51 protein-coding genes (2 of these 51 only partly in view) are annotated in these 56,918 nt (G+C 66.8%); 33 read left to right on the top strand and 18 right to left on the bottom strand.

Annotated elements, in window-relative coordinates; translation table 11 throughout:
* The 4 genes in view from ACQR0W_RS15995 to ACQR0W_RS15980 are tightly spaced (at most 25 nt apart) and all read left to right on the top strand, a layout consistent with a single transcriptional unit that may run on beyond the window.
* Window positions 1-879 carry the 3' portion of an ABC transporter ATP-binding protein gene (locus ACQR0W_RS15995; protein WP_316169578.1) on the top strand. 207 nt of this gene lie to the left of the window's left edge, so 879 of the gene's 1,086 nt are visible here — the last part of the coding sequence; its start codon lies beyond the left edge, outside the window; the stop codon is at window positions 877-879.
* A gap of 25 nt (window positions 880-904) precedes the next feature.
* The gene (locus ACQR0W_RS15990) at window positions 905-1,951 is read left to right on the top strand and encodes an ABC transporter substrate-binding protein (RefSeq protein ID WP_006615317.1); all 1,047 of its coding nucleotides are present in this window, start codon (window positions 905-907) and stop codon (window positions 1,949-1,951) included.
* Window positions 1,952-1,955: 4 nt separating this feature from the next.
* Entirely contained in the window at window positions 1,956-2,825 is an 870-nt protein-coding gene (locus ACQR0W_RS15985) for an ABC transporter permease (protein ID WP_315713686.1), read from the top strand.
* The gene (locus tag ACQR0W_RS15980; RefSeq protein WP_315713685.1) at window positions 2,822-3,637 is read left to right on the top strand and encodes an ABC transporter permease; all 816 of its coding nucleotides are present in this window, start codon (window positions 2,822-2,824) and stop codon (window positions 3,635-3,637) included. The genes ACQR0W_RS15985 and ACQR0W_RS15980 overlap by 4 nt, the downstream gene beginning before the upstream one ends.
* 194 nt (window positions 3,638-3,831) lie before the next feature.
* Here the strand turns inward: ACQR0W_RS15980 and uraH (ACQR0W_RS15975) are convergent, their stop codons facing one another.
* Window positions 3,832-4,173 carry a hydroxyisourate hydrolase gene (uraH, locus tag ACQR0W_RS15975; protein ID WP_315713684.1) on the bottom strand — a complete coding sequence of 114 codons (342 nt, stop codon included), beginning with the start codon at window positions 4,171-4,173 and terminating at the stop codon, window positions 3,832-3,834.
* Between the two features lie 29 nt (window positions 4,174-4,202).
* On the opposite strand from uraH (ACQR0W_RS15975), the gene ACQR0W_RS15970 reads away from it, so the two are divergent.
* Both ACQR0W_RS15970 and ACQR0W_RS15965 read left to right on the top strand, forming a co-directional pair.
* Complete coding sequence (locus ACQR0W_RS15970; RefSeq protein WP_315713683.1) at window positions 4,203-5,396, top strand: MFS transporter; 1,194 nt, start codon at window positions 4,203-4,205, stop codon at window positions 5,394-5,396.
* Complete coding sequence (locus ACQR0W_RS15965; protein ID WP_315713682.1) at window positions 5,383-6,735, top strand: amidase; 1,353 nt, start codon at window positions 5,383-5,385, stop codon at window positions 6,733-6,735. The genes ACQR0W_RS15970 and ACQR0W_RS15965 overlap by 14 nt, the downstream gene beginning before the upstream one ends.
* Here the strand turns inward: ACQR0W_RS15965 and puuE are convergent.
* From puuE to ACQR0W_RS15950, 3 genes are all read right to left on the bottom strand, one after another.
* Complete coding sequence (gene puuE, locus ACQR0W_RS15960; RefSeq protein ID WP_315713681.1) at window positions 6,726-8,153, bottom strand: allantoinase PuuE; 1,428 nt, start codon at window positions 8,151-8,153, stop codon at window positions 6,726-6,728. The genes ACQR0W_RS15965 and puuE overlap by 10 nt on opposite strands.
* Before the next feature lie 5 nt (window positions 8,154-8,158).
* Window positions 8,159-8,515: a hydroxyisourate hydrolase gene (gene uraH, locus ACQR0W_RS15955; RefSeq protein ID WP_315713680.1), complete on the bottom strand. Its 357-nt coding sequence runs from the start codon at window positions 8,513-8,515 to the stop codon at window positions 8,159-8,161.
* Window positions 8,516-8,596: 81 nt separating this feature from the next.
* Window positions 8,597-9,502, bottom strand: coding sequence for a LysR family transcriptional regulator (locus tag ACQR0W_RS15950; RefSeq protein WP_315713679.1), 906 nt, complete (start codon window positions 9,500-9,502; stop codon window positions 8,597-8,599).
* 131 nt (window positions 9,503-9,633) lie between these two features.
* Between ACQR0W_RS15950 and ACQR0W_RS15945 the strand changes: the two genes are divergently transcribed.
* The 3 genes from ACQR0W_RS15945 to ACQR0W_RS15935 all read left to right on the top strand — a co-directional run bounded on the left by ACQR0W_RS15945 (window position 9,634) and on the right by ACQR0W_RS15935 (window position 12,519).
* Window positions 9,634-10,572: a ring-cleaving dioxygenase gene (locus ACQR0W_RS15945; RefSeq protein WP_315713678.1), complete on the top strand. Its 939-nt coding sequence runs from the start codon at window positions 9,634-9,636 to the stop codon at window positions 10,570-10,572.
* Complete coding sequence (locus tag ACQR0W_RS15940; protein WP_315713677.1) at window positions 10,569-11,201, top strand: alpha/beta hydrolase; 633 nt, start codon at window positions 10,569-10,571, stop codon at window positions 11,199-11,201. The genes ACQR0W_RS15945 and ACQR0W_RS15940 overlap by 4 nt, the downstream gene beginning before the upstream one ends.
* Window positions 11,202-11,313: 112 nt before the next feature.
* Window positions 11,314-12,519 carry an amidohydrolase family protein gene (locus tag ACQR0W_RS15935; RefSeq protein WP_315713676.1) on the top strand — a complete coding sequence of 402 codons (1,206 nt, stop codon included), beginning with the start codon at window positions 11,314-11,316 and terminating at the stop codon, window positions 12,517-12,519.
* On the opposite strand, the gene ACQR0W_RS15930 is transcribed toward ACQR0W_RS15935, so the two are convergent.
* From ACQR0W_RS15930 to ACQR0W_RS15915, 4 genes are all read right to left on the bottom strand, one after another.
* Entirely contained in the window at window positions 12,503-13,759 is a 1,257-nt protein-coding gene (locus ACQR0W_RS15930; RefSeq protein ID WP_315825890.1) for a carboxylate-amine ligase, read from the bottom strand. The genes ACQR0W_RS15935 and ACQR0W_RS15930 overlap by 17 nt on opposite strands.
* A 20-nt stretch (window positions 13,760-13,779) precedes the next feature.
* Window positions 13,780-15,555: an N-acetylglutaminylglutamine amidotransferase gene (locus tag ACQR0W_RS15925; RefSeq protein ID WP_316169579.1), complete on the bottom strand. Its 1,776-nt coding sequence runs from the start codon at window positions 15,553-15,555 to the stop codon at window positions 13,780-13,782.
* A 26-nt stretch (window positions 15,556-15,581) separates the two neighbouring features.
* Window positions 15,582-16,409, bottom strand: a complete 828-nt coding sequence (locus ACQR0W_RS15920; protein WP_316169580.1) for a class II glutamine amidotransferase — start codon at window positions 16,407-16,409, stop codon at window positions 15,582-15,584.
* Window positions 16,410-16,768: 359 nt separating this feature from the next.
* Window positions 16,769-17,650, bottom strand: coding sequence for a LysR family transcriptional regulator (locus ACQR0W_RS15915; RefSeq protein ID WP_316169581.1), 882 nt, complete (start codon window positions 17,648-17,650; stop codon window positions 16,769-16,771).
* Between the two features lie 110 nt (window positions 17,651-17,760).
* Here ACQR0W_RS15915 and ACQR0W_RS15910 point away from each other — a divergent pair, with 110 nt between their 5' ends.
* Both ACQR0W_RS15910 and ACQR0W_RS15905 read left to right on the top strand, forming a co-directional pair.
* Window positions 17,761-18,180: a CidA/LrgA family protein gene (locus ACQR0W_RS15910; protein WP_315825888.1), complete on the top strand. Its 420-nt coding sequence runs from the start codon at window positions 17,761-17,763 to the stop codon at window positions 18,178-18,180.
* Entirely contained in the window at window positions 18,155-18,865 is a 711-nt protein-coding gene (locus tag ACQR0W_RS15905; RefSeq protein WP_315825887.1) for an LrgB family protein, read from the top strand. The genes ACQR0W_RS15910 and ACQR0W_RS15905 overlap by 26 nt, the downstream gene beginning before the upstream one ends.
* Window positions 18,866-18,870: 5 nt before the next feature.
* Here the strand turns inward: ACQR0W_RS15905 and ACQR0W_RS15900 are convergent, their stop codons facing one another.
* The 4 genes from ACQR0W_RS15900 to ACQR0W_RS15885 all read right to left on the bottom strand — a co-directional run bounded on the left by ACQR0W_RS15900 (window position 18,871) and on the right by ACQR0W_RS15885 (window position 21,993).
* Window positions 18,871-19,701 (bottom strand): type 1 glutamine amidotransferase, encoded by an 831-nt coding sequence (locus ACQR0W_RS15900; RefSeq protein WP_315825886.1) that lies wholly within the window; start codon window positions 19,699-19,701, stop codon window positions 18,871-18,873.
* Between the two features lie 23 nt (window positions 19,702-19,724).
* Window positions 19,725-20,555, bottom strand: coding sequence for a hypothetical protein (locus tag ACQR0W_RS15895; RefSeq protein ID WP_316169641.1), 831 nt, complete (start codon window positions 20,553-20,555; stop codon window positions 19,725-19,727).
* A gap of 131 nt (window positions 20,556-20,686) precedes the next feature.
* Window positions 20,687-21,151: a hypothetical protein gene (locus tag ACQR0W_RS15890; RefSeq protein ID WP_316169582.1), complete on the bottom strand. Its 465-nt coding sequence runs from the start codon at window positions 21,149-21,151 to the stop codon at window positions 20,687-20,689.
* A 149-nt stretch (window positions 21,152-21,300) separates the two neighbouring features.
* Entirely contained in the window at window positions 21,301-21,993 is a 693-nt protein-coding gene (locus ACQR0W_RS15885; RefSeq protein ID WP_316167295.1) for an HAD family hydrolase, read from the bottom strand.
* A 106-nt stretch (window positions 21,994-22,099) separates the two neighbouring features.
* On the opposite strand from ACQR0W_RS15885, the gene ACQR0W_RS15880 reads away from it, so the two are divergent.
* From ACQR0W_RS15880 to ACQR0W_RS15860, 5 genes are all read left to right on the top strand, one after another.
* On the top strand, window positions 22,100-22,786 hold the full coding sequence (locus ACQR0W_RS15880; RefSeq protein WP_316169583.1) for a hypothetical protein: 687 nt from the start codon (window positions 22,100-22,102) through the stop codon (window positions 22,784-22,786).
* A 132-nt stretch (window positions 22,787-22,918) separates the two neighbouring features.
* Complete coding sequence (locus tag ACQR0W_RS15875; RefSeq protein ID WP_316169584.1) at window positions 22,919-24,943, top strand: YgiQ family radical SAM protein; 2,025 nt, start codon at window positions 22,919-22,921, stop codon at window positions 24,941-24,943.
* Window positions 24,944-25,948: 1,005 nt separating this feature from the next.
* On the top strand, window positions 25,949-28,018 hold the full coding sequence (locus tag ACQR0W_RS15870; RefSeq protein WP_316186638.1) for an acyltransferase family protein: 2,070 nt from the start codon (window positions 25,949-25,951) through the stop codon (window positions 28,016-28,018).
* Window positions 28,019-28,466: 448 nt separating this feature from the next.
* Window positions 28,467-29,642: a TCR/Tet family MFS transporter gene (locus ACQR0W_RS15865; RefSeq protein ID WP_316186637.1), complete on the top strand. Its 1,176-nt coding sequence runs from the start codon at window positions 28,467-28,469 to the stop codon at window positions 29,640-29,642.
* Window positions 29,643-29,680: 38 nt separating this feature from the next.
* On the top strand, window positions 29,681-29,896 hold the full coding sequence (locus tag ACQR0W_RS15860) for a hypothetical protein (protein ID WP_315769653.1): 216 nt from the start codon (window positions 29,681-29,683) through the stop codon (window positions 29,894-29,896).
* Between the two features lie 246 nt (window positions 29,897-30,142).
* Here ACQR0W_RS15860 and ACQR0W_RS15855 read toward each other — a convergent pair whose 3' ends face one another.
* Window positions 30,143-30,583: a hypothetical protein gene (locus ACQR0W_RS15855; RefSeq protein ID WP_316186635.1), complete on the bottom strand. Its 441-nt coding sequence runs from the start codon at window positions 30,581-30,583 to the stop codon at window positions 30,143-30,145.
* 365 nt (window positions 30,584-30,948) lie between these two features.
* Here ACQR0W_RS15855 and ACQR0W_RS15850 point away from each other — a divergent pair, with 365 nt between their 5' ends.
* A complete protein-coding gene (locus ACQR0W_RS15850; protein ID WP_316193324.1) occupies window positions 30,949-31,125 on the top strand; it encodes a hypothetical protein in 177 nt (58 codons plus the stop codon).
* Window positions 31,126-31,341: 216 nt separating this feature from the next.
* Here ACQR0W_RS15850 and ACQR0W_RS15845 read toward each other — a convergent pair whose 3' ends face one another.
* The gene (locus ACQR0W_RS15845) at window positions 31,342-32,580 is read right to left on the bottom strand and encodes an NF038122 family metalloprotease (protein ID WP_316186634.1); all 1,239 of its coding nucleotides are present in this window, start codon (window positions 32,578-32,580) and stop codon (window positions 31,342-31,344) included.
* 252 nt (window positions 32,581-32,832) lie between these two features.
* Between ACQR0W_RS15845 and ACQR0W_RS15840 the strand changes: the two genes are divergently transcribed.
* Window positions 32,833-33,783: an aldo/keto reductase gene (locus ACQR0W_RS15840; RefSeq protein ID WP_316186633.1), complete on the top strand. Its 951-nt coding sequence runs from the start codon at window positions 32,833-32,835 to the stop codon at window positions 33,781-33,783.
* A 289-nt stretch (window positions 33,784-34,072) separates the two neighbouring features.
* Complete coding sequence (locus ACQR0W_RS15835) at window positions 34,073-35,236, top strand: TAXI family TRAP transporter solute-binding subunit (RefSeq protein ID WP_316172736.1); 1,164 nt, start codon at window positions 34,073-34,075, stop codon at window positions 35,234-35,236.
* A 31-nt stretch (window positions 35,237-35,267) separates the two neighbouring features.
* Here ACQR0W_RS15835 and ACQR0W_RS15830 read toward each other — a convergent pair whose 3' ends face one another.
* Entirely contained in the window at window positions 35,268-36,716 is a 1,449-nt protein-coding gene (locus tag ACQR0W_RS15830; RefSeq protein ID WP_316172737.1) for a sensor histidine kinase, read from the bottom strand.
* The gene (locus ACQR0W_RS15825; RefSeq protein ID WP_315715407.1) at window positions 36,713-37,384 is read right to left on the bottom strand and encodes a response regulator transcription factor; all 672 of its coding nucleotides are present in this window, start codon (window positions 37,382-37,384) and stop codon (window positions 36,713-36,715) included. The genes ACQR0W_RS15830 and ACQR0W_RS15825 overlap by 4 nt, the downstream gene beginning before the upstream one ends.
* Before the next feature lie 414 nt (window positions 37,385-37,798).
* On the opposite strand from ACQR0W_RS15825, the gene ACQR0W_RS15820 reads away from it, so the two are divergent.
* Window positions 37,799-39,352 carry a glycosyltransferase family 39 protein gene (locus ACQR0W_RS15820; RefSeq protein ID WP_315826185.1) on the top strand — a complete coding sequence of 518 codons (1,554 nt, stop codon included), beginning with the start codon at window positions 37,799-37,801 and terminating at the stop codon, window positions 39,350-39,352.
* A 102-nt stretch (window positions 39,353-39,454) separates the two neighbouring features.
* Here ACQR0W_RS15820 and ACQR0W_RS15815 read toward each other — a convergent pair whose 3' ends face one another.
* Window positions 39,455-39,778: a hypothetical protein gene (locus ACQR0W_RS15815; RefSeq protein ID WP_315715405.1), complete on the bottom strand. Its 324-nt coding sequence runs from the start codon at window positions 39,776-39,778 to the stop codon at window positions 39,455-39,457.
* Between the two features lie 895 nt (window positions 39,779-40,673).
* Between ACQR0W_RS15815 and ACQR0W_RS15810 the strand changes: the two genes are divergently transcribed.
* From ACQR0W_RS15810 to draG, 10 genes are all read left to right on the top strand, one after another.
* Window positions 40,674-42,104 carry an SWIM zinc finger family protein gene (locus tag ACQR0W_RS15810; RefSeq protein ID WP_315825876.1) on the top strand — a complete coding sequence of 477 codons (1,431 nt, stop codon included), beginning with the start codon at window positions 40,674-40,676 and terminating at the stop codon, window positions 42,102-42,104.
* Between the two features lie 2 nt (window positions 42,105-42,106).
* Window positions 42,107-43,501 (top strand): DUF5691 domain-containing protein, encoded by a 1,395-nt coding sequence (locus tag ACQR0W_RS15805; RefSeq protein WP_315825875.1) that lies wholly within the window; start codon window positions 42,107-42,109, stop codon window positions 43,499-43,501.
* A 29-nt stretch (window positions 43,502-43,530) separates the two neighbouring features.
* Window positions 43,531-44,634 (top strand): ATP-binding protein, encoded by a 1,104-nt coding sequence (locus ACQR0W_RS15800; RefSeq protein ID WP_315825874.1) that lies wholly within the window; start codon window positions 43,531-43,533, stop codon window positions 44,632-44,634.
* Window position 44,635: 1 nt separating this feature from the next.
* Window positions 44,636-47,014: a DUF5682 family protein gene (locus ACQR0W_RS15795; protein WP_316169589.1), complete on the top strand. Its 2,379-nt coding sequence runs from the start codon at window positions 44,636-44,638 to the stop codon at window positions 47,012-47,014.
* On the top strand, window positions 47,011-48,201 hold the full coding sequence (locus ACQR0W_RS15790; protein WP_315715399.1) for a vWA domain-containing protein: 1,191 nt from the start codon (window positions 47,011-47,013) through the stop codon (window positions 48,199-48,201). Before ACQR0W_RS15795 ends, ACQR0W_RS15790 begins: the two co-directional genes overlap by 4 nt.
* Window positions 48,202-49,284 carry a M48 family metallopeptidase gene (locus ACQR0W_RS15785; protein WP_316169590.1) on the top strand — a complete coding sequence of 361 codons (1,083 nt, stop codon included), beginning with the start codon at window positions 48,202-48,204 and terminating at the stop codon, window positions 49,282-49,284. It begins immediately after the preceding gene.
* A 93-nt stretch (window positions 49,285-49,377) separates the two neighbouring features.
* On the top strand, window positions 49,378-49,932 hold the full coding sequence (locus tag ACQR0W_RS15780) for a glycine-rich domain-containing protein (RefSeq protein WP_315752198.1): 555 nt from the start codon (window positions 49,378-49,380) through the stop codon (window positions 49,930-49,932).
* Between the two features lie 2 nt (window positions 49,933-49,934).
* Window positions 49,935-50,756: a TIGR04222 domain-containing membrane protein gene (locus tag ACQR0W_RS15775; protein WP_316169591.1), complete on the top strand. Its 822-nt coding sequence runs from the start codon at window positions 49,935-49,937 to the stop codon at window positions 50,754-50,756.
* A gap of 64 nt (window positions 50,757-50,820) precedes the next feature.
* Window positions 50,821-51,645 carry an NAD(+)--dinitrogen-reductase ADP-D-ribosyltransferase gene (locus ACQR0W_RS15770; protein ID WP_316169592.1) on the top strand — a complete coding sequence of 275 codons (825 nt, stop codon included), beginning with the start codon at window positions 50,821-50,823 and terminating at the stop codon, window positions 51,643-51,645.
* A 12-nt stretch (window positions 51,646-51,657) separates the two neighbouring features.
* Window positions 51,658-52,548, top strand: a complete 891-nt coding sequence (draG, locus tag ACQR0W_RS15765; RefSeq protein ID WP_316169593.1) for an ADP-ribosyl-[dinitrogen reductase] hydrolase — start codon at window positions 51,658-51,660, stop codon at window positions 52,546-52,548.
* An 87-nt stretch (window positions 52,549-52,635) separates the two neighbouring features.
* On the opposite strand, the gene hisC is transcribed toward draG, so the two are convergent.
* Window positions 52,636-53,703 carry a histidinol-phosphate transaminase gene (hisC, locus tag ACQR0W_RS15760; protein WP_316186631.1) on the bottom strand — a complete coding sequence of 356 codons (1,068 nt, stop codon included), beginning with the start codon at window positions 53,701-53,703 and terminating at the stop codon, window positions 52,636-52,638.
* Between the two features lie 334 nt (window positions 53,704-54,037).
* Between hisC and ACQR0W_RS15755 the strand changes: the two genes are divergently transcribed.
* The 3 genes from ACQR0W_RS15755 to hyfB form a co-directional block, all read left to right on the top strand.
* Window positions 54,038-55,411, top strand: coding sequence for a tyrosine-type recombinase/integrase (locus ACQR0W_RS15755; RefSeq protein ID WP_316169642.1), 1,374 nt, complete (start codon window positions 54,038-54,040; stop codon window positions 55,409-55,411).
* 421 nt (window positions 55,412-55,832) lie between these two features.
* Window positions 55,833-56,126 carry a helix-turn-helix transcriptional regulator gene (locus tag ACQR0W_RS15750; RefSeq protein ID WP_315715391.1) on the top strand — a complete coding sequence of 98 codons (294 nt, stop codon included), beginning with the start codon at window positions 55,833-55,835 and terminating at the stop codon, window positions 56,124-56,126.
* A gap of 12 nt (window positions 56,127-56,138) precedes the next feature.
* On the top strand, window positions 56,139-56,918 hold the beginning of the coding sequence (gene hyfB, locus ACQR0W_RS15745) for a hydrogenase 4 subunit B (RefSeq protein ID WP_316169595.1). Its footprint extends 1,236 nt past the window's final position; only the first 780 of its 2,016 coding nucleotides appear in the window; its start codon is at window positions 56,139-56,141; its stop codon lies off the right edge, out of view.

Here is a 56,918-nt window from a genome sequence, read left to right as displayed (position 1 = left end):
GGCAACGACGTCGTCGACGCGCTGCCGCCCAACCGCCGCGCCGTCGGAATCGTGTTCCAGAACTACGCCCTGTTTCCGCATCTCTCGATCACCGAGAATGTCGGCTACGGCCTCGCCGCGCGCGGCGTCGAAAAGGCGACGCGCAACAAGGAAGCGCAGCGGCTGCTCGACATGGTGCAGCTCGGCCCGTTCGGCGAGCGGCTGCCGCGGCAGTTGTCCGGCGGACAGCAGCAGCGCGTGGCGCTGGCGCGCGCACTGGCGATCAAGCCGTCGATCCTGCTGCTCGACGAGCCGTTCGCGGCGCTCGACAAGAATTTGCGGCTCGACATGCAGATCGAGGTCAAGCGGCTGCAGCGCATGGCGGGCACCACAACCTTGATCGTGACGCACGACCAGGAGGAGGCGCTGTCGATGGCCGACCGCGTCGCCGTGCTGAGCCATGGTCATCTCGAGCAGTTCGGCACGCCGTCCGAGATCTACGACCAACCGCAGACGCTGTTCGTGAACAGCTTCGTCGGCACGGCGAACAAGATGAAGGGGACCGTGATCGCGACCGACGCGGGCAGTGTCAAGGTTGGCCTGGAGGCCGGCGGCGAGATCATCGCGCGCGCACCGCATCCGGTCAGTGCCTCAGACAAGGTCACCGTCTGCCTGCGTCCCGAGCACCTCACCTTCGTCAGCGACGACACCGGCTTTGCCGGCGAGATCGGCATGGCGTTGCCGCTCGGCGCCACCGTCGTCCACGAGATCAAGGCCAAGGACGGATCCAGCATCAAGATCTCGCAGGCCCGCACCGGCGGCACGCCGCTGCGCGAGGCCGGCGCCCCGGTGCGGGTCGCGCCGATCGCACCCGGCCTCGCCATCGTCTTCCCGCAATAGACCAACAGACACATCGGAGTGGAACATGATGCTTGATCGCCGCCGGCTCCTGACCAGCGCCTTGACGCTGGGAGCCATGCACGCCTTCCCGGGCTTGAGCCTCGCGCAGGCGCGGCCGCTGGTGTTCGCGACCTTCACCGGCAGCTGGGAAGAAGCACATAAAGCCGTGCTCGTCCCTGCCTTCCGCAAGGCCAACGCCGATGCGGCGATCGTGCTCGATCCGATGCTGTCGGTCGACCAGATCGCCAAGGTCAACGCCGCCAAGGCCAATCCGCCGATCGACGTCATGCTGCACGACCCGGGTCCGGCGCTGGTCGCGATCGGCCAGGATCTCGTCGAGCCCTACCCAGCCGACAAGAGCACCTATTTCAAGGACCTGATTCCGGAAGCGCAGGACGCGATGGGCCCGGCGCCGTTCTTCCAGGTCGTCGGCCTCACCTACAATCCAGAGACGGTGAAGACGCCGCCGACCTCGTGGGCCGATCTGTGGAAGCCCGAGTTCAAGGGCAAGGTCGGCATCACCAATCTGAACTCCACGCTCGGCACCGGCTGGCTGGTCGAGATCGCGCGCATGCGCGGCGGCTCGGAAGCCAATGTCGACGAAGGCTTCAAGGCGCTGGAGGAGCTGAAGCCGAACCTCGCCGCCGTCGCCGCCAATCCCGGCGCGCTGGCGACCCTGTTCCAGCAGGGCCAGATCGACATCTCGCCCGGCAACTTCAACGCCATCCAGATCCTGAAAGCGCGCGGCGTGCCCGTCGAGTTCGTGGCGCCCAAGGAAGGCGCGATCGCCTTCAAGACCACGATCCACATCGTCAAGAACTCACCGAACAAGGAGCTTGCCTTCAAGCTGATCGAGGCGGCGCTGTCACCGGAGGTGCAGACCACGCTGATGAACTCACCGTATCTGATCGTGCCGACCAACACCAAGGTCGCGATGTCCGGCGAGATCGCAAAGGTGCTGGCCAAGGACACCGCGGAGCTGAAGAAGAAGTTCGTGTTCCAGGATTGGAAGAAGATCAACGAGCAGCGCGCGTCCTGGATCGAGAAGTTCAACCGCGACATCAAGATCTGACGCGATGAAGAGCGCCACGACCGCACCTGGAGACGTGACCAGCTTCAGCCTAGGGCTTGCTCTGCCCTTGGGCCTGGTGTTCGCGATCTTCTTCGTGCTGCCGCTGGCGCAACTTCTTTTTCTCTCGCTGCACAACGACACCGCGGCGACGGTGTGGGGGCTCGGCCAGTACGTCAAATTCCTGACCGACCCCTTCAGCCTCGCCGTGCTCGGCTCGACGCTTCTGCTCGGCGCCGAGGTGACGCTCGCCTGTCTCGTGCTCGGCTATCCCATCGCCTGGCTGTACCAGCGCTCCGGCAGCCGGGTGCAGACCCTGATCATCATGATCGTGCTGCTGCCGCTGCTCACCAGCGTCGTCGTCCGCACCTTCGCCTGGATCGTGATCCTGGGCCGGCAGGGCATCATCAACTCCGTGCTGCAATCGCTCGGGCTGATCGGCACGCCGCTGCGCATGATCTACACGCAAGGCGGACTGGTCGCGGCGCTCGCGCAGGTACAGATGCCGCTGATGGTGCTTCCCCTGATCACCGCGATCGGCCGCATCGATCCCAATCTCTCCGACGCCTCGGCCTCGCTGGGCGCCGGAAGCTGGCGCACCTTCGTCAAGGTGATGCTGCCGCTGTCGATGCCAGGCATCATCGCGGGCTGCACCCTGACCTATGCGGCTGCGATCACCGCTTTCATCACGCAGTCGCTGGTCGGCGGCGGTCAGATGCTGTTCATGCCGATGTATCTGTATCAGCAGGCCTCGACCTTGCAGAACTGGCCGTTCGCGGCGGCGATCTCGATCATCTTCCTGTTCGCAGTGCTCGCCATCGTCGCGCTGTTCTCGACACTCGGGCGGCGTGCGCGCGGCTATGGAGACGCCAGATGAGCCAGCGCCAGCGCAACTGGGAAGCGCTGAGCTTCCAGATCGTGATGACGGTGGTTGCCGTGCTGGCGCTGATCCTGATCGTGTCGCCGTCGCTGGTCGTGGTGATCGTCTCCTTCACGTCCGGCTTCTCGCTGAAATTCCCGCCGCCGGGCTATTCGACCCGCTGGTACGTCGAATTGTGGAACGCCTGGCAGCTGCAGTTCGCCGCACGCAACAGCGTCGTCGTCGCGCTATGGTCGACGGGTCTGTCGATCATGCTCGGCGTCGCCGCGGCGCTGGCGATCTCGCGCTCGAAGACGCTCACGGCGAAGCTCCTGGACTCGTTGTTCATGTCGCCGCTGGTACTGCCGGCACTCGCCTTCGGCTTGGCGGCGCTGATGTTCTTCTCGCTGATCGGCCTACCGGTGTCGCTGCTGACCCTGGTGATCGGCCACACCATCGTCTGCGTGCCCTATGTCGTCCGCAACACCGTCGCGGCACTGGCCCAGCTCGAGCCGACCCTGCTGGAAAGCTCGGCGATCCTCGGCGCCTCCAGGCTCTACACGTTCCGCCGCATCGTCTTGCCGCTGATCCGCCCCGGCATCATCTCCGGTGCCTTCATCGCCTTCATGTCATCGTTCGACAACGTGCCGGTGTCGCTGTTCCTGCGCGACGCCGCCACCGACATGCTCCCGATCCGCATGTGGCAGGACCTCGAAGGCAAGCTCGACGTCACCATCGCCGCGCTGTCGAGCGTGCTGATCATTGCCACGATCGCGCTGATGACGATCATGGAGCGCACCACCGGACTGTCGAAGCGGCTGACGGGTTGAGGCTGAGTGCCCGTTCCTGAAATTGGGAGTTCGTGCCCGTCCAACTCCAAGCCGTCATGGCCGGGCTTGTCCCGGCCATCCACGTCGGCCGGCGATCGTGGATGGACGTGGATGCCCGGGACACGGGCATGACGAGTATTTCCTTGGCAGGCAGGATCGTCCAACCATCAGCGTACGACGGCGCGAGCTGTACCTCAGGCCCCACGGAAGATCGAATAGCCCCAGGGAGTGAATTTGAGCGGCAGATGAAAGTGCTCCTCGACCTTGTCGATCGCGAAGCGAAACGGCACTGTGGTGAGGAATTTCGTCTGAGCGCCAGTCCCGAAGAACTCGCCGACATGAAACAGCACCTCATACTCGCCGGCGGTCACGCCGTCGCCCTCGACGACCGGCGCCTGCAGAGTGCCATCGGCGCCGAGCTGTCCCTCCGCGAGCAGCGTGCGATCGGGCGTCACGCGCCAGATCGCGACGCGCAGGCCACGCGCGGGGCGCCCGTTCGCCACATCAACCGCATGAACCGAGATTCCACCGGCCATTTCGTGCTCCGCCATCAGGTTGTCGCGGCATGATAGCCGCGAAGCAAGCATCAACGCCAGCGCCGCCGCTGTGGCCTGCAGTCGCTGCGATGACCGCGCTGCAGGCCCTGGTGTCGCTGGCGCTGTTCGCGCCGGGCGTCGTGGCGCCGCGCGCTGGACTGAGCATCGAGCAACTGTCGCTGTTCTCCACCACAGCCTTCACCATCAGCCTCGTCTCCTCGTTCTGGGGCGGCACGCTGGTCCAGCGCGTCGGCTCGCTGCGCGTGGCGGCCCTGTGCGCGGTCGCCGTCTGCGCTGGCATGTCGCTGGCGCTGTTCGAGAGCGGATGGGCGCTGCTCGGGGCCGGGCTGATGCTCGGCCTTGCGGTCGGACCGGAGACACCGGCAAGCTCGGCGCTTCTCGGACGGCTCGTGCCGGCCGAGAAGCGCGCGATGGTGTTTTCGATCCGGCAGACCGGCAACCAGATCGGCGCCGTCGTCGGCTCGCTGCTGCTGCCGCCGATCGCCGTGCTGCTGGCGCCGAGCTCCGCCTATGCCGCCGTGATCGTCTGCGCCGCCATCGCCGTCGCCGGCTTCGAGCGTCTCAGACCGGCCTATGCCATGACGCCGCCAACCATGCCGCGGCTCGGCCTGTTCGATCGATTGCGACTGATCAGCGCCGACCGCCGCATGGCCGCGCTCGCCGTCGCCTCGATTCCGTTCAGTGGCATGCAGGTCATCCTCAATACCTGCTTCGTCAGCTTCGGCACGTCAGAGCTCGCGCTGAGCCATGTCGAGGCCGGCTGGGTGCTGGCGTCGGCGCAAGGCGCCGGCCTGATGGGACGGCTGGGCTGGGGCGTGGTCGCGACGCGCCTGCGCTCGGCGCGCGCCGTGCTGGTGATGGCGGGCGTGGGCATGGCCGTCTGCGCGATGCTGCTCGGTCTCTGCGGGCCACTGCTGAGCCGATCGATCCTGATCCTGCTCACGATCGTGTTCGGGCTGACGGCGAGCGGCTGGAACGGCGTGTTCATCGCCGAGGTCGCCAATCTCGCCAAGCCCGGACGCGTCGCCGAGGCGACAGGCGCAGTGCTCACCGCCTCGTTCCTGGGCCTTGTCGCCGCACCGCTGCTCGTCGCGCTGCTGACTCCCCGCGTGGGACTCGGCGGCAGCTTCGTCGCACTCGGATTGACGGCGGCCGCAGGCACAGCCGTACTGCTGATGGAGCGATCCCATGCGCGCAAGTGACATCGCACGCGCTGTCATGGCGCGGCAAAGCACCGCCAGAGAGATGGCCGAGCAGGCGCTGGCGCGGATCGCGGCGGCCCATGACCTCAACGCCGTCGTCACCACAGATCCGGCGCGAACGAGCGCCGAGGCCGTTGCCGTCGATGCGCGCGTGGCCGCCGGCGAAGCAATGCGGCTCGCCGGCGTGCCGATCGTGGTCAAGGACAACATCTGGGTCGAGGGCTGGCGCATCACGCAGGGCTCGCGGCTGTTTGCTGATTTCATCGCGCCCGAGGATGCGATCGCGATTGCGCGGTTGCGCCGCGCTGGCGCCGTGATCGTTGGCATCGGCGCAACTTCCGAGTTCGCCTGCAAGGGCGTGACGACCTCGCGGCTGTTCGGACCGACCGTTCATCCGCAGGACCGGCAGCTCACGCCCGGCGGCTCGTCGGGCGGTCCCGCCGTTGCGGTGGCGGCTGGGCTCGTGCCGCTCGCGATCGGCACCGATGCCGGGGGCTCGAGCCGCCGGCCGCCGGCCCATGTCGGCGTGGTCGGCTTCAAGCCGTCGTTCGGCGCCATTCCCTACGGCCCGGGATTCCCCGAGCCATTCTGGCGCATCTCGGTGATTGCGCCGATCGCGGCCGATGTCGGCGATGCCAGGCTTGCGTTCGAGATCATGGCCGGCGCCGACCCGCGCGATCCTGATACGTTCGATGTGGCCGCGGCGGATCATGCAACGCCGCCGCGCGTGGCGTTCTCGCCGCGGCTCGGGCTGGACGTCGCGGTCGATGACGACATCAGCGCTGGCCTGCGGCGGGCGGTCGACCGCCTCCGCGCCGGCGGCATGCCGATCGTCGACAAGGATCCCGTCTGGCCGGCCGGCCTTGCCGAGGACGCGGTGATGCCGCTCCAGCATGCCGGGCTGGCCGCGCTCTACGGCGATGCCTTCCACAATGATCCGGCGCAATTCGATCCAGATATCGCCAAGCAGATCGAGCGCGGGCTCGGCCTGAGCGGCGCCGACGTCGCGCGTGCGCTCGAGGCAAGCGCGCAGATCGCGCGGGCCTTCGCAAGCTTCTTCACACAGGCCGACGTGCTGCTGGCGCCGACCGTGCCCTGCGTCGCCTGGCCGTTCACGCAGCTCGGCCCGTCCGAGATCGGCGGCAAGCCGGCGAGCCCGCGCGCGCATGCGGTGTTCACGCCTTACGCCAATCACGCCGGCGTGCCGGCGATCTCGATCCCCTGCGGCGCCAACGTTCACGGGCTGCCATTCGGTCTGCAACTCATCGCGGCCCGCGGCCACGACCGCCTGCTGCTCGATGTCGCTGCCGACGCCGAGCGGATCCTTGCTCAGTCCTGATCGAACTTCTTCGCCAGCCGGGCCCGGGTGATGTGGCCGATCTGGTCGATGGCGTTGGCGATCTCGCTGTCCGGGTCGTTGCCGATGCGACGCTCCATCTCGGCGATGACCGAGGGGCGGTCGGCGTGCAGCGCCAGAGCGACGATCAGCGGCATGCCGAACTTGTCGCGATAGCGGCGGTTGATGTCGGCGACGCGCTCGAACTCGGCGCGCGACAGCGAGGTGAAGCCGAGCCGACCCTGCTCGCCGATCGAGTCGTTCGTCATCTCACCCGCCAGTGCCTCGCGGCCGGCGAGCTCCGGATGGGCGCGGATCAGCTTCAGCTTCTCGTCGCGGCTCATGGCGCGGACGACGTTCATGAGCGTCGTATGCAGCGCATCCGCGGCGTCGTCGAATGCGGACAGGCCGGCGCGATAGGCGCGGTCGGCAATCTCCGGGGAGTGCTCGAAGATGTCGCCATAGCGCTCCACGAACAGCACGCGCGACATCTGCGAGGGCCGCCACGCGCCGGCCGGCGGATGCGTCCGGATCCAGTGCCGCGCGATGTCGAGCCGGGTCGCGACCCAGACCTTGTCATGACCCGTGATGTAGTCGAGGAAGCGCGCCAGCGCGGCCGCGCGCCCGGGGCGGCCGACCAGCCGGCAGTGCAACCCGACCGACATCATGCGCGGGCTCTCCGCGCCCTCCGCGTAGAGCGTATCAAAACTGTCCTTCAGATAGGCGAAGAACTGGTCGCCGGAATTGAAGCCCTGCGGGGTGGCGAAGCGCATGTCGTTGGCATCGAGCGTATAGGGCACGATCAGTTGCGGGCCGTGCGGCCCTGCGATCCAGTACGGCAATTCGTCCGCATAAGAATCGGCGCTGTAGACGAAGCCCTGCTCGTTCAACACGATGTCGAGCGTGCGCTCCGACGTGCGGCCCTGGTAGAAGCCGAGCGGCCGCTCGCCCGTCAGCTCGGTATGGAGCCGGATAGCCTCCTCGATATCGGCGCGCTCGTCGACCTCGGGGACATCGCGGTAGTCGATCCATTTCAGGCCGTGGGAGGCGATCTCCCAGCCGGCTTCCTTCATCGCAGCAACAGCATCCGGATTGCGCGCCATCGCGCTCGCGATGGCGAACACCGTCACCGGCAGCTTGCGCGCGGTGAACATCCGCCACAGCCGCCAGAAGCCGGCGCGCGAGCCGAACTCGTAGATCGATTCCATGTTCATGTGGCGCTGGCCCGGCCACGGCTGGGCGCCCACGATCTCGGAGAGGAAGGCTTCGGAGGCAGCGTCACCGTGCAGGATGTTGTTCTCGCCGCCCTCCTCGTAGTTGATCACGAACTGCACCGCGATGCGGGCATCGCCGGGCCAGCGCGGATGCGGCGGCGTGCGGCCGTAGCCGACCATGTCGCGCGGATAGACGTCAGCACTCATCCGGATCAGCTCCCGCGATAGGTCTGGTAGCTCCAGGGCGTCGCGAGCAGCGGCACATGATAGTGCGCGCCGGCGTCGGCGACGGAAAAGCGGAGCGGGATCAAGTCCAGAAACAGCGGGTCTTCAGAGGCGAGGCCATGGGCCTTGAAATAAGCTCCCATATGGAAGGTCAGCATGTAGGTGCCGGTGGTGAAGTCATCGGCCGCCAGCACCGGCTGGTCGGTGCGCCCGTCGGCATTGCTCCGGACCTGCTTGACGCGGCGCCAGGAGCCGTCCGGCTCGAGGACATCGAGATCGATCGCGACGCCGGCCGCGGGCTTGCCCCTGACCGTATCCAGAATATGCGTGCTCAGCCGCCCCATGCATCGTTCCCTCTGCTGCCGGTTCGGAACACTATCAGCGCCAGGTTAAAGGTTCGAGGCGATTTGCAGTTCAGTCTCAGCCTACGGGCTGGTCACGTCGCGCTCCTTGCCGAAGCGCTCGACCAGGAAGTCGATGAACAGCCGCACCTTCACCGAGAGGTGCCGCGTCGGCGGATAGATCGCATACAGCGCGAGCGGCGGCGCGGCGTAATCGGCGAGGATCGCGGTCAGCGCGCCGCTCTCGAGCGCGTCCGCCGCAATGAAGCGCGGGATCAGCGCAATGCCCTGTCCCCTGATGGCGACGTCGCGCAGCACCTCGGCATTGTTGACGCACAACGACCACGCCGGCTGGACCCAGTGGTCGCCGTCGCGGCCGGTGAGCTTCCACTGATTGCCGGTCAGCAGGAAACCGTAGGTGAGAGAGGTGTGACGACGCAGCTCCTCCGGGCTGCCAGGCGTGCCGTGCCGCGCGAGATAGGCCGGCGCGGCGCAGATCACGCGCTCCACCGGCATGATCCGCCGCGCCACCAGGCTCGACGATTCCAGCTCGGCGATCCGCAAGGTCACATCGAAACCGTCCTGGACCGGATCGAGCAGGTCGTCGCTCAGCACGATCTGCAACTGCAGCTCGGGATAGCGGGCCATGAAATCGGCGACGACGGGACCGAGCCGCATGGTGCCGAACGACATCGGCGCGTTGACGCGCAAGAGCCCGCGCGGCGCGGCCTGCGACTGGCTGACGGCCTGATCGGCGGCGTCGAGCTCGGCGAGAATCGAGACTGCGCGCTCGAAATAGAGCTGTCCGGTCTCGGTCGGGCTGGCATGGCGGGTGGTACGGACGATCAGCTGGACGCCGAGGCTCGCCTCCAGCTCGCCGATATATTTCGAGATCGCCGAGCGCGACAGCCGCAACTGCCGGCCGGCCTCGGCGAAGCTGCCGCTCTCGACCACCTTCACGAAGGCCCGCAGGCTGCTCAGCTTGTCCATAGGCCCGCCATTGTCGCCAAATCGTAGACAGAGACGTCACAAGAGCACGGATTGTCTCCAAATCAAAGCCGGCCAATATTGTGCCCAGGAATTCAACGGTCCTTTCGGGGGCCCATCGACAGGAGACCCACATGCCCGGACTGCACCACGTGACTGCGATTGCCGGCGATCCGATCCGCAATTTCGGCTTCTACACCCGCGACCTCGGGCTGCGCTTCGTCAAGAAGACGGTCAATTTCGACGATCCCGGCACCTATCATTTCTACTACGGCGATGAGACCGGCCGCCCCGGCACCATCCTGACCTTCTTCCCCTGGGCCGGCGTGCGGCCGGGCCGCCGCGGCGTCGGCGAGACCCACCAGACCGCGTTCCGGGTGCCGCAGCGCTCCCTTGGCTACTGGACGCAGCGCCTGACCGAGAAGGGCATCGCCTATGAGGCGCTGGAGAAGCGCTTCGGTGAATCCGTGCTGCCGTTCGCCGATCCGGACGGCATGGCGCTCGCGCTGGTCGGTGTCCCCGGCGCGGAGAACGAGCCCGGCTACAGCAATGGCGACATTCCGGCCGAGCACGCGATCCGCGGCTTCCACGGCGTGACCCTGCTGCTCGACTCCGCCGAGAAGACCGCCGCCGTCCTCACCGATGTGTTCGGCTTTGCAGAGCAAGGCTGCGAAGGCTCGGTCATCCGCTTCAAGGCGCCGGGCGACGCGCAGGGCAGCGTGGTCGACATCTACGAGGCCAAGGGCTTCCTGCGCGGCGCGCAGGGCGCCGGGTCGGTGCATCACATCGCCTTCCGCGCCGCCGATGACGCCGCACAGGGCGTGATGGCGCAGCGGCTGGTCGATCGCCACGGCCTGCATCCGACCGAGCAGAAGGACCGCAACTACTTCCGCTCGATCTACTTCCGTGAGCCTGGCGGGGTGCTGTTCGAGATCGCGACCGATATCCCGGGCTTCGCGGTCGACGAGCCGGTCGCCGAGCTCGGACGAAACCTGAAGCTGCCCGCTTTCCTCGAATCGCACCGCAAGCAGATCGAAGGCGTGCTGCCCAACCTCGAAGAGGCCGCATCATGACCGTGGCATTGTCCTTCACCCACCGCTTCCAGCCCGGACACACGGCGGGAGCAGCTCCACTGCTGCTCCTGCACGGCACCGGCGGCGACGAGAACGATCTGCTGCCGCTCGGCGCCACGCTGTCGCCCGGCGCCGCCCTGCTGTCGCCGCGCGGCCAGGTGCTCGAGCATGGCATGCCGCGCTTCTTCCGCCGGCTTGCCGAGGGCGTGTTCGACGAGGACGACGTCCGCCGGCGCGCGCTGGAGCTCGGCGCCTTCGTCGGCGAGGCGCGTCAGCACTACGGGATCGGAGCGCCGGTCGCGGTCGGCTACTCCAACGGCGCCAACATCGCCGCCGCGCTGCTGCTGCTGCAGCCGGAAGCGCTGACCGGTGCAGTGCTGTTCCGCGCCATGGTGCCGCTGGCGCATCCTCCGGCCGCCACGCTCGCGCGCCGGCCGGTGCTGATGCTGTCGGGGCTCGCTGATCCGATCGTGCCCGCCAGCAATTCGGCGAAGCTGTGCACGCAGCTCACCGAGGCCGGCGCCGACGTGACCCACACGACGCTTCCGGCGGGGCACCAATTGTCGCAGGCGGATGTGACGTTGGCGCGCGACTGGCTCGCCGGACTGCCGCAGGCGATCGCCGCCTGAAGACGCTTGCGGCTGTCGCGGCTCCTGGCCAAGAATGTGGTCTCATCGGCACCAGCATCGGACCGCCCCTCCGGCGGCTCCGATGCTGGCGGATGGATGGGAAGGATCGTGCATGGCCGTCGACAAGCTGTTCATCAATGCGCGGCTCGACCATGGCGCGCGCCATGCGATCACGGTCGACGGCGGCCGCATCAGCGGTGTTCTCGCTGAGACCGAGCGCCCCGAGGCGTGCGAGGTGATTGATCTCGGCGGCGCGCTGCTCGTGCCAGGCTTGGTCGAGGGCCACATCCATCTCGACACCAGCTTCTACGGCGATGCCTGGAAGCCGCACAAGCCGTGCACCAACGGCTTCGACGTGCATGAGCGCGTCACGTTCCAGGCGCAGAACATGGCGGCGGCGGCGCCGATGGACGTGCGCGCCCGCAACCAGCTCGATCTCTGCATCGGCCACGGCACCACGCGGATGCGCAGCCATGTGATGGTCGACGGCTCCGTCGGCCTCACATCGCTGGAAACGATCCTGCGCGTCCGCGACGAGTATCGCGAGCTGATCGAGATCCAGCTCGTCGCCTTTCCGCAGAGCGGCATCCTCAAGAGCCCGGGCACGCCCGAGCTGCTCGACGAGGCCATCCGGCTCGGCGCCAACCTCGTCGGCGGGCTCGACCCCGCGAGCTTCGACCGCGACGTCGAGAGGCATCTCGACGTCGTGTTCGGCACAGCCCACAAGCACGGCGTCGATGTCGATATCCATCTGCACGATCCGGGCATGCTCGGCCTGTTCGAGCTGGAGCAGATCGCGGCGCGCACGCGCGCCCTCGGCATGCAAGGGCGCGTCGCGGTCAGCCACGCCTACGCGCTCGGCGACCTGCCTGCTGACCCGCTGAAGAAGATTGCCGACGTCCTGGCGGCGTCTGGCGTCGCCATCATGACCAACGCTCCGGGCGCGCGGCCCTTCCCGCCGGTGGCGGTGCTGCGCGCGGCGGGGGTCACCGTGTTCAGCGGCAACGACAACATCCGCGATTCCTGGTGGCCCTATGGCGACGGCGATCTGTTGAACCGCGCCATGATGGTCGGCTATCGCTCCGGCTTCTATGTCGATGACGAGTTGCGGATGGCCTTTGACCTCGTCACCGAGGCCGGCGCCAAGGCCTTGAGGCTTGCGGACTACGGCCTGCGCGTCGGCGCGCGGGCCGACTTCATCACCCTCGATGCCGAGCACGTGCCGGAGGCCGTCGTCGCCGTGCCAAAGGGCCGCTCAGTCTACAAGGACGGCCGCCTCATCGCGCGCGACGGCCGTGTGATCAGGCAGCCGACCTAGGCCCGCGTCGTTGTGCCGGCTCGACCGGTGCCTGTGAGCGCGGCGGCTCGGCGCGCGACACCGTCGCGGACTCGATCCAGCGCGTCACGGCCGACAATTGTCCGCCGGACTCGCGATAGGCCTGCAGCTGATAGTCGGCCGAGCTGCCGAACTGCATGATGATGCGGCAGTGCTCGACCTCGGCGAGACATCCAAGAGCCTCCGCATGCGGTGCGACATCCGCGATCATGCGGTTGAGGATCTCCTGGCCCGTCACGGGACCGTCCTCGGTCACGAACAGACAGTCGGTGCCATAGCGCTGCGCCCGCCACTTGTTCTCGACCGCGATAGCGCGCTCGACATTGCCGACGGTCTCCGCAAGATCGGGATTGAGATAGAGGTAGCGTGCCAAAGCGCGATAGAGCGAGGCAATCGCCACGGCGTCATCCATCGACGTGCAGACGTCGGGCGCACGCAACTCCAAGGTCGGATGCCGCAGCGACGGCCGCATCGCCCACCAGACATGGCTCTCGTCCGGCATCACGCCGGACTTCGTCAGCGCCGCGACATAGCGATCATATTGCTGCTTCGAGGTGAAAAGCTCGGGCAGGCCGCTGCGCGGCAGCTCGTCATAGGCGGCGAGCCGATAGCCCTTCAGGCCCGTCTCGCGCGAATTCCAGAACGGCGAGGACGCAGACAGCGCGACGAACACCGGGATGTGAGGGAGCATCGCCCGCATCACCGCGAAGCGCAGGTCCGGGTCCGGCAACTGGACATGCACGTGCATGCCGCATAGCATGTTGCGCTGGCCGACGATGCGGAGGTCCTCCATCATCTCCGCGTAGCGCGGCTTGGGGCTCGGCTGTGAGCTGCGCCACGTCGCGGTGGGATGCGTGGAGCAGGCCAGGATGGTCAGGCCATACTGACTCGCCACGCTGGCAACCTCGCGCCGCAGGAATTTCAGCTCCTCGCGCGCATCGCCGACATCGACATGCACGTTGGTGGCGACCTCGAGCTGCGCCTGCAGCATCTCGCGCATGGCCTGCCCGCCGGTCGACCAGTTGGCGGCCTCGAACAGATCGTCCGGCGTGCGGATCGCGACATCGCGCGTCTGCGCATCGACGAGAAAGTACTCCTCCTCGATGCCGAACGAATATTCCGTGACTTCCTCGCTGCCGGTGGCCGAGCGGATCACCAGACGACGCTCGTCATCGCTCAGGCCGAGCCGCAGCTTCTCCAAGATGCGTGGATCCAATCCCATGTGATCAATCCTGTCAGACGTCAAATGCCGTGAGTCTGAAGCCATGCCTCGAGCAGGGCCGCCTGCCACAGCCGCGAATGTCCCTTGGGGCTCATCTCGGTTTCGGGGTTTTGCAACATGTGGTCGATAAAGTCGCGCTGGTAGAGACCGCGTGCGCGCGCCTTCTCGTCGTTGAGCACGTCGCGGACATAGTCGAGAAACGGGCCGCGCAGATAGCGCAGCGACGGCACCGGAAAGTATCCCTTGGGACGGTCGATCACCTCCGCCGGCACGCAGCGGCGGGCCGCCTCCTTGAGAATGTGCTTGCCGCCGTTCTTCACCTTCAGCTCGGCGGGCATGCGCGCGGCGAGCTCCACCACGTCGTGATCGAGGAACGGCACGCGGGCCTCCAGCCCGAACGCCATCGTCATGTTGTCGACCCGCTTCACCGGGTCGTCGACCAGCATGATCTCGGTGTCGATCTGCAGCACCTTGTCCACCGCCGAGGCGCCAGCGTGAGCTGCGAAGAAGCGCTCCACGAATGCCAGGCTCTCGTCGTCTTCGCCGAGCAACTCCGGCGCCAGCAGCCGCTGCAGATCCGAATGCGTCCAGTCGAAATAGGCATTTTGATATTGCTGAACGGGATCGTTGGCCGAGAGAAAGCCCGGATACCAGCTGTACCCGCCGAACACCTCGTCCGCACCCTGCCCGCTCTGCACCACCTTGACACGCTTGGCGACCTCGGACGACAGGAGATAGAATGCGACCGCGTCGTGGCTGACCATCGGCTCGGACATGGCGGCGATGGCATGGGGCAAGGCGTCGAGCGCGCAGGTGCCGCCTATCCTGATCTGCTCGTGGTTGGTGCCGAACGTCCGTGCAATGATGTCGGAGTAGTGGAATTCATCGCCGGCGTGCTTGCCCACAGCGTCAAAGCCGATCGAGAAGGTGCGGATGTCCTCGTGGCCCAGCTTGGACAGCAGCGCGACCAGCAGCGACGAATCCAGCCCGCCCGACAACAGCACACCGACGGGCACGTCGGCGACGCGGCGACGGTCCACCGCCGATGTCATCGCGTCCAGCAATGCATCCGACCATTCTTCCTGACTCATGGCACGATCGGTGGAGCGCGACGCGCCGACGCTGAACTGCCAGTACCTTTCGCGGCGCTGCGTTCCATCGGGCTCGATCGTCAGCAACGTCGCCGGCTCGAGCTTCTTCACGCCATTGAGGATCGTACGCGGCGCCGGAACGGCGGCGTGAAAACTGAAGAAATGATGCAGCGCCGTTCGGTCGATCGAGGTGTCGACATCACCACCGGCGAGCAGCGCCGGCAGGGACGAGGCAAAGCGGAGGAAGCCCGGCCCCTCGGTGTAGTACAGCGGCTTGATGCCGAGACGGTCGCGCGCGATCACGACGCGTCCGCTGTCGCGCTCCCACAGCGCGAAGGCGAACATGCCCTTGAAGCGCTGAACGCAGGTCTTGCCCCAGGCATGATAGGCCTTGAGGATCACCTCGGTATCGCCGTCGGAGAAGAAGCGATAGCCCTTCGCCTGCAGCTCGGCGCGCAGCTCGCGGAAATTATAGATGCAACCATTGAACACGATGCCGAGGCCGAGCGCGGCATCGATCATCGGCTGCTGCGCGGCGGCTGATAGATCGAGAATGCTGAGACGACGGTGGCCCAGCGCGATTCCGCCCTGCACGTAGAGGCCAGCGGCGTCGGGACCGCGCGCCTGCATCGCATCGTTGACGCGGCCGAGCGCCGCGAGCGCGGGCTGTCCGGAAATCCTGACTTCACCACAAATGCCGCACATCGCGGATCATCCAGTTCCTGTTGTTCTTAGGTGCCGCCGACAACCCTCTGTCTTCGTTTGTGTTCCGCGGCGAAACCGGCAGAGTCTGCGTCAAATAGCGGAACGATTTCAGCGCGTCTGGACGCGCGCGCGACCAGCACGTGATCGGGCGGAACCTCGATCCAGTCCGGCTCCTTGTCAAAAGGCTCGGAGACGGCGATGACCTGATCACCATCTTCCCGGTAGTAAAGCGAGTTGGCGCGATCATTCGCAGCGAAGCGAAATGCGTAGAGATCGTGGCCGTTCGACAGGGCGGACGTGAAGCGCAGGTGCTCACGCAGACCGTCCTCGTTGACCAGCTGGCGGAGCGCGCGCAGCACGTTCGATGTCGCACCGATCGGGTCCTGATCGATGCCGGCGCCGACGATGGCGAGGAACACGGCTTCCGAATCGGTGGTGCCGAGCCGCGACGGATACAGCGCGTCCGGGATCATTGCCTCGACCTTGCGGCGAAGCCTGTTCCAGCTACCGACGAAGCCGTTGTGCATGAATAGCCAGCGGCCGCAGGCAAACGGATGGCAGTTCTGACGGGTCACGGCCGTGCCGGTCGCGGCGCGCACATGCGCGAAGAACAGATGTGAACGCAGGTGTCGGCAGAGATAGCGGAGGTTCTCATCGGACCACGCCGGGCGCGTCTCGCGATACAGGCCGGGCTCAGGATGATCCCCATACCAACCCAGACCGAAGCCATCGCCATTTGTGCCTGCGGTGGATTCCAGCGCGCGGATGCTCTGCGTCACCAGGGAATGTTCCGGCTCGGTCACATAGTGCTCGAAGGCGGTCGTCTCACCGCGGTACGCGATCCAGCGGCACATCCTGCCCCTCCGGTTCAATCAATGGGCTCGCGGCACGCCTGCGCGTGTCACGTTCTTTCGGAGCAGGCGGAAACGCGTCAAAGCACCCCTGGTTCCCGCGCACTCAGTCACGCACGGGACGTCAGCCTGTGGGAGCGCAGCTCAGCGAGTCATGCGCGAAGGCAACCTTCGTCAGCTCCTGCCGTTCCCGTCCGCACGTCCGAGGTCGCCTCTCCGGGCTCGCGCTTTCGCGGCGTTGCGACAGGTGTTCGATCGTTGCGAGTTGTGCGTAGAGCTCAGGTCCTCTCCAATCGCCATGGCGACACCGACCGTCTCGCCGCACGTTCCTCACAGATGAAGCGACATCGTCGCACTCATGTTCACGCCTCGCCGCGCTCGCGCACCAGCCGTAGCCACGCCGCCGCGGCCGGCGAGAGATAGGCGCCACGACGCCAGGCCATCGCCAGCGTCCATTCGGTGCCGGGCTCGTCGAGCAGGACGAGACTGATCGGCACCTGCGTGCGCTGGGTCGCAATCATGCGCGGCAGAAAGGCAACCCCGAGACCGGCGCCGGCGAGTTCGGCAATGAAATCGATCTGCGTGCTGCGCGCGGCCACAACCGGCTCGAAGCCGTTGCGGCGGCAGGCCTCGCGGAGGATGCGGTTGAGCGCGAAGCCGGCCTCGAACAGCACGAACGGCGTGTCGCGCAGCTCGGCGAGCGTGATCGTCTCGCGGCGGGCCAGCGGATGCTCGACAGAAACGAGCGCCATCAGCGGCTCGCGGCGCACGATCTGCGCGGCAAACTCATCGGCGATCGGCGGCAGCAGGCCGGCAAAATCGATGTCGCCTGCAGCCAGCAATTCGCTGAGCCGGTCGCTGCCGTGCTCCACCAGCCGGATCTCGATCTCCGGATGAAGCTGGCGGTAGAGCGCGAACAACGGCGCGAACAGCGTGCTCGATCCGATCGGCGGCAGGCCAAGGCGCAGCACGCCGCGCTTCAAGCCGCGCAGCTCGGCGAGCTCCGCCTGCAGATCATCGCGCTCCGTCAGCAGCCGGATCGCACGGCGATAGACGATCTCGCCAGCCGCTGTCATGCGGCTCTTGTGGCCGAGCCGGTCCAAGAGCGGCAATCCAAGCTCGTCCTCGAGCTGCTTGACGGCCTTGCTCACGGTCGACTGGGTCGCAAACACCACCTTGGCGGCCTGGGAGAAGCCGCCTTGCCGGACGACCTCGACGAAGGTCCTGAGGGTACGGAGTTCCATAATCGCGCCTTAGTATTCCATTTTTGACTTATTACCATTCAATCAATTCGCTTTCTACATGCTGCGATGCGACATACCTTGAAGGCGCAATCACTTCTCGGACGCGTCGCATGATGCATCGCAGCATTTCCATTGGGGTTCATCGCCTGCTCCGCCGCAACCGACTGGTGCAGATCGGCCTGCTCGGCCTGTTCTGGTCTGTCGGCGAGGCGCTGGCCCGGACGACCGGCCTGCCATTGCCCGGCGGCATCATCGGAATGGCACTCGCGCTCGCCCTGTTCCTGGCCGGCGGGCTGAAGGTCGCCAGCATGAAGCGCGGCGCGAACTGGATGCTCGCCGAGATGCTGCTGTTCTTCGTGCCGGCGGTGCTGGCGCTGCTCGACCATCGCGAGCTGTTCGGCCTGCTTGGCCTGAAGATCTTTGCCTTGATCGTCGTCAGTACCACCGCCGTGATGTGCGTGACCGCGCTCACGATCGACCTCTGCTACCGTTGGACCGAGCGTCATGACCCTCGCCGCGCTGTGGCGTGAGCCGCTGATCCAGGCGGCTGTCTGGTCGCTCGCGACGATCCTGCTCTATGTGCTGGCCAAGCGCATGCATCGGCGCTGGCCGCGCTGGTGGCTGATGCCGCTCGCGGTGGCACCAGCACTGCTGATGATCGCAGCGCTCGCGCTCAACGTCTCCTATCGCGACTACATCCGCGGCACGCATTGGCTGGTGGCGCTGCTCGGCCCGGCCACCGTCGCCTTCGCCGTGCCGATCTACGAGCAGCGGGCGCTGATCCGCCGCCGCTGGCCGCTGCTGCTGGCCGGCATGGTCGCGGGGAGCCTCACCGCGGTGGCGACCAGTTGGGCACTCGCCTATGTCCTCGGCATCGATGGCGAGCTGCGTCTGAGCCTGTTGCCGCGCTCGATCAGCACGCCGTTCGCGATGGAAGTCTCCGGCGAGATCGGCGGCATCCCCGATCTCACCGCCGTGTTCGTCGTGCTTACCGGCATCATCGGAGCCGCGGTCGGCGACCTCGTGCTCGCGCGGCTGCCGCTGCGCTCGACGCTGGCCAAGGGCGCGCTGTTCGGCGTCGGCGCGCACGGCGCGGGCACCGCGCGCGCCAACCAGATCGGTCGCGAGGAGGGCGCGGTCGCCGGCCTCGTGATGGTCCTGGTCGGGCTGATGAACGTGGCGCTGGCGCCGCTCATCATTCAGTTCATGCGGTAGCGCGCTCAGCCCCGTGCGAGCGAGGCGATCCAGTTGCTGATCTCGGTCTGCCGCATCCCGTCATTCGCCACGTCCTGGTCGAGCCCCAGCCGCCACAGAATGTCACGCCGGGCACGGTCGTGGTGCAGGATCGCGAGATCGGCGGCGTAGCGCTCGAGCTCCGCCAGAGCGGCGAAGAAGCCCTCCTCGACCAGCGGCTGGCCGATGCGGCGGAGCACCCAGGCGACGTCCTGCAGGCTGAATTCGGGATGATACTGCACGCCCCAGAACCGGCCGCGGCCGCTGCGGATCTCCGCGGCCTGCACCTCGCTCATCGCGTTGCGTGCGGTGACCGTCGCATCCGGCGGCAGCCGGGTGACGATGTCGCTATGGATCGCCGGGGCATCGAACACGGCGCCCCGCGCCGCATGCATCGGATGATCGCGGCCCGCCTCCGTCAGCGCGATCTTGCGCGCGAACCCGACCTCGCGGCCGGCCGGATTGAGCGACACCTCGCCGCCGGCCGCGACGCAGGCGAGCTGAAGCCCCCAGCATGAGCCGAACATCGGCACGCCCTGCGTGAAGATCGCGCGCACCAGCTCGATCTGACGCAGGGATTCCGGCTCGCGCTGATAGATATTGAGCGCCGATCCCGTGATGACGATGCCCTGATAGGCCTCGATCGGCTGCGGCAGGCGCGCATCGGCATCGGCGGGCGTGGCGATGTCGATCGCTGCGTCCGGCGCGAGTGCGCGCAGCACGGCCGCGTAGCTCTCCGACGGCGTGGCGCCTGCGACCTCGGCCCAGCGGCGCCGGCCGTCCAGCGAGTTGCCTTCGAGCACGAGCAGTCTCAGCACTCGTCAAACCTCCGCCCGCCCGATCACGGATCCAACACGCCGCGCAGGAATCGCGCGCTCCGCTCGTGCACCTCCGGCCGGTTCAGGATCGTATGGACGTCGGCATCGATCACCATCACCTCCGCCTTCGCATCGTCCTTGAGCGCGACGGCGCAGGAGCCGGTGACGGCGCGGTCCTTGTTCCAGGGATTGGCGGCCGAGAAATAGGGATCGCGCGCCGAAATCGCGTTCAGCACCGGCTCGCTCGGGCCGATGCCGAGCCCGGGCGCGGTGACGAAGTAGTTGTCCTCGCACGACCACGAATAGATCAGCCGCGCCGCCACGTCCTTGCCGGCGTAGCGGCCGACCGCCACCGCGCCCTCGCTGGTGCCCGCCAGCACGATCCGCAGCCGGTCGACCCAGCTCCAGTCGCGCGACGCCTTCAGCGCGTTCTCCAGCTCGGCCAGCCGCAAGGCGTGGACGTGCTCATAGGTCGCGACGTCGACCGGCGAGGTGTAGGTCAGCCGGTCGGGAATCGCGAGGCTGTCGGGCGCCACCGATGCCACTCCGAGCTCGTCGGCGAGCCAGGCCTGGAACTCCTTCACCGCCGGCGCGACGCCGCTCGACCCGTGCATCACGATCACGAGCGGCGCGATCCCGATCACGTCGGGCGCGTCCTCCGCACGGCCCTCCCAGCGCCGTCCGCCGGCGAGTGTCGCCGGCAACACCAGGTTGGCCCGGCTCCAGGTCAGCGCAAGATTGGCCGGCGACGGCTCCAGCACCGTACCCCTGGTGTCGCCGGGCTTGTCGGCCGCGAGGGCGGCGGTCGCGCAGAGAAAGGCGGCGGCCATCGGCAGGAAACGCGCCACGAACATGATCGATCCGTCCTCCTGCGAGGCGAGCACAGCGAGCCTGGCGCGCACCGTCCGTTTCAATCACGGCATCGGGCTGCGGACAAGCAAGGTGCGACGGACGGTGCATGCAGGGCACCCATGCGGTGATGCGATCAGCAGGCGCGCAACCGCCGGCGCTGGGCACGCGGCGTCTCCATCGACCGGACGTGATGGCGCGGCGTGGCCGCAGTGCAGACCATCGCATTGAGCGCGCCGGCCGGCACGGCGGCGACCTCGCGCGCTCCTCCGCAGCCGCTGACGGCGCGGAGCCGCGGCACAACCGGCGACATGTCCCGCAAGGCCTCCTGCCGTACGCTCACATCACTCCGGATCTCCACGGGAGAGAGCGCCAGCAGCGTCGCCCGCAAGCCGCGAAGGATGGCGGCCATTGCGCGCGACGGCCGCGCCCAGCGAAACGGCCGGGCCGAACGCTTGGCGCGGCCATCGGCGCGCTTGGCTCGCCCGGCTCCGCTGGCGCGACGGCCGCGCTGATTGGATGCTGATCCCTCGTCATCGACCTGCAACATCAGCCGGAACGGCTGTTCCGAGGGGCCGGCCGCGATCAACAACTTGCGCATGCGTCTCACCTTGATCTCGTCACGGCCAACCCGGCGGCCGCGTTCATCGACACCATGGCGCAAGCGCGGTGACCGCAAGCTGTTGCCGGATGTCAGCGACATGTCAGCTCGGCCGCGGGCGGTATTGTCGCCGGATGGCGACGCGTCGCTCACAGTCTCCCTCCCAGCCGCGCCATCACCAGATCCAGCACGCCGGCGTCGTCGAACGCCGCCGCGGTCAGCGCCGCGCCGGCCGCGATCAGCTCGTCGTGACCGAGATTGGTGCGCATGCCGACGGTGGCGATGCCGGCCGCCGTCGCCGCCGCGATGCCGGCGCGGGAATCCTCGAAGGCGACCGACCGTTCCGGCACGGCATCGATCGCGCGCAGGCCTTCCAGATAGGGCAGCGGGTGCGGCTTGCCGTGCGGCAGCTCGTCGCCGATGACCACGGCGCGAAACCGGTCCATCAGGCCGAGCCCGTGCAGGATCAGCTCGGCATTGGCCCGCGGCGCGTTGGTCACGGCCACCACTGGAATCGCCGCCGCCGCGGCCCGATCGAGCAGCGCCATCAGGCCCGGCAGCGGCTGCACCGCGCCGGCGGCGAGGCTGCGAAACACCTCCTCCTTCTGCGCCATGACCGCCGCGCGCCGCTCGGGCGGCTGATCGGGCAGAAATTGGGCGGAGATCGACAAATTGGATCGGCCGAGCAGTTCGCGTGCCGCCCGCGCGCGGTCGAACACATGACCATATGGCCCGAACACCGCGTTGAAGGCCTGCAGATGCAGCGCATCGGTATCAGCGAGCGTGCCGTCGATGTCGAACAGCAAAGCCCGCCCCTTATTGATAACGCCTCGCATCAGCAAATTGACCTCAACTCATCCGGATGTTGACGCGATCTGATCCAACTCTCGACCAGACCAGCTGTCGTTATTCCTCAAACGGCGTGAAACCGCGACGGGGGAAATTGCGATGATCGGCCAGTTGAGCGCATTGCCTGTTTTGACATCGTCGAGGCTCGGAGCGGCCGCCGCGCTGGTCTCCGTCATCTGCATTGCCGCGCCCGGCGCCGCGCAGGCCGGCCCCGCCAACGGCGACATGGTCAACGGCCAGTACTGCAACGATCTCTGCAAGGCCTATATGGCCTGGTCCGACCGCATGCTGGCCGTCACCCAGCCCGCGTCCTATTCGCGGCCGCAGGTGCGGGTCGCGGTGCCGCAGAGCATGACGCCGAAGAAGATGGACAAGGCCGAGAAGCCGGACCGGATGGCGCAGCATGGGCCGAAGCCGCATCGGCCGGCGAACCTGAACTCCTTTGCGCAGCTGCCCTCCGGCACCCAGGCCGCGCAGTCTTCGATGGAGCCGCCGCCGAGCGACCTCGCCGCGTCCGACGCGCCGGCGACAGGTCGGCTGTTCGCCGCCGACCCGCTGCCCCACTCCGCCATCGCCGACATGCGGCGCGCGACCGACGCCGCCGGCCTGCGGCTGGTGTCGATGACCGAGCCCGGCATGGCGCCCGTCACGGTCGGCGAGGCCGGCGGCAGCCCGCGCTCGAAGATGCCCTCGATGTGGATCATGCTCGCTGCAGCCGCGCTGCTGGCCTATTTCGGCCATGGCTGGCTCAAGCGCCGCAACGGCGCGTCGCATCACCTCAACTGAGACGGCAGGAACTGCGACGTCAGGTCGGCCGCGCAACGCCGCGGGAACCATTCCGGACAAATTGACCACCTGCCCTCGCCTGCGACCGGGGCTTCGGTTGAACTCGCAGCGCCGCGGCTCTATGCGTGGGCGATGAACATCGCCCTCACCGCCCCACCGCTGAGTTCCTGGCCGCGCCACCGCGCGGACCTCAAGCCTGCGCCGTTCCTGCCGATGAGCCGCAAGGAGATGGATGCGCTCGGCTGGGACGCCTGCGACATCGTGCTGGTGACCGGCGACGCCTATGTCGACCATCCTTCCTTCGGCATGGCGATCATCGGCCGGCTGCTCGAGGCCCAGGGCTTTCGCGTCGGCATCATCTCGCAGCCCGACTGGCACTCCGCCGAGCCGTTCAAGGCGCTCGGTAGGCCGCGCGTGTTCTTCGGCGTCACCGGCGGCAACATGGATTCCATGGTCAACCGCTACACGGCCGATCGCCGCATCCGCAGCGACGACGCCTATACGCCCAATGGCGAAGGCGGCAGGCGGCCGGACCGCTGCACGCTGGTCTATGCGCAGCGCTGCCGCGAGGCATTCAAGGACGTGCCCGTCGTGCTCGGCGGCATCGAGGCCTCGCTGCGCCGGATCGCGCATTACGACTACTGGTCCGACAAGGTTCGCCGCTCGGTGCTGGCCGACGCCAAGGCCGACATCCTGATCTACGGCAATGCCGAGCGCGCCGTGATCGAGGTCGCGCACCGCATCGCCGGCGGCGAAGCGCCGAAGGACATCCAGTCGGTGCGCGGCACCGCGCTGTTCCGCAAAGTCCCTGAGGGCTACGTCGAGCTTCACGCCGACGATCTCGACTCCGCCGACGAAGGCGCTGCGCGCGAGAAGGGCGACGTGGTTATCCGGCTGCCGTCCTGCGAGCAGGTCGAGGCCGACAAGGAAGCCTATGCCCGCGCCTCGCGCGTGCTGCACCGGGAGAGCAATCCGGGCAATGCGCGTCCCCTGGTGCAGCGTCATGGCGACCGCGACCTCTGGCTCAACCCGCCGCCGATCCCGCTGACCATGGCGGAGATGGATAGCGTCTACGATCTGCCCTATGCCCGCGCGCCGCATCCGTCCTATGGCGACGCCAAGATCCCGGCCTGGGACATGATCAAGTTCTCGGTGACGATCATGCGCGGCTGCTTCGGCGGCTGCACCTTCTGCTCGATCACCGAGCATGAGGGCCGCATCATCCAGAGCCGCTCGGAAGGCTCGATTTTGCAGGAGATCGAGCGCATCCGCGACAAGACGCCGGGCTTCACCGGCGTGATCTCCGACATCGGCGGCCCGACCGCCAACATGTACCGGATGGCCTGCAAGGATCCGAAGGTCGAGGCTGCGTGCCGCCGGCCAAGCTGCGTGTTTCCGGAGATCTGCCCGAACCTCAACACCTCGCATGACGACCTCATCCGGCTCTATCGCAAGGTGCGCGAGGTCAAGGGCGTCAAGCGCGTGATGGTCGCCTCCGGCGTGCGCTACGACCTCGCGGTCGAGAGCCCGGCCTACATCAAGGAGCTGGTCACGCATCACGTCGGCGGCTATCTGAAGATCGCGCCGGAGCATACCGAGCGCGGCCCGCTCGACAAGATGATGAAGCCGGGCATCGGCAGCTATGACCGCTTCAAGCAGATGTTCGACGCCGCCGCCAAGGAGGCCGGCAAGAAGTACTATCTGATCCCGTATTTCATCGCGGCTCATCCGGGCACCAGCGACGAGGACATGATGAACCTCGCGCTGTGGCTGAAGAAGAACCGCTACCGCGCCGATCAGGTCCAGACCTTCCTGCCGTCGCCGATGGCGACCGCAACGGCGATGTATCACACTGGTGTCAATCCGTTGCGCGGCGTGCGTCACGGCGGCAGTGACAAGGTCGAAGCCATCAAGGGCCTGCGGCAGCGAAGGCTGCACAAGGCATTCCTGCGCTATCACGATCCGGACAACTGGCCGGTGCTGCGCGACGCGCTGCGCGCGATGGGCCGCGCCGACCTGATCGGCTCGCGCCCCGAGCAACTGGTGCCGGCGCATCAGCCGCCGGGCACCGGCAAGGCCGCAACGACACGGCGGCCGGTGCGCCGGGAGCAGCGACCGCAGCGGTTCACGACCAAGGGCGTGAAGATCATGAAGTAGTTGGTAGGTCGCGGCCTTGTCATGGAGTCCCGCCCTAACATCCTCTCCGCTGTCGTCCCGGGCTTGACCCGGGACCCATAACCACAGGGAGACGTGTTGGGCGCGCCCTGAGCCACTTGCCTGCCTCACACCTCCGCCGGTGGTTATGGGTCCCGGCTCAGGGCCGGGACGACATCGAGTTTGTCGTGAGGCCGTTCCAACTCACAGGCGTGATGCGCATCGCTTAATGCGTGCACCTCCGCCTCCGTCCACTCCACGATCTTCCCAAACAGCCCACCGCAGCCCCGCGACGCCATTCGCGCCCAGGTCATGCTGCCGACAACGCCCTCGACAAACGAGAGGGCGCGGGGAAGACCGGACCTCGACTGAGGCCCGTGGCCCGCCTGCAGAAAAAAATGCAGGCGGCAGGTACCACGAGTCCAGCCGGACGACCCGGCCTTCCCCGCGCGCTGGTTTTAACGGCTGCTTCGCGATCTCCCTGGGGACCGGGCTGTCTTGCCCCCATCACCGGCGAGACGCGTCTGACGCATCATCGACCGGCTTGACCTCAGCATCGGGAGGCCAGGACCACGCGACTTGACCGTACGCACCAGGCTCATTCGTCGGCCCGCTTGCGCGAAAGCCCCGAACCCGACACGTCCATCGCTCCCCGCTTGCTACGCTCCGTGACGATCGGCCGAAACGTCCCTCTTCATCGCGAGCGGGATGGCCGGAAACATCGTTCTGATTTGCCCGACGATGCAAGCCGAACAGCGTGCGACAAACTGGCTCGACGGGCAATCTGCGCATGACGGGGATGCGGGAATTGCCCGTCGGGCCGACAGAGAACTGATGAGCACGGACGGGCCGACGTTCGCCACCGATGGCGACCACCTCCTTACGACGCTCATTCATGATTGCGTTTGCCCCGCACTGTCCGCCATAATTGTACAACAGACATTTTCGCGAGTTTGATTGCAGCCAGGACGATTGGAAGCCGAACGTTCTTTTGGGGAGAGAGCGCACATGCACGCGCCAGTGGCCGGCTCGAAACCGGTTCCCGTGGTCGGCACGGCCTACAGGCCGGATATCGACGGACTGAGAGCTGTCGCAGTCATGTCCGTCGTCGTGTTCCACGCCTTTCCGCATGTGCTTCGCGGCGGCTTCATAGGAGTCGACATCTTCTTCGTCATATCCGGGTTCTTGATCACCTCGATCATCGTTGCGGATCTGGCGAACGGATCATTTCGTGTTCGGACCTTCTACGCTCGTCGCGTCAAGCGCATCTTCCCCGCCCTCATCGTGGTTCTTCTCGCCGCCCTCCTGCTCGGATGCTTTCTTCTGTACACCGACGAATACAAGGAGCTCGGCAAGCAAGTTGCGGCGAGCGCCGGATTTGCCGCGAACCTGCTGTTCTGGAAGGAGGCCAACTATTTCGACCTGGCCGCGGAAACGAAGCCGCTGCTTCACCTATGGTCGCTGGGCATCGAAGAGCAATATTACATCCTCTGGCCGCTGCTGCTGTGGCTGTGCTGGCGGACAAGGAAGCGCGCCCTGCCGTACCTCGTGGGGCTGCTGCTCGTCGGGTCATTTCTGCTGAACATCAAAGCCATGGGCACCAGCCCGACCGAGGCCTTCTACTCCCCGCTCACGCGCGCATGGGAGCTGTTTGCAGGCGGCCTGCTGGCGATCGCGTCGTCCCCATACACCAGGCCGCTCTTCGGCGCTGTCCCTGACGCGGGGCATCGATCACCCATTTCCGATCGGCTCGCGGCGTCGGGAATAGTCCTGTTGGCGGCGAGCCTGATCCTGATTTCGAGAAATACGCCATTTCCCGGGTGGGCAGCACTGCTGCCTGTCGCAGCGACCTGCATGCTCGTCGGCGCCGGGCCGTATAGCTGGGTCGCTCGACGCATTCTCTCGCATCCTTTCCTGGTTGGAATCGGGCTGATCAGCTACCCGCTCTATCTCTGGCATTGGCCTCTGCTCGTCCTGACTCGCGCCTGGATGGGCGAGGCAGGCTCCGCACCGCTTCGATCCGGCGTCATCGCGCTGAGCGCCGGTTTGGCCTGGATCACCTATCGATTTCTGGAACGTCCGATCCGGTTTGGGCAATCGCCCTTGCGGTCGGTCCCACTGCTCTGCGGTGCCTCGGCGACGCTCGCGGGAATCGGCGCCCTGACCATGACCTACGGCTGGACCTTCAAGCCGGGCGATCTGAACAGCTACGCAGCCTATTTCGATTCCTTCCGCACGGGCGTGTCGCCAGCTCGGGAAGAGCTGGTGGAAATCAATCAGAACCAATGCAACTTCTACAACTTCGAGAGTGCGCTTCCCACGCGCGTCCCTCGGGACGGCATCAGCCCGGACTGCTACACCAGCCACTCTCGCAGAGCGGTGCTGCTCTGGGGCGACTCTCATTCGGCGCATCTCTTCCATGGCTTACGGAAGACGCTTCCGTCCGATACGTCCCTGCTGCTCGTTTATGCGTCGGGGTGCCGTCCACACCCGATCGATCTGACCAGACTGACGACCGACTACTGCGAGATGTCCAACTCCTTTGCGCTGTCGACAATCAAAGAGGTCGTTCCTGATGTCGTGGTCATCTCATTCAACAATTCCTTCGATACGGAGTACCTGCGCGAGGTGTCTCGGGACATCAAACGGATCGGCGTGAAACGGGTGATCGTGCTCGGACTGGCGCCTCATTGGGAACCGTTCCTCTTCAAGGTGGTCATGCAGCACTATTGGCAGTTCACACCGGCACGAATCTCGACGCACCTCGACCAGCATGCGCTTGGCATCGACAAGGCATTTCGAGACGAGCTCCAGGCCAACGAACCGTTCGAGTACCAGAGCCTTCATGACTTCTTCTGCAATCGAGAAGGCTGCCTCATCTATCTCGATCGCAAACGGCGCGAGGGTCTCGTCAGCTTCGACAATGCGCACCTGCGACCGCTTGCGTCCCTCTACCTCGCCGAGCACCTGCTCACCCCGCTGATCCAACGCGACGTCCGTCCGCCGAGGACGCGTGACGACGCGCCGCCGCATGGTGGCAGGACGGGGACTCTCGATGACCGGCCAGGAGCGCAGTGAAGATACGGCGCATTGTCGGGGGCGGATCACGAGACGTCCCGCGCAGCCCATCCACGTCCGCCTGCCATCGCCCGACCTGTCCGCTCAAAACCGCCCGCGGCTTGTTCACCGTCTCGATGCGATCGAGAATCTTGCCGAGATCGCGCCTCGCGGACGTCGTAGTCGGTCGGCAGATTGAGGCAGAGCTTCGGCGATGGATCGATGAATATGCATTGAATGCGCCGATCGTCGTTCGGAAAAAGCGGCTTGCGCCGGCCGTTCGTCACGTATAGACGGCGCCTGTCGCGAAAAGCGGCCGTTGCCTGCGGCCGAGTACAAGCCGTCCATCTGCCTTTCTGGCATGGACCGGCCCAGCGTCTCCCACACATCAATCGCCTGACGGATCGTCAGGCTCCAGCGAGCGGTCGCGCGTGTTTGCGCCATCGGCTCGCGTGGACCGGAGCGCGCCATGACCAGGGCTGTTGCCGTCATCTATCTCACCATCGTGCTCGATGCCGCCGGCATCGGGCTGATCTTTCCGATCCTGCCGGCGCTGCTGCACGACGTGACCCACACCGGCGACGTGGCGTTCCTTCTCGGCGTCATGACGGCGCTCTACGCCGCGATGCAGTTCATCTGCGCCCCGGTGCTGGGCTCGCTGAGCGATCGGCTCGGCCGGCGCCCGCTGCTGCTGGTCTCGCTGGCCGGCGCCATCGTCAACTACCTGTTCCTGGCGGCTGCGCCCGATCTCTGGATGCTCCTGCTCGGCCGAGCCATCGCCGGCGTCACCAGCGCCAACGTCTCGGTGGCCACGGCCTACATCACCGACGTCTCGCGCGAGGACGAGCGGGCCCGCCGCTTCGGCCTCCTCAATGCGATGTTCGGCATGGGATTCATCATCGGGCCCGTGCTCGGCGACCATTGGCTGCGGCTGCCGTTCGTCGTGGCGGCGACCTTGAACGGATGCAACGTCCTGCTGGCGTTGCTGATGCTGCCGGAATCGCGACCGCCGGACCCTGGCAAGATCGAGATCGCAGTTCTGAACCCGCTGCGGCCACTGCGCTGGGTGTTCGCCGTCAAGAGCCTGCTGCCGGTCGTTCTCCTCTTCTTCCTGTTCAGCGCGACCGGCGAGGCCTATGGCGTCTGCTGGGCGCTGTGGGGCGGCGACGCCTTCCACTGGAGCGGTCTTTGGATCGGCCTGTCGCTCGGCACCTTCGGGGTGTGCCAGATGCTGGCCCAAATATTCCTTCCCGGTCCGGCCGTGAGATTGCTGACCGAGCGCGGCGCCATCCTGACCGGAGTGACCTGTGTCTGCACGGCCCTCACCGCCATGGCGTTCGCCAACCAGAGCTGGATGGTGTTTGGCGCGATGCCGCTGTTCGCGCTCGGCGGCATGGGCATGCCGGCCCTGCAGTCGATCGCCACCCGGCAGGTGGACGCACATTTGCAGGGCCAGTTCCAGGGCGTGCTCGCCGCCACGGTCAGCCTCGCCTCGATCGTTGCGCCGCTCGGCTTCTCGAGCCTCTACTTCGCCGTCAGGGACGAATGGCCCGGGGCGATCTGGCTGTCGGTCGTCGCCATCTACGCGATCGCCATTCCCGTCGTCGTCACGCTGCGCCCGGCCAAGCCGGCGTCTGCGCCCTGATGCGTCGGAACCATCGCCGTCGCCGCCCGTTGGCCCGGATGCCTGAGATCGAACTCGCAAAGCCGCTCGTTCGAGCGATGCAGATCTATCGTCGCGTGGCCAGACACGATCTGGACCAGGGAGCGCGGCGCGCCCTGGCGCGGCATATCCGCGGACTGGCCGAACAAGGCGTGCATGATCCCGGCCGGCTGACCGTGTGCGGCCTCAGCTATCTGCGCAAGCTCGACCGACAACGCGGCTCCGACCAATCCTGATCTGCCGTGCCGGGACGCGGCGGGCGATCGGCCAGCTCGCCGCCCCGCGGTCACGGTGACAGTGCACGAAGCTTGAGATCCCCCTGCCCGCGGACACGCCAAGCCTCCGGTCCTCAAGCCGCCCGGAATCTTGGCGAGAGCGCCCGCTCACATCTCGAGCGTAACCAGGAACTCCTCGCGCAGAACCTCTCCGGGATGCATCGGCTCGAGCTTCTTGGTCATTACGGCAGCTCTTGAAGCTCGGAGCTAGCAGCTCGAGTCCCCACCGGCCCAGCGGTAGATACGGTCGCTAAGGGGGCCCGCTCCCATCGGGTTGCTGACCTTGATGGTCACGCGCGATCCGGAGCCGGACTTTTCGATGCGCGCTGAGACGAAGTAGTTCATCCGGACCCCATAGCTGCCTGCGACCAGGCGAAACTCCGCAAAGCCGCGGTCGCGGTGTAGCTCGCCTTCAGATTCGATCTGTCCCCCGCCCGGGTTGCCCGGATTGCCAAAGACCCGCACGGGCGGATAACAGCGCTTGCCGGTCTCGCTCAAGCGGCGGTAGATCTCCTCGTAACTTTCGGAAAAGCTTTTGCTGTCGGCAACGTCGCGCGAATTCAGGCCCTCCGGCGACATCGCACATCCACCGAGCAGCGCAATGGCAGCCCCCGTCAGCGCCGCACGCAAAGCGAACTTCATTTCCATGAACGATCCCCCAGCGCCCAACGATCGCCTCGCCCCCGAGTAATCACCGTCGTATTCGCGCTACCTGAAAGATACGCGAGTTCCCGTGAACCGTGCAATATGCGACGCGTCGAGACTTGGTGCTTTTGCCCCGGAGATGTCTTGACATGGCGGTCGAAGACCGAGGTTGAGGTCAACCCGCCTGCAGCGATCGTCGTCTATCGGTAGGAGCCGAACGCGAGGACCATCCGCATCGTTTGCGCGTGGGCGAAAATCAGCGGCGCACCAGTTGGCTCCGATGATGGGCCGGCATTCGGAACGATCGCCGCCAGCTTCCGTTGACTTCGATGCCTCGGATCGAACTTGCCAAGCCGCTCTCGCGAGCGATGCAGATCTATCGCCGCATGACCAGACACGATCTGGACCAGGGGACGCGGCGCGCGCTGGCGCGGCACATGCGCGGGATGACCGATCAGGGCGTGCATGATCCCGGCCGGCTGACCGTCTGCGGCTTGAGCTATTTGCGTCAACTCGACCGACAACGCGACCGCGAGCGATCCTGACCTGTCGCGTCGGACACATGGCGATCGATCGTGAGCGGACCGCACCTCCGATCCGCCCGATCGCCTGGCTACATCACGCCTTTCAGTTCAGGCGAGTGCGACGGAGATGGCCGGGGCAAGCCCGGCCATGACGACGATGAAATGGCGGGCATGACTTAGATCGACTACGCGATGGCCTTCTCGCGCCCAATCAATCCTCTGCTGGTAGCGACCGCCTCAGTTCGCACTGATCGCGTGCAGATGCATCGCGAGCATCATCGGATCGTGGTGCGGCTCGGCGGAATAGGACGCATGGGCCGTTGCGTGGTCATGGTTCGCGCCGGCATCGGCGCCATTCAGCGCAGCAGCGTCGGCCTGGACATTCGCCAGCACCTGCGCGGCGCCGGCGGCATCACCCAGCTTGGTGAGGCTGGCGGCCGTCTCGGCGGCCACCGCGGAGGCGATCGCGACGGCCTGCTGCGGCGTCTGCACCGGTGCGGCGACCCCGGCGGCGTGCGGGATCTGGGCGAGCAGGGCCTGCGTGTCGGGAGTCGAGATATTGTAGCCGAGCGTCTCCAGCACCACGAGATCGATCGGCGACAGCGTCTGCGACGTGGTCGGATTGTAGAATTCGTTCAAGGGATCGCGGGCGCCCTGGATGCCGGTGTTGAGGAAGTCGGCCGGGTCCGACATCTGGCCGTAATCGGCGATCTTGGTGAGCCCGCCGTCGAGCGAGAAATACGCGGGAGGCGCCGAGCTGATGCTGTTGTTGATCAGATGCTGCCCCGGCTTGGTGAAGTCGAACAGGTCGAAGATGTCGAGATTGCCCGGCGACGGCACCCGTCCCAGCGCATGCGACAGTTCGTGCAGCGCGACGCCGACCAGCGACTGCGTCGGGATGTCGGTGTTGAAGACGGCGAAGCCGTCCTCAGTCGTCGTGCTGTTTGGATCGATGAGCCCGAGCACCTTGGCCTGAGCATTGGCGACGAACACCTGGGAATGGCCCTGCACTGCCCGCCCCGTCGGCAGGTTGTCGAACACCGTGTCGCCGGCCGCCGCGTGGTCCTGCAGATCGGTTCGGAGCTGCGCGTAGCTGGTGAGCACGCCATTGGAGACATTGGCGCCGGCCCCGCCGCCGGTGCCGGCGAAATCGATCGCGAGGTTGACCGTGGCCTGATCGGTGATCGCCGAGGACAGGATCGCCGCCGCCTGCTCGACGCCGGCGCGGAAGCTTTCGGGCGCGGCCGCGGCGGCGGCATCGAAGGTGAGGTTGAAGGTGAGCCCGCCGGTGTGAACCGAGACGGTCTCGGAGCCGTCGGCGTGTACCACCGGATCCGACACCGCGCCGGGCGGCAGCACGACAGGCGAGGCAGCCGCAGCCATATTGGTCGTCGTGTTCTTCGCCGCCGCGGCCGGATCGGGCATCATGAGGCCATCTGAGCTCAGCCCGAGCTGGTCATGGGTCAGCGTGTTCATCAGACGGACTCCTTGATCATGGCCCCCCGCGTCTCCAGCTGCGAGGCGTTCGCAGGCTGCGACCATCATCGGCAAGTGAGTGAAAAGTCTGACGCTGCCGGACCCACTTCGGGGCAGCCGTGCCACGGTTTGGATGCGGCCGGGCGGGCCCGCCATGCTCCTGCCGCGCTGGTCTCGCGCGACGAATGACGGCAATCTGCGGCAGGCGTCCGCGACGGATGCAGCCAACATCATTCAGATCGAGAGCCTCCCATGAAGATGCGCCCGCTCGGCCGTTCCGGCCTCAACGTTCCGCCCCTCTGCTTCGGCTGCAACGTGTTCGGCTGGACGGTGGACGAGGCGGCCTCGTTCCGCCTGCTCGACAAGGTGCTGGAGTCCGGCATCAACTTCCTCGACACGGCGGACGTCTATTCGCGCTGGGTGCCCGGCCATAGCGGCGGCGAGTCCGAGACCATCATCGGCAAGTGGATGAAGCTGCGCGGCAACCGCGATCGCATCATCCTCGCCACCAAGGTCGGCATGGACATGGGCGACGGCAAGGTCGGGCTGAAGGCCGACTACATCGCGCGCGCGGTGGAGGACAGCCTGCGCAGGCTGCAGACCGACGTGATCGATCTCTATCAGTCGCACAAGGACGACGAGACGACGCCGCAGGAGGAGACGCTGGCGGCCTATGACAGGCTGATCAAGGCCGGCAAGGTGCGGGTCATCGGCGCCTCGAACTTCTCGGCGGAGCGGCTGCAGGCCGCGCTCGAGCTGTCGGCGAAGAGCGGCTTGCCGCGCTATGAGAGCCTGCAGCCGGAATACAGCCTCGCCGAGCGCGCATCCTACGAAGGCGCGCTGCAACGCGTCTGCGAGAACTACGGCGTCGGCGTCATCACCTTCTTCTCGCTGGCCGCCGGCTTCCTCACCGGCAAGTATCGCTCGGAGGCCGATTTCGGCAAGAGCCCGCGCGGACAGCGCGGCATCCCGAAATACATGAACGAGCGCGGCATGCGCATCCTCGCCGCGCTGGACGCGGTCGCAAGGGAGACCGGAGCGCAGCAGGCCTCGATCGCGCTGGCGTGGCTGCTGGCCAAGCCCTCGGTGACGGCGCCGATCGCCAGCGCCACCAGGCCCGAGCACGTCGACACGCTGGTGGCGGCGACGGAGCTCGCGCTGACCGCGGACCAGGTCGCGCGGCTCGACGCGGCGAGCGCGTGAGCGCCGGCGCGCGGCGCCACCATTCAGCGCCGAGCGTGCGACGTTTCGACACGCACGCAGGACGGTCGTTCTCCACCGAACACGGCCTGTGATCGAGGATTCGGCGCGCTCAGCGCCGGTCCTCGATCGCAACACTCGATCACGCTCCTGCACCGCATTTTCAGCACAGCGGTGAAGCGGGCCGGGCGACTTTGCAGCATCTCGCGGATCGCCACCTCACGGCCAAACTTCGGCCGGGATCGAACTGCTAAGTCCACTGTCAATTTAGAATGTATCGAGGAAGCGTTCGGTGAATCGTGTCGCGCGCGTAACTGTTGGCGCATTCGTATTTGCATGTGTTCTGTCATCCCTCGTGGCGCTGTCTGGCAGCGCCCGAGCGCAGCAATTGCCGCAGCGCCCGCCGACCGGCGGCGCCGTCGGTACGCTGCCGGACCGCGAGGCGCTGAACTCCGGCACCGTCACCGTGATCACCGCGCCGATCGGCGGGCCGATGTCGGTCATGGGCTCCGACATGGCCGCGGTGCTCGACGAGGGCGAGAGCCTGCGCGTGCTGCCGATCCTCGGCAGGGGCTCGGCGCAGAACCTCATCGACATCATCATGTTGAAGAACATCGACATGGGCTTCGTCACCACCGACGCGCTGGAATTCGTGAAGACGGAATACAACATTCCAGACATTGCCCAGCGCGTGCGCTACATCGCGCAGCTCTTCCACAACGACGTCCACATCGTCGCGCGGCGCGAGATCCGCTCGCTGGAGGATCTCAATGGACGGCGGGTGTTCGCCGAGCGCTCGATCGGCCTGCCGGCGGCGCGCACGATCTTCCGCCGGCTCGGCATTCGCGCCGACATCGACTCCCAGACCGATCCGACCGGCGGACTGCAGAAGCTGATCGACGGCCAGGGCGACGCCTGGATCGCCTCGGTGTCGAAGGACGCGCCGATCATCAAGGGCATCAAGAACGAGGGCGGCCGGCTGCATCTCTTGACGATCCCCTATGACCACGCGCTGCAGGACATCTATCTGCCGTCGTCGTTCTCGTCCGAGGAATATCCGAACCTGGTGCCGCCGGGCACCAAGGTCGAGACCGTCGCCGCCTCGACCGTGCTGATGGTCTACAATTGGCCGGAGAACAGCGAGCGCTATCGCCGCACGGCGCGGTTCGTCGACGCGCTGTTCGGCAAGATCCAGGTGCTGCAATCGCCGCCGCGGCATCCGAAATGGCGCGATACCGTGCTGTCGGCGCCGGTGCAGGGCCTGGTCCGCTTCAAGGCGGCGCAGGAATGGCTCGATGGCGCTCGCGCCATGCAGTCGCCGGGCCAGGATGCCAACCCGGCCGAATTCCGCAAGTTTCTCGACGAGCGCAAGGCGCAGGCGAGGATGTCGCCGGACGAGGCCGCGCGACTCTACAGCGACTTCCTGAAGTGGCAGCGGAGCAGGGAGCCGCGCTGAGCGCCGAACCGCCGGAAGGAATGTCTCGACATCAGGAGCGCGGCGGCAATCCCGCCTGCTCGGCCGTGCGCCGGACGGCCGGCAATGTCGCATCCGCAGCGCCGCCTTGCGAAGGCGCGGCGCGCGCGAAGCTGAGCTCGACCGTGGTGCCGCCGCCCGGCGTCTCGCGCAGCGCGACGCCGCCCTGATGCGTCGCCATGACCTGCGAGACGATCGAAAGCCCGAGCCCCATGCCTTCGCCGCGAGCGTGGCCGCGCTCGAACGGCCGCAGCAGGCGTTCGGGCTGATCGGATTGCAGGCCGGGCCCCGAATCGATCACGCGCAGGCGCGCCGCGGCGTCGACCTCGACGAGGATCGGACCGCCCGCGCCGGCATGCGCGACCGCATTCCTGATCAGGTTGGAGAGCGCGACCGCGATCGCTGGCTCCGAGCCGCGGATCCGGACCGGCGCATCGCAGCCGGCGAAGCCGATCTCGAGCCCGGAGTGCAGCGCCATCGGCACGTGCTCGGCGGTGACGCGCCGCGCCAACGCGACCAGGTCGATCTCGCCCAGCTCGTCCGGCTCCAGCGAAATCCGCGCCAGTTGCAGCAGCATGGTGACGATCGACGACAGCTTCTGGTTCTCGCCGACCAGTTTCGCGCGCAGGCCGGCATCCGGCACCGCCTCCAGCATGGTGCGGGCGTTGGTCAGCGGGGTCCGCAGCTCGTGGGCGGCATTGGACAGGAAGTTGCGCTGCGCCTCGGCGGCGTGGTCGATGCGCGACAAGGCGCGGTTGAAGGCGGTGACCAGCGGCAGCAATTCGGCCGGCGCGTCCCGCTCGGGCAGCCTTCGGCCGTCGGGCACGCCGTCGATCATCTCGGCCGCGCGTGCGACCGCACGCACCGGGCGGGCGATCAGCGTCGGCACGAACAACAGCGCCGCCAGCACCGTCGCGACCAGGACCAGGATGATCGGAAGCGCGACGATGGTCGCGTCGGTCAAGGTGCCCGTCATCAGCTGCGTCGACGTGTAGGCGACGCCGCCGGTCTCGATCAAGACCTCGCCGACCGGCGTATTGCGGACCGCCATCATCCGTTTCAGGCGCCGGGTCTCGCCGTCGATCGCATAGGCCAGGAAGCTGGTGCCGTTCTGCGACGACGGACCCTTGTGCGGCCGCCATTTCGGAATCGGCCCGTAGCTCACCTCGCCGCTCTTGTCGGAGACGACGTACCAGAACGTCGGGAAGTCCTGCATGATCGTGTCGAGGCGGGGCGTCTGCTTCACGAGCAATTGGCCGCCAGCATCGCGAGCCACGGCCTCCTTCAGCGCGTCGGCAACGTCGGCCGCACCCCACGTGCCGTCATCGTCGCCGCCGAAGCGGATCAGCAAGGCAGCGGCGCAGATCAGCATGATGGTGGTAACGACCGCAATCAGCGTCGCGGAGAGCAGCGTGATGGAGCGGCGGATACGGCTGAGCTTCTGCCACCTCACCTGCGTCACTCGCCGCTCAGGAGATAGCCGAGGCCGCGCACCGGCCTGATCGTCGCCCTGCAATTGGCTTCGCGCAGGCGGCGGCGCAGCCGCGACACATGGGCCTCGATCGCGTTCGACTGGATCTCGTCCTCGAAGCCGTAGGCCGCGGTCTCCAACGTCTCGCGCAGCACCACCCGCCCGCTGCGGCGAACCAGCGCCTCGAGGATCGCCAGTTCGCGCCTGGGCACCACGATCGGCGCCTGGTCGACGCAGACCGCGCGATTGACGATGTCGAAGCCCAGATTGGCGATCGAGACCATCGCGCCGCGGTCGAGAAACAGCCGGCGCAGCACCGCCCTCGCTCGTGCCACCAGCTCGATCGGCTCGAACGGCTTGGCGACGTAGTCGTCCGCGCCCTCGTCGAGCGCACGCGCGATGTCGGCGGGATCGTCGAGCGCCGTCAGCACCACGGTCGCGGGGCTCGGCTTCTGCTGCCGCAGGTCCGGCAATAGCGCCAGCCCGTCGCCGTCCGGTAGTCCGCGGTCAATGACCACGAGCTCGAAATTGCGCACCGCGATCGCCGCCCGCGCCTCGTCGAGCGTCGTGACGATGTCCGACGAGCCGAACGCCGTCGCGAGTGCATCCCGCAGCCAGAGCCCGAGCTGGGGATCGTCCTCAACGACCAGAACGCGCACGCCATCCTCCCGCAACATCGACAATCGGCTGTTCCTATCATTACAGACGGATTACAATAGGATTACGTCGGCGGCATTTTGATACCGTTGTTTTTTTCAGCGCTCAATCGAAGTCGACCCGATCTGCCAGGGCTGATCGAGCCTCCATCGCGATATCTCAGTTGCAAGCTGAACGACTTCTCGGCCGGCGCGATTGCGGTGGTATGACGTGCCATGCCGCGATGATACGATTTTCGACGTCAGCCTTTCGTAATCGTCTCGGCCTAGACTGGCATTCAAATACGCGCCGAGGATTCGCCCGCATGAAGCCTGCCGCATGATCGACCGGACATACCGGGCGATCCGCCATTCTTTGTCGGCCGCGGCTGCCGATCGCGCGTCACATCCGTCGCCTCATCATTGATCAACACCGACATGTTCCATGGCTTTGCGTTCTCGACCGTCGCCGAACGGTCGGACTGTCATCCGGCGGCCTGGCGCCGTCCGTTCCTGCGCTGGCTCGACGGCATCGAGGCCGGCTGGGCCGTGCCGCTGCTGCTGGTGTGCTTCGTGGCCGTGTGGACGGCCTATCTCTCGATCGCCTATGCCGGCGCCGGCCTGCATCCCGACGTGATCGAGACCTGGACATTCGGACGGCAGTTCGCCTGGGGCTACGACAAGCATCCGCCACTGATGGGCTGGATCGCCGGCGCCTGGACCGCCGTCTTCCCTCTTTCCGACTGGTCGTTCCACCTGATGGCGATGACCAATGCGGCGCTGGCGCTGTGGTTCGTCGACCTGATTTCGCGCCGCTTCGTCGTCGGGGACAAGCGGGTGATCGTGCTGCTGCTGCTGATGCTGACGCCGGCCTATCAGTTTCACGCGCAGCGCTTCAACGCGAACTCGGTGCAATTGGCGACGTGGCCGCTCGCCACCTACTGCTTCCTGCGCGCGTTCGAAACGCGAACGCTGCCCTGGGCGGCCGCCGCCGGCCTGACGACCGCGCTCGCGCTGCTCGGCAAGTACTACTCGATCTTTCTGGTGATGAGCTTCGCATTCGCCGCCATGGCGCATCCGCAGCGACGCGCCTATTTCACCTCGGCGTCGCCATGGATCTCCACGGCCGCAGGCCTCGCCGCGCTGTCGATGCATCTCGACTGGCTCGTCGGACACGACGCGCCCATCCAGCATGCGCTGATGCACGCGCGCTCCACCCTGGCGACGTCGTCGCGGGATTCCCTGTTCTTCCTGCTGGGGCTCGCGGCCGCGATGGCCGTGCCGGCTGCCACCTGGCTGATCGTCGCCGGCGCCAGGATCAGGTCTTTCACCACGGAGATGGCCGCGCTGAACGGCGGCCTCCGGCTGTTGTCCTATATCGCCATCGGCACGGTCGGTCTGCCCGTCATCAACGCGCTGATCATGGGTACCGACCTGCCATCGCTATGGGCACTGCAGGGACTGTTCCTGTTCGTCGTGGTGATCGTCTGCGGCGCAGGCTATCCGATCGCGCGCTTCCACACCGTCAACATCGCGGTGCTGACGGCCGGGATCGCCGTCCTGGCTGCGATCGTCGCGGCGCCGCTCCACGCCTTCTACCGCAACAGGCACGGCTATGAGGAAGGCCGCACCTTCTACCAGCAGACCGCGCGGGAAGCGACGCGCCAATGGCGGGAGTTGACGGGGAAGCCGCTCGAGCATGTCGGCGGCACCGAGAGCCTCGCGCTCGCAACTGCCTTCTACAGCGCTGATCATCCCGCTTACGGTCTACCCGTCTCGATCCACAAGACCGGTGCGGACTCTGGCAGCGAAGGCTGGATTTCGCTGTGCTTCCGCGACCAGGCGGATTGCATCGGCGCCGCGGAAGCGGCGGCCGCCCGATCCGGCACCTACGTCAAGCGCGAGTTCGCGGTGCAGGCGCGGCTGCTCGGCTGGACAGGATGCAAACGAACGGTGGTGGCATTCCTGGTGACGCGGCCGAAGGAACCATAGGATTGAGGCAACGCCGGACGCGGCAGCCTCGTCAGCGGATCCGAACATTCGGACCAAGGACAAGGTCCCGTATTGGCGGGACCTTGTCCTCGGGCGGCGGTCTCAGTCGTTGTCCCAGGATCCGTCGGAATAGCCGTCCCGGTAGCCGGACAAATAGCCGTCGCCATAGTTGCCGTATTCCGCGTCGTACTCATAGACGCGGTGACGACGATAGACGACCCGCGGCGGCGGATAGTCGTCGTAGCTGTAGACATAGGTGGGCGCGGAACGGGCGGTTGCCGCCGAACCGATCAGGGCTCCGATCGCCAGACCTCCGACGACGCCGGCGGCGACCGCCGCTCCGCGATTCCCGCCAGCGTTGGCCGGCGTGGCGATCGTGCCTGCGATGGTCGAGGCCATGATCATGAGCGCGCAAATTCGTTTCATTGGGTTCTCCTTGCGATCGGCTCGGCCGTCGCTGCGAGAGCCTCGTGGCTGCGGCTTACCGCATCATTACAGACGGCGGATGGCAGATGCACAACGAACATGTGAGCGCGAGCACCGCCCCGAGCTCCATCATGGCAGGCCGTTCGGACGTGTGGGGCTGGGACACAAACCGAACGGCCTGCTCACTGGACTCCGACGACGTTCGAAGCCATGCGGCGCCAGATCATGATGGAAGGTGCCGCAGGTGGGACGGAGCCGACCTGATCAGGCCGGGCTTTCGGGTCTGCGGCGGCGCTCCAATGTCCTTCCGATCGAACGCCACATCGAGAGACGGCGAGCAATGGCTCATCATGACACGCTGTCGATGGCAAACCGACGTGACCTCGATCAAGGACGCGTTGAAGCTAGCGTCACGGCCTTACCGCAGGATTACAGTACGACGCGGATGATCCGGGCATCTCACCAGTGCATGGCCGGGAAAAATTCCAAGGGCGGCCATGCTGATGGCCTCCGTGCTGAACACAGCGCGCGCGAGCAGCGGGGTTCGATGTGATGGAAGACAACGGGCCCGACAGCGCGCTGATGTGCTTCACGGACGAGCCGTTCCGACGGCGAAACGGCGATGTAGTTCCGTATGAGCGGCGGCGATTTCAGAGCGTCCGGTGCGCGAGCTCGCCGCGGCGTCGGAGATATCGCGCCCGCCTCATGCCCGCCCAGGAAACTCCGCAGTTCCGCCGGCGTGCGCGTGACGCGACGAGCGTTGCGCAGATCGCTCAGTTTCTTTCCCGCGCGACGCGAAGCGAAATCAGCAGGCATCGCGCTGGAATTGTTGTGCGGCTCCGCCGCCATCTGCTAGGGAGTGCGGCATCGCGCGATCAGCCGGTTGGGAGAGTGGGTGTCTCTGACACGCGAACGAATCGAAGGGCTCGCGCCTGATCAGGCCTCACTCGCCGCAGCGCTGAAGCTCGTGAAGCCTGCCAACTGGCCAATGCTGGCCGCGAGCAGCGATGCCGAGGTGCTGTGGGGCGAATGCCAGGGCTCCGGCGCGACGCCGTATCGCGTGGTCGCCGCGGCCGACGGCAGCGGCTACAAATGCACCTGCCCGAGCCGCAAGTTTCCCTGCAAGCACGTGCTGGCGGTGCTGTGGCAGCGGGTCGACAAGCCCGAGCGGTTCGAGACCACCAACCCGCCGCAATGGGTCGAGGATTGGAGCGCGCGGCGGCGCGGCTCGAGCGGCCGCGCGCCGGGCAAGCCCAAGCCGGAGGGCGACGATGCGGGCGCGCCACCGTCGCTCGATGCTGCCCTGGCAGAGGCCGCGACGATTGCTCCCGCCGACCCAAAGGCTGCCGCGCGCGCCGAGGCGCAGCGCGAGCGGATCAGGGCCGAGCGCGAGGTGGCGATCCTCGCCGGACTCGACGAACTGGAGCGCTGGATCGCGGATCAGCTCACCCAGGGGCTTGCCGATTTCGCCGCCCGCGGCGCGTCCGCCGCGCGCACGCTGTCGACGCGACTGGTCGACGCCAAGGCCGGCGGCCTCGCTGCGCGGCTCGACCAGCTCTCATCCGAACTGTATCGCGTCGGAGAGGATCGCCGCGCCGATCTCGCCATCGAGCAGCTCGGCATCATGTCCCTGATCGCCTCGGCCTACCGGCATCAGGACCGGCTGCCGGCACCGCTGCGCGAGGATGTCCGACGCGCGGTCGGCTGGTCGCTGCGCCGCGAGGAGCTGCTGGCGGACGCCACGGCCCCGCGCGCGAGCAGCGTGTGGATCGTTGCCGCCAACCTGTCCGAAGTGCAGCCGGACAAGCTGCGCAGGCTGGAGACGTGGCTCGTCAACACGGGCGATGACCCCGGCCAGCCGCGCGCCGCGGTGCTGATCGATTTCGTGCCGGTGTCCGGCGGCGGCGCCGGATTTCCGTTCGCGCCGGGGGAGATCATCGACGGCGAGGTCGTGTTCTATCCGTCGGCCGCGCCGTTGCGCGGGCTGCTGGCGAGCCGCAAGACGGCGGCGACCGCGACCTGGCCGCGGCCATCGCCGGGGCTTGCCCCAGCGCTGCAGGACTACACGGCGCGGCTCGCCGCGCTGCCGTGGCTCGATCGCTGGCCGCTGCTGCTCGCGGGCGTCACGCTTCACACCGCGGGAAAGGGTGCGCTCGTCATCGCCGACGAGGCCGGAGCTGCGATCGCGGTGGAGCGCGGCCAGTTCGACCAACTGACGCCGCTGCTCGGCCTCGACGACCTGTCGCTGCTGTGTCTGTGGGACGGCCGCATTGCGCAGGTGCTGGCCGCCGAAACGGCGCTCGGCCGCTGGCATCACGAGGGCTGACGATGGCGAGCGCGATCGATCCCCAGAGCCATGCCCGCCTGCGCCAATCCTTCCTGCTTGGCCTGGCGCGGCAGCCCTTGACGACGCCGCCGGCGCTGGCCGAACTGTTGCCACACGGACGCGAGCCTGCGCTGCCACTCCTTGCGCTGGCCGCGCAATGGCAGCGCTTCGCCGGCGCCGCGGCGCCTGTCGCCGATCCCGTCCCGGACGCCGCCCTGCGGCTGCACCAGGACGCGCGGCCCATCCTGCCCGAGGCGGCGCGGCGCGCGCTCAAGGCATTGGCGCGCAGCGTCGAGAAGTCGCTGGCGTCGAGCGCCTTGCCGCTCGCGCTGCGCCGTATCCAGGCCGCCGGCTGCCGGCTGCATCCGTTCGATCTGCCGGATTTCGTGCCGCACATCAAAGCCAATGCCGAGGACCAGGGCCTCGCCGAGCGCGCTTATCTGGCGCTGATCGCCTCCGACGCCGATGACGATGCCACCAAGGGCCTGTTCTTCGAACGCATCACCATGGAGAACTGGACCACCTTCCCGAAGACGCAGCGCCGCGCCTTCGTGGCGGAGCAGCGCCGCAACAATCCCGCCGACGGCCGCGCGCTGATCGAATCGGTCTGGAAGAGCGAGCCCGCGCCGGTCCGCGCTGCGCTGCTCGATGCACTGATGGTCGGCCTCGGCTCCGATGACCGGCCGTTTCTGGAGAGCCTGAGCGCCGATCGCGCCGACAGCGTCAAGCAGATCGCCGCACAGCTCCTGACCCGGATCGCCGAACGCACCGAGCACGGCGCCCGGCTGACCGAGGCCGCGCGGTGCTTCCAGCGCGCGGGCTCGTTGCTGGCCAAGATCGGCCTCGGCGCGGCGTCGACAGTGACCTTCAAGCTGCCGGCCGACGGCCTGAAATGGCAGGAGGCCGAGGCGTTGCGCGAGCGGCTGTTCGGCGGGCTGCGGCTCACCGCGCTCGCCACGGCGGTAAGCGCGCCGCCCGAGGCGCTGATCGCTTCACTGCCGCCGTCCGAGCACCGCGTGCTCACGCTGCTGATGGATGCCGCCGCGGCCGAGGGCGATGACGACACCGTGCTGCGCATCATCGGCGCGCGCCTCTGCGGCGGTGACGCACTGCACGGATATGCGCTGATGTCCTTGGCGGCGAAGGCCCGCCAGCCGCTCGCGCCGCAGGTCGCCGAACGCGTGCTCGCATCGCCGGCCTGGCAGAAGGCGATTCAGGACCTCGCCGACGCGACGACGCCGGCGGCGCAGAAGGACGACGGCCGGCTGGTGCTCATGGCTGCGCTGATGCCGCGCGCGACGATGCCCGCCTTCGTCGCCACGCTCACCCCGCTGTCCCCCGCGACCGCGCGCGCGGCCAAGGATTTCACCGACCTCGTTCTCGCGTTGCCGACGTAACGCACCATCAAACAGTCCGGAGCACGCCCATGACAAACGCTGATGCGAGCCCAAGCGACGGCCAGCTGCGCCGCTCCGCAGAAGCATTGCATGCCCACGAGCTCGAGGCGTTGGCGCAGGAGGACACGCGGGCGCGGCCGGCGCAATGGCGGCTGTCGCCACAGGCGGTCGTGACCTATCTGATGGGCGGCCGCACCAAATCGGGCGTCGAGATCACGCCGAAATATATCGGCAACCGCCGGCTGATCGAGACCGCGGTGGCGACGCTCGCGACCGACCGCGCGCTGTTGATCCTCGGCGTGCCCGGCACGGCGAAGTCGTGGGTCTCCGAACATCTCGCCGCCGCGATCTCCGGCTCGTCCGAGCTGATCGTGCAATGCACGGCCGGCACCGACGAGAACCAGATCCGCTACGGCTGGAACTACGCGCTGCTGCTCGCCAAGGGCCCCTCGCGCGAGGCCATGGTGGCGACGCCCTTGATGCGCGCGATGGAAGCGGGGCGGATCGTACGCTTCGAGGAGCTGACCCGCATGCCGTCGGACGTGCAGGACACGCTGATCACGGTGCTGTCGGAGAAGCTGATGCCGATCGCGGAGATCAACGACGCCGTTCATGCCCGGCGCGGCTTCAACATGATCGCGACGGCGAATGCGCGCGACAAGGGCGTCAACGAATTGTCCTCGGCGCTGAAGCGGCGCTTCAACGTCGTGGTGCTGCCGCTGCCGGCCGACCTCGATGAGGAGGTGAGGATCGTCACCAAGCGCGTCGGCGAAATCGGCGGCGGCCTCGAGCTGCCGAAGATCGCGCCGGCCGACCAGGAGATCATGCGCATCGTCACGGTGTTCCGCGAGCTGCGCGACGGCCAGACGCTCGACGGCCGGCTCAAGCTGAAGTCGCCGTCGGGCTCGCTGTCGACGGCGGAGGCCATCGCGGTGACCATCGGCGCCTGGGCGGAAGCCGGCCATTTCGGCTCCGGCGTGATCGATGCGCAGAGCATGGCGGCGAACCTCGTCGGCGCCATCGTCAAGGATCCGGTGCAGGACAAGGTCGTGCTGCAGGAATATCTCGAAACGGTGGTGCGCGAGCGCAAGCCGTGGGCCGATCTGTACGGCGCGATCCGCGACGTGATCTGACATGGCCGCGCCGCAACCCGATCGCCTGCATCTGCTCGGCATCCGGCATCACGGGCCGGGATCGGCGCGCGCCGTGCTATCAGCGCTCGACGCGGCCGATCCGGCCGTGGTGCTGATCGAAGGGCCGCCGGATGCCGATGAGCTGATCGCGTTCGCCGCCTCGCCCGCGATGGCGCCGCCGATCGCGCTGCTGGTCCACGCCCAGGACGATGCCGCCAATGCGAGCTTCTTTCCGTTCGCGCTGTTCTCGCCCGAATGGCAGGCGATCCGCTGGGCGCTGGCGAGGGGACGGCCGGTCCGCTTCATCGACCTGCCGGCGTCCTACCGCCTCGCCGAACGGGCCAAGCCGAAGCAGCCGGAGGGCAATGAAAGCGAGGCCGCGCCGGAGGACGCCGATGCGCCTGCGCCAGATGAGCCGGACACGGTCGATCCTGAGCTGGCGCAGATCCGGCGCGACCCGCTGGCCTATCTCGCCACCCTTGCCGGCTATGACGACAGCGAGTCCTGGTGGAATGCGATCGTCGAACAGGGGGCGCATGGTCCGGAGATTTTTGCCGCGCTGGAAGCCGCGATCGCGGCGTTGCGCGACAAGATCGATCCGCTGCGCTACCAGCCTGCCGATGAAGCCCGGCGCGAGCTGCGCCGCGAAGCGCATATGCGCTTGGAAATCGCGGCGGCGCTCGGCGAGCAGGACGGGGCCGTCGCCGTCATCTGCGGCGCCTGGCACGTGCCGGCACTGCGGCGGAAAGTGGCGCTGAAGGATGATCGCGCGCTGCTGAAGGGGCTGCCGCAGGTCAAGGTCACCGCCACCTGGGTGCCGTGGACGGAGACGCGCCTCGCGGCCGCGTCGGGCTACGGCGCCGGCGTAATTTCGCCGGGCTGGTACGCGCATCTGTGGCAGGGACTGCAGCACGGAGGGGCCGCCGCGCTCGACGCCACCGGCTTCACGACCCGCTGGCAGGCCCGTGTCGCGGAGCTGCTGCGGCGGAACGGGCGGCCGGCATCGACGGCATCTGTCATCGAGGCGTCCCGGCTCGCGATCACGCTGGCCGCGTTGCGCGACGTCGCTTTGCCGGGATTGGCCGAGATGCGCGAGGCGAGCCTTGCGACGCTCTGCGAGGGCGAGACGGCGCCGTTCCGCCTGATCGAGCAGCAGCTCATCATCGGGCAACGTGTCGGCGAGATCGACGACAGCGTGCCGCAGATGCCGCTCGCCGCCGATCTCGCGCGCTGGCAGCGCAAGCTGAAGCTGAAGCCCGAGGCGCTCGACACCGACATCGCGCTCGACCTGCGCAGCGAGGCCGGGCTTGCCAAGTCGCAGCTCCTGCACCGGCTGGGCCTGATCCAGGTGCCGTGGGGACGGTTGCAGGGATCGGGACAGAGCCGCGGCACCTTTCGCGAGAACTGGCGCCTGCGCTGGGAGCCGGAATTCTCGGTGCGTCTCGTCGAGGCGCTGGTGCACGGCACCACCGTCGCGCAGGCTGCGGGCAATGCCGCCGTCACCAACGCACAGGCGGCGACCTCGTTGAACACCGTCGCGGCCATCGTGCGCGGCTGTCTCGAAGCGGGTCTGAGCGAGGCGGCCGAGACGACGATCGCGCTGCTGCAGCAGCGCTCGGCCGCGACAAGCGATGTTGCCGATCTCACCGAGGCCGTGCCGCCGCTCGCCGAAATCCTGCGTTACGGCACCGCACGGGCGCTGCCGACCGAGGCGCTGCGGCTGCTGGTGACCAGCCTCGTCGAGGCGATCTGTGCCGGCCTCGTCTATGCCTGCCGCAGCCTGCAGGCCGACGTCGCCGCCGATCTCCGCGGCAGGCTGGCGCGGCTCGACGTCGCGATCGGACTGATCGAGGATCGCGGCCTGCGCGACGGCTGGAGCCGCGCGCTGCTGCACGTCGCCGCCGATGCGGCGGCGCATCCGCTGTTGAAGGGCCTGGCGAACCGCGTGCTGTACGATCAGGGCATCGTGTCACCGGAGCAGACCGCGCTGGCACTGTCGCGCGCGCTGTCCCACAGCGTGCCGACGCTGGAGGCCGGCGACTGGCTCGACGGGTTTCTCGGCCAGAGCGGCCAGGTGCTGCTGCACGACCAGATGCTGCGCCGGATCATCGACGGCTGGCTGGCTGCGATCGACGACGAGGCGTTCAACAACCTGCTGCCGGTGATGCGCCGTGCCTTCGCGAGCTTCGACCGCAACGAGCGGCGGCGCCTGCTGGACGAACTGGCCAGGCAGCGGCCGCTGGCCGTCGGCTCCACCTCCGACGCCAGCCCGCTGCTGCCCGCGCCGCTGCCGGCCACCGCCGCCGGCTTCGACGCGGCCCTGCCCTTGCTGCTGACCATCCTCGGCGCCGACCGGCCGATCAAGGAAGCCAATCGATGAGCGACGACGCTGATGCCGAGCGCAACCGCCGCTGGCGCCTCGTGCTTGGCGGCGACGACCAGGCCGGCCTGTCCGATCGCGATCGGCGCCTCGATGCGGCACTGGCCGGACTCTATGACGCCGGCTCCGGCGGCAAGCGCGGCGGCGGCCGACGCGGCGGTCTCGGCGGCTCGGCGCCGCGCGTCGCGAGCTGGCTCGGCGACATCAGGGAGTTCTTTCCGGCACCGGTCGTGCAGGTGATCCAGAAGGACGCGTTCGAGCGGCTCGGCCTGAAGGAGATGCTGCTGCAGCCTGAGTTTCTCGCAGCCCTCGAAGCCGACGTGCATCTCGTCGCCGACCTCATGGCGCTGCGCTCGGTGATGCCGGAGAAGACCAAGTCGACGGCGCGCCAAGTCGTCGCCAAGGTCGTCAAGGAGCTGATGGAAAAGCTCGATGCCCGCACCACCGAGACGATCCGCGGTGCGGTCGACCGCCGCCGCCGCACCCGCCGACCGCGCGCCGGCGACATCGACTGGCCGCGCACGATCGGCAAGAACCTGCGCCACTGGCAGGCCGAGCATCGCACCATCGTGCCGGAGACGTTGATCGGGCACGCGCGCGCCGCGCGCCGGACCAATCTGGAGGAGGTGATCCTGTGCGTCGACCAGTCGGGCTCGATGGGCACCTCCGTCGTCTACTCCTCGATCTTCGCCGCGGTGCTGGCCTCGATCCCGGCGATCGCGATGAAGCTCGTGGTGTTCGACACCAACATCATCGACCTCACCGAGGAGCTGGCCGATCCGGTCGAGGTGCTGTTCTCGGTGCAGCTCGGCGGCGGCACCGACATCAACCAGGCGCTGGCCTATTGCGAGCGCCTGGTGCGCGAGCCGGCGCGCACGCACATGGTGCTGATCAGCGACCTCATCGAGGGCGGCATCGCCGAGCAGATGCTGGCCCGCGCCAGGGCGCTGGTCTCGTCGGGCGTCAACCTGATCGTGCTGCTCGCGCTCAACGACGACGGCCGCCCGGCCTACGACGCCAAGCACGCCGCGATCCTGGCCGCGCTCGGCTGTCCGGTGTTCGCCTGCACGCCGCATCAGTTTCCGGAGTTGATGGCAACCGCGCTGAAGCGCCAGGACATCTGGTCGTGGGCCGCAGCACAGGACATCAAGCTGGTGCGGCCCGAGGACGGCGTACCTGGCGTGTAAATGAAGCGTCTCGTTCTGTCATGCATCCTGCTGCTCGGGCGCTACGCTGTTCTGCCGGTCGTCGCGCTGGCCGCCGGATTGCTGTTCATCTGGCTGATCGCGCTGGACGACTACACGAGAGTTGCGCTCATCACCGCCCCCATCATGTTCTGCGTGGTCGCGGCCGCCGTCGCGCTGGCGCTCGGAATTCTTTTCGTGCCGGCCCGGCGCGAGCGGAGCAACGTCCTGGACGAAGCAATGGCGCCCGCGCTCTGGCGGATCTGGCAGGAGCTCGATCCAGCCTTCGCCAAGCCGACGCGCACGCTGCGGTTCGACGCCGAGTTCAATGCGTCGATCAGCGAAGCGCGCGGCTATGCCGGCATCTTCCGCCAGCACGTCACGATGACCGTCGGACTGCCGCTGCTGATGATCCTCGACGAGCGGGCAATCCGCGCCACCATCGCCCACGAGGTTGCCCATGCCGAGCTGCGTCACATCACCGGGGCCGGCAATCTGTTCGACTTTCTGCGCGCCTGCGAGAACGTTCTGCATTATGCGAACCCCGATCGCACCATCACCGGCCGGATTGCAGCACGGCTGCTGCGTGCCGTGCTTGGATGGGTCAACAGGGAGTATCTCGCACTCTCACGTCAGAATGAGCTGGCCGCCGACCAGCGCGCGGCCGCGCTTATGGGACCATCCGAGATGGCGCGATCGCTCGTGCTGATCGCCGGTGGCGTGGCACGACTGCGCGAGCTGGTGTTCTCTCCCTTGGAGACCGACATGCTCGGCGCCATCAGCCTGCCGGCGACGCCGCTGCAGCGCATGTCGACCCATCTCGTCGACATCCGCGACCATGATGCGCTCACCGCTGCTGCGGCCAAGACGATCGAGGAGGAGTCCATGGAGGACCCGAACTCGACCCACCCGCCGCTCCGTGCGAGCCTTGCCAATCTGGGCTGTGCCACGCTCCCCGCAGTCGATCCGATCGAGGCCCCGGCCATCGCGCGACTGCTCTCACCGGATGCGGCGCGCGACCTTTCGGCCCAACTCGACGCCGAGTGGCGCAAATTGGCACAGACCAGGGTCCGTCTTGGAGGCTGATATTCAGCATACCTGCCGGCGACGCCTGCCCCCGTGGAACTCGGCGCGCATCTATGCTAAGGTGCTGCCGTGCACGATCTCCGGGAGCCTTCGGTGCGACGCGCGCAGGTCAAGGTCGATGTCCAGGCCGACGAGCCGGACTGGGCACCTGCGCGACAGGACTTATGGCAGCGCATTGCCGCGCATGATTTCGAGCCGGATACGCCGTTCAACTTCACCCAGCGGTTGGCGCGCGACCATGGCTGGAGCCTCGATGAGGCCCGGGCCGCGATCGAGGCCTATCGCCGCTTCTGCTTTCTCGCGATGGTTTCGCCGACGCCGGTGACGCCCAGCGAGGTGGTTGACGAGGTCTGGCACCAGCATCTGATCTATTCGCGCGACTATTGGGTGATCTGGTGCGGCGAACGGCTCCAGGCCCCGCTGCATCATGATCCGACGCCCGGCGGACCGCAGGCGCAGATGACCTACCGCCGGCAATATGCCGAGACGCTGGCACTGCATGAACGCTTCTTCGGTCCGCCCAGCCCCGATCTGTGGCCTGCGACACACATCCGCTTCGCCGGACCGCGCTATCACGTCACCGACCTCACCCATTGGCTCATTCTGCCCCGGCCCCGCGCATGGCTGCGGCGGCTGTTCAGGAGATGAATATGGCGCTCAATCCGTTCGACTGGACGGCCGGCCCATTCCTACTCGTCTACATCGTTCTCGGCGCCATCATTTTCCTCAAGGCCTTCGCTCTACGCGGCACGATCGGCCCGGCCGCGGCCAAGCCCCAGCCGCCTTTGAACGAGCTCGAGCTGGCCTATCTCGCCGGCGGCGCGCCACGTTTCGGCGATACCGTGCTGCTCGGCTTCGCTGCGAACGGCGCAGCAACCTTCACCGCCCGCGATCACAAGATAACAGTGACTGATCAGACGTCGCTGGCGGCGCTGATGGACCGTCCGCCGCGGCTTGCATTCCGCCCGGAGATGACACGGCAGGAATTCCAGCAGGCGCTTGCGCCGCTTGCGGCGCGCATTCAGGCGCGGCTGGAGGCTCTCGGCTATGCACCGACCGACAGCCAGATGGTGGCATTCCGCAAGACCGTGTTGCCATTCGTCGGCGCGCTCATCCTGTTCGGACTGATCAAGGTCCTCGTCGGCGCTTCGCGGCAACACGACGTAGGCTTTCTAATACTACTACTCGGTCTTACGGCGCTGGGCGCGGCGATGATCGCAAAGGCGCCCTCCCGCACATACGCCGGCAACGAGGTGCTGCGGAGCTATCAGGCGACGCATGCGCGCGCAGCCCGCGCCCCGCGCGAGCATGAATTGCTACTGGCCGTCGCACTGACCGGCGCGGCGGTGCTGTCCGGCACCGCCTACGCTTCGGTGCTGGCAACATCCAAGGCGCTGAGCAGCAGTGGCGGTGGTTGCGGCGGTGGCGGTTGCGGAGGTGGTGGTGGAGGCGGCTGCGGCGGTTGCAGCTGACAATCAATCGCTCTTCGCCGGTGTCACCGCCGTAGACTTTCCTGTTCGCATCCGACGCGGCATCATGCGCGTCATGAACGACGAAGCACGGCGCGGCATCGGCCATTCGACCAATCTCGTGGGACGTCCCTCGGAATGGCTGGCGAGCTGCGCCTTCAACGACAGCGCGGCGCCGCTGCACATCTGGGGCGTCACCGAGATGAACCCCAGCCTGTTCACGATGCTCGCGCAGGCGGAGCATCTCAACGAGGCCGGCCAGGCCTTCTCGGCCTACATGATGGCGATGTTCGGCCTCGATCCCGAGCAACGCGCCGCGACGTCCGGCGGCCAGCGGCGTTTCCGCTCGTCCTTCCTGCGGCTGATCCAGGGCTGGGGCTTCGACAGCAACGGCCCGGAAGGCGCCGTGCTCAAGGGCTGGGTCGAGAGCCGGTTCGGCCTCGGTCCGTCCTACCACAAGGAGATCATCGAACGCGTGGCAAGCCGGGCCTGGACGACCTATGTCCAGGAGAAGATGTCGAGCCGCTTCCACAACAATGCGATCTGGGTGCAGCTCGATCTGCTGTTCGAATTCTGCCAATGGGCGATCCGCCGCTTCGCCTTTCCAGGCGAGACGCATCTGACGCTGCATCGCGGCGTCAATTCGTTCGACGAGCATTGGATCGTGGCGCGAACAACGCGGCGCGAGGCGGTGGTCCGGCTCAACAACCTTGTCTCGTTCTCCTCCGACCGCGACACTGCGGGCTGCTTCGGCGACATGATCCTCACCGCGCGGATTCCCGTCAGCAAGATCGTGTTCTTCAACGGCCTGCTGTCGTCACATGCGCTGAAGGGCGAAGGCGAATACCTCGTGATCGGCGGCGACTGCCGCGTGAGCGTCGACTATGTGTGAGCGGATCGCAGCATGACCGCACCCGACGTCGAGGAACGCGCGCTCGCGGCCTATCTCGGCTTTGCCATCGGCGACGCGCTCGGCGCCACCGTCGAGTTCATGACCCGAGGCGAGATCGTCGCGCAATACGGCGTGCATCGCGACATCATCGGCGGCGGCTGGCTCAAGCTCAGGCCGGGGGAGGTCACCGACGACACCGAGATGTCGCTGGCGCTGGGACGCTCGCTGATCCGCAAGCGCGGCTTCGACGCGCGCGACGTCTGCGAGGAGTTTGCCGCCTGGCTCCGGACCGGGCCGGCCGATGTCGGCAACACCTGCCGCCGCGGCATCCGCCGCTACGTCATGCACGGCACGGTCGAAGGCGTCTACGCCGAAGGCGACGCCGGCAATGGCGCGGCGATGCGCGTGCTGCCGGTGGCGCTCGCGACGTTGGAAGCACCGGACAACGCCGAGACCTGGACGCTGGCGCAGGCACGCGCCACGCACCATCATCCGCTGTCGGACGACGCCTGCATCGCGCTGGTGCGCATGACTCACGCCTTGCTGCTGGGTGAGGGCCAGGACGCCGTCCGCCGCGAGGCCGATGCTCTGATCGGCAAGCACCGCGCCTTCAGCTTCGTCCCCTATCCGGGGCGGAGCTCGGCCTTCGTCGTCGACACCATGCAGACCGTGCTGCACCACTATCTTGCCGCCAACTCGTTCGCCGAATGCCTCGTGCAGACCGTCAACCAGGGCGGCGATGCCGACACGACGGGTGCGCTCGCGGGCATGCTGGCCGGCGCCACCCATGGGCTGGCGGCGATTCCTGCGCGCTGGCGCGACAGGCTCGACCGCGACGTGGCGGCGGACATTGAGGTGCAGGTGCCGCGGCTCTTGGCGATTGCGCGCGCGATTCGGGCCTGATGTCTTGGAGCAATGGCATCCAGACGTCGCAGAGTGTGCCGGCTGTGGCGGATCGGCTCCGACCGATCGTCGTCTCAGCCACGGCCCTCAACCATTCTGCGCCAACACCTCGCGCAGCGCGTCCGTCAGCCGCGCGAGCTCCGTCTCCGAGCCGATGGTGATACGCAGATAGTCCGCGATCCGCGGGGCGGTGAAATGGCGGACGAGCACGGCGCGCTGGCGCAAGGCTGCGGACAGCGCCTGGCCGGAATGGTCCGGATGCCGGGCGAAGACGAAGTTGGCGCTGGACGGCAGCACCTCGAAGCCGAGACGAACCAGCGCGGCGGTGAGGTCCGCACGGTTCTTCATGATGGCCGCGCGCGCCTGCTGGAAATGGGCGTCGTCCTCGATCGAGGCGATCGCGCCGGCCTGGGCGGGGCGGCCGAGCGGGTAGGAGTTGAAGCTGTCCTTGACCCGCGTCAGGCCTTCGATCAGCGCGGCATCGCCGATCGCGTAGCCGACGCGGAGTCCTGCGAGCGCGCGCGATTTCGACATCGTCTGCACCACCAGCAGGTTGGGATGCTCGGAGATCAAGGGGATCGCGGTCTCGGCGCCGAAATCGACATAGGCCTCGTCGATGACGACGACCGCGTCGCTGCGGGCAGCAACCAGCCGTGCGATCTCGGCACGCGACAGCGCAATTCCGGTCGGTGCGTTCGGATTGGCGATGATCACCGGGCCGGGGCGGCCGACATAATCGTCGATACGCACGCGCATCTCGGCATCGAGCGGAACGGTAGTGGAGTCGATTCCGAGCAGCCGACAGTAGACCGGATAGAAGCTGTAGGTCATGTCCGGGAACAGAAGCGGCGCCGGCTGCTTCAGGAGCGCCGCGAAGGCATGCGCCAGCACCTCATCGGAACCGTTGCCGACGAACACCTGCTCGGGTGAGACCTTGTGATAGGCCGCGAGGGCCTCGCGCAGCCGCGTTGCCTGGGGATCGGGATAGAGGCGCAAGGTGTCGGCCGCGGCGGCCCGTATGGCCTCGATCGCCTTCGGCGAGGGCCCGAACGGACTCTCATTGGTGTTGAGCTTGACCAGGCCCGGGATCTGCGGCTGCTCGCCGGGCACATAGGGCGACAGCCGATGAACGAGCTCGGACCAGAAGCGACTCACGATTGTTCTCCTGCGCACCCGAGATCCGCCGATCGACGCATCGATCGGAAGCGATGGACGTGCGAACTGAACGTGGTGTGGATCATCGGCAAATGGCGCGCCCGGAACGATTCGAACGTCCGACCCTCAGATTCGTAGTTCAAAAACATTGCTTCGCCACGCTATCCAACTGTACGCCACAGCGCAACGATAGACGCAAAAGTCCTTAATTTCGAGCCTTTTATCGCCCATCCTCCTACAAGGTCGGGGTCGAACCGTCGAACTCCCCGATTTGCCAAAACCGTTTGAAAAACCGTTTTAGTTTCGGAGCGCTCCGACGGCCGATGTCCGCCTCCTGCTGACCGACAAAGAAATCGCTCGCCTGCCGACCCCGAGGAAGGGCTGGTATCTGGCGCGCGACACCGAACTGAAGGGCATCTTCGTCGTCGTCGGAAAGCGGAAACGAACCTTTACCGTCCAAGGCGACCTTCGCGAGGACGGCAAGCGAGCGACGTCGATCCGGGTCGCAATCGGCGACGTCAAAGAACTCTCGACAAGGACGGCCCGAGCGACTGCCAAAGAATATCTTGCTCAGATAAGCCGGGGTCAGCATCCCAAGGCCGGGTCGAAACCGAGTCGCGTCGCGGCCAGCGGGGATAGCCCGACCGCGCATCAATCCGGCGGCATCACGCTCAGGCAAGCGTGGGAGCGATATCGCGACGCCCACATGATTAGGAAAGGCCGTAGCGAGCGCACAATCGAGAGCTATCGGGATCACGTGGAACGAATCTTCATCAAATGGCTCGATACGCCATTGGAAGATTTGGGCCGCCACCCAGCAAAGGTGGTCGAGAGACATGACGAAATCACCAAGGAGAACGGGCCATATATTGCGAATGGAAGCATGCGCACTCTCCGGGCCATCTATTCCCACGCCCGCAAAGCCAACAAGACCTTGCCGCCCGATAATCCCGTCGGGGCTATCGACTGGAATGGAGAGAAGCGACGCGACACCGGAATGGGGCCCGGTGATCTGAGGGCCTGGTTTTCCGAATTGTCGGCTTTGGACAATCCGATCCGCCGTGAATTCCATCTCTTCACGCTGCTTTCGGGATGTCGGCCCACCGCGTTGCAGGAAACCACTCCGGGCAATATCGATTTCAAGAGACGGATCCTGCACATTCCGAAGCCCAAGGGCGGCGCGAAGCGGGCCTTCGACATTCCTCTATCTCGGGAAATGATCCGCTGCCTGATCCGAGTCATGCGCTTTGGACATCAGATGCATCCGTCGCACGCCCGCCAATGGATATTCCCGGCCGACAGCGTGTCGGGGCACATAGTCGAGCAGAAAGAAGATCGGGCCACGCTGTCGAAATGGGGTAACGATCTACGGCAGAGCTTTCGCACCATCGCCGCCGCAGCCGGCGTGTCGGAGTTCGATGCAAAGCTGCTGATGAACCACGCAATTCCCGGCGTGAACGCTGGCTACATCACTCGCCCTAAGCTGCTGGAGGATCACCTACGACGCCAACAACAAGCGATCAGCAGTGCGGTATTTGCGGCATTGAATGCGAATAGCCCAAATATCCGTCCGTGGCCAAAATCCACCAACTCGCAACTTCTCAACCCACGTGCCCATGTTATCGCTGACGACATTCGCGGGCAACACGGGCTGAAGTCAGCGATCGCGGAACAGCAAGAGCTCACTCCGTGGGAGAGAGGTGCTTAGTGTCGGCTCCTAGACGCGCGAAACGTGTGTAGCGATCCGCTCTTCTGTATAGATGACGGCACAAGCTCCCCTGTGGCGGAGAGAGTATCAGTCAATCTCCATTGAAAGAGAACGCATTTTCGTTCTTCCCCGACCCAAACCCACCAATTGAGCTACGGCCGGAGAATAGGGTTTGGCCCCCGACAACGACCTGTTCTGCCAATAATCCGTCATCGCCGAAAGTCCATCAAGCGAGTCGATCAATGGCGGCCTGCAATACGCACCCTCCAATGCGTTGATGCCTGGGACAAAATCTTCGGCAAATGAGGTCTCGAACATCAACATAGCTATACAAAACAACTTCATTGGTATAATTGAGCGAGCAGCTAGCACTTTTACGTGCAGTATTGATGTACCAAGTATCAGTACTGGCATCTCAACGATGATCACCGCAGCACAGCTCCGCGCGGCCAGGGCGCTTCTTGACATCGACCAGCGCCAGCTTGCCGAACTGTCTGGCCTTTCGGTCCCCACGATCCAGCGTATGGAAGCGAGCGAGGGGGTCGTGCGCGGCAACGTCGATTCCTTGATGAAATTGATCGAGGCGCTGAGCCAGAGCGGTATCGAACTGATCGGCGACGGAGCCGCCAGTCAGACCGGAGGCCGCGGAGTCCGGCTCAAGGAGCCCGCACTCTCCGACTCGCGCCACGTGAAGGGTATGGCGAAAAGGGCATAGGATCCAATTGAGATGAGTGTCGTTGCATTCCTCATGCTCTGCGCAGCGGCGATGTTGGGGGTTGCGCTGTTGGCGGTAGCCGTCTCGCGCGGGTATGCGGCGACCCGCATCATCTACGGCGCCATGCTGGCGCTGTGCAGCGCGGCGACGGTTTTTTCGCTTCTCGCGCTTGCCGGCCATGCCGGCGCTCCGACCGACCTCGTTCTGCCGCTCGGCCTGCCCTGGATCGGCGCACACTTCGCGATCGATGCGCTCGCGGCCTTTTTTCTCGTTGTCGTGAATATCGGCGGCGCCGCGGCGAGTCTCTACGCGCTCGGCTACGGCGCACACGCGGAGGAGCCGCATCGCGTGCTGCCGTTCTTTCCAGCCTTCCTCGCCGGAATGAATCTGGTCCTGCTGGCGGCTGATGCCTTCAGCTATCTGTTGTCCTGGGAGTTCATGTCACTGGCCTCCTGGGCGCTCGTAATCGCGCATCATCGCGATCCCGAGAACAGACGCGCCGGCTACGTGTATCTGATCATGGCGAGCCTCGGCACGCTCGCGCTCCTGCTCGCCCTCGGCCTGCTCGCCGGGCCGGGCGGCAGTTACGACTTCGAGACAATCAGACATGGCGTGCGAACGCCGCTGACGGCTGCGATGGTCCTCGTACTGGTCCTGATCGGTGCAGGATCCAAGGCCGGGCTGGTGCCGCTGCATGCCTGGCTGCCGCTTGCGCATCCGGCGGCGCCAAGTCACGTTTCGGCTCTGATGAGCGGCGTGATGACGAAAGTCGCGATCTACGCCTTCATCCGC

Origin of the sequence: Bradyrhizobium sp. HKCCYLRH1034, assembly GCF_051168375.1 — a bacterium.
In the GTDB taxonomy this organism is placed as follows: domain Bacteria; phylum Pseudomonadota; class Alphaproteobacteria; order Rhizobiales; family Xanthobacteraceae; genus Bradyrhizobium.
The sequence above is the reverse complement of the archived record's forward strand: the minus strand, read 5'-3'. Positions and strand labels throughout refer to the sequence as shown.

Bases quoted from the DNA above. Each gene is read 5' to 3' on its own strand.
- ACQR0W_RS15945 (WP_315713678.1), top strand. From the start codon at position 9,634: ATGCCCGGACTGCACCACGTGACTGCGATTGCCGGCGATCCGATCCGC.
- draG (WP_316169593.1), top strand. From the start codon at position 51,658: ATGACCGCACCCGACGTCGAGGAACGCGCGCTCGCGGCCTATCTCGGC.
- ACQR0W_RS15910 (WP_315825888.1), top strand. From the start codon at position 17,761: ATGATGCATCGCAGCATTTCCATTGGGGTTCATCGCCTGCTCCGCCGC.
- ACQR0W_RS15905 (WP_315825887.1), top strand. From the start codon at position 18,155: ATGACCCTCGCCGCGCTGTGGCGTGAGCCGCTGATCCAGGCGGCTGTC.
- ACQR0W_RS15800 (WP_315825874.1), top strand. From the start codon at position 43,531: ATGACAAACGCTGATGCGAGCCCAAGCGACGGCCAGCTGCGCCGCTCC.
- ACQR0W_RS15965 (WP_315713682.1), top strand. From the start codon at position 5,383: ATGCGCGCAAGTGACATCGCACGCGCTGTCATGGCGCGGCAAAGCACC.
- ACQR0W_RS15890 (WP_316169582.1), bottom strand. From the start codon at position 21,151: ATGCGCAAGTTGTTGATCGCGGCCGGCCCCTCGGAACAGCCGTTCCGG.
- ACQR0W_RS15935 (WP_315713676.1), top strand. From the start codon at position 11,314: ATGGCCGTCGACAAGCTGTTCATCAATGCGCGGCTCGACCATGGCGCG.
- ACQR0W_RS15775 (WP_316169591.1), top strand. From the start codon at position 49,935: ATGGCGCTCAATCCGTTCGACTGGACGGCCGGCCCATTCCTACTCGTC.
- ACQR0W_RS15860 (WP_315769653.1), top strand. From the start codon at position 29,681: ATGCCTGAGATCGAACTCGCAAAGCCGCTCGTTCGAGCGATGCAGATC.
- ACQR0W_RS15920 (WP_316169580.1), bottom strand. From the start codon at position 16,409: ATGTGCCGCTGGATCGCGTACCGCGGTGAGACGACCGCCTTCGAGCAC.
- ACQR0W_RS15785 (WP_316169590.1), top strand. From the start codon at position 48,202: ATGAAGCGTCTCGTTCTGTCATGCATCCTGCTGCTCGGGCGCTACGCT.
- ACQR0W_RS15845 (WP_316186634.1), bottom strand. From the start codon at position 32,580: ATGAACACGCTGACCCATGACCAGCTCGGGCTGAGCTCAGATGGCCTC.
- ACQR0W_RS15790 (WP_315715399.1), top strand. From the start codon at position 47,011: ATGAGCGACGACGCTGATGCCGAGCGCAACCGCCGCTGGCGCCTCGTG.
- ACQR0W_RS15985 (WP_315713686.1), top strand. From the start codon at position 1,956: ATGAAGAGCGCCACGACCGCACCTGGAGACGTGACCAGCTTCAGCCTA.
- ACQR0W_RS15805 (WP_315825875.1), top strand. From the start codon at position 42,107: ATGGCGAGCGCGATCGATCCCCAGAGCCATGCCCGCCTGCGCCAATCC.
- ACQR0W_RS15950 (WP_315713679.1), bottom strand. From the start codon at position 9,502: ATGGACAAGCTGAGCAGCCTGCGGGCCTTCGTGAAGGTGGTCGAGAGC.
- ACQR0W_RS15875 (WP_316169584.1), top strand. From the start codon at position 22,919: ATGAACATCGCCCTCACCGCCCCACCGCTGAGTTCCTGGCCGCGCCAC.
- ACQR0W_RS15980 (WP_315713685.1), top strand. From the start codon at position 2,822: ATGAGCCAGCGCCAGCGCAACTGGGAAGCGCTGAGCTTCCAGATCGTG.
- ACQR0W_RS15865 (WP_316186637.1), top strand. From the start codon at position 28,467: ATGACCAGGGCTGTTGCCGTCATCTATCTCACCATCGTGCTCGATGCC.
- ACQR0W_RS15880 (WP_316169583.1), top strand. From the start codon at position 22,100: ATGATCGGCCAGTTGAGCGCATTGCCTGTTTTGACATCGTCGAGGCTC.
- ACQR0W_RS15915 (WP_316169581.1), bottom strand. From the start codon at position 17,650: ATGGAACTCCGTACCCTCAGGACCTTCGTCGAGGTCGTCCGGCAAGGC.
- ACQR0W_RS15795 (WP_316169589.1), top strand. From the start codon at position 44,636: ATGGCCGCGCCGCAACCCGATCGCCTGCATCTGCTCGGCATCCGGCAT.
- uraH (WP_315713680.1), bottom strand. From the start codon at position 8,515: ATGGGGCGGCTGAGCACGCATATTCTGGATACGGTCAGGGGCAAGCCC.
- ACQR0W_RS15870 (WP_316186638.1), top strand. From the start codon at position 25,949: ATGCACGCGCCAGTGGCCGGCTCGAAACCGGTTCCCGTGGTCGGCACG.
- ACQR0W_RS15990 (WP_006615317.1), top strand. From the start codon at position 905: ATGATGCTTGATCGCCGCCGGCTCCTGACCAGCGCCTTGACGCTGGGA.
- ACQR0W_RS15940 (WP_315713677.1), top strand. From the start codon at position 10,569: ATGACCGTGGCATTGTCCTTCACCCACCGCTTCCAGCCCGGACACACG.
- ACQR0W_RS15815 (WP_315715405.1), bottom strand. From the start codon at position 39,778: ATGAAACGAATTTGCGCGCTCATGATCATGGCCTCGACCATCGCAGGC.
- uraH (WP_315713684.1), bottom strand. From the start codon at position 4,173: ATGGCCGGTGGAATCTCGGTTCATGCGGTTGATGTGGCGAACGGGCGC.
- ACQR0W_RS15750 (WP_315715391.1), top strand. From the start codon at position 55,833: ATGATCACCGCAGCACAGCTCCGCGCGGCCAGGGCGCTTCTTGACATC.
- ACQR0W_RS15850 (WP_316193324.1), top strand. From the start codon at position 30,949: ATGCAGATCTATCGCCGCATGACCAGACACGATCTGGACCAGGGGACG.
- ACQR0W_RS15925 (WP_316169579.1), bottom strand. From the start codon at position 15,555: ATGTGCGGCATTTGTGGTGAAGTCAGGATTTCCGGACAGCCCGCGCTC.
- ACQR0W_RS15895 (WP_316169641.1), bottom strand. From the start codon at position 20,555: ATGTTCGTGGCGCGTTTCCTGCCGATGGCCGCCGCCTTTCTCTGCGCG.
- ACQR0W_RS15820 (WP_315826185.1), top strand. From the start codon at position 37,799: ATGTTCCATGGCTTTGCGTTCTCGACCGTCGCCGAACGGTCGGACTGT.
- ACQR0W_RS15970 (WP_315713683.1), top strand. From the start codon at position 4,203: ATGATAGCCGCGAAGCAAGCATCAACGCCAGCGCCGCCGCTGTGGCCT.
- puuE (WP_315713681.1), bottom strand. From the start codon at position 8,153: ATGAGTGCTGACGTCTATCCGCGCGACATGGTCGGCTACGGCCGCACG.
- ACQR0W_RS15770 (WP_316169592.1), top strand. From the start codon at position 50,821: ATGCGCGTCATGAACGACGAAGCACGGCGCGGCATCGGCCATTCGACC.
- ACQR0W_RS15855 (WP_316186635.1), bottom strand. From the start codon at position 30,583: ATGGAAATGAAGTTCGCTTTGCGTGCGGCGCTGACGGGGGCTGCCATT.
- ACQR0W_RS15840 (WP_316186633.1), top strand. From the start codon at position 32,833: ATGAAGATGCGCCCGCTCGGCCGTTCCGGCCTCAACGTTCCGCCCCTC.
- ACQR0W_RS15930 (WP_315825890.1), bottom strand. From the start codon at position 13,759: ATGGGATTGGATCCACGCATCTTGGAGAAGCTGCGGCTCGGCCTGAGC.